The organism is uncultured Clostridium sp. (assembly GCF_900547735.1).
In the GTDB taxonomy this organism is placed as follows: Bacteria; Bacillota; Clostridia; order Lachnospirales; family Lachnospiraceae; genus Otoolea.
Genome location: NZ_URHZ01000049.1, coordinates 1 through 40,688, shown reverse-complemented (window position 1 = coordinate 40,688; position 40,688 = coordinate 1). Strand labels below are relative to the sequence as shown.

General features: G+C 47.7%; 40 protein-coding genes and 1 other annotated feature. Of the genes, 2 read left to right on the top strand and 38 right to left on the bottom strand.

What is annotated here, in order from left to right; translation table 11 throughout:
• Positions 1 to 48: 48 nt before the first annotated feature.
• The 25 genes from QZT18_RS15305 to QZT18_RS15185 form a co-directional block, all read right to left on the bottom strand.
• Positions 49 to 375, bottom strand: coding sequence for an MmcQ/YjbR family DNA-binding protein (locus QZT18_RS15305; RefSeq protein WP_294148978.1), 327 nt, complete (start codon positions 373 to 375; stop codon positions 49 to 51).
• 109 nt (positions 376 to 484) lie between these two features.
• Positions 485 to 1,618, bottom strand: a complete 1,134-nt coding sequence (locus tag QZT18_RS15300) for a penicillin-binding transpeptidase domain-containing protein (protein WP_294148975.1) — start codon at positions 1,616 to 1,618, stop codon at positions 485 to 487.
• A 125-nt stretch (positions 1,619 to 1,743) separates the two neighbouring features.
• Entirely contained in the window at positions 1,744 to 2,820 is a 1,077-nt protein-coding gene (gene prfA, locus QZT18_RS15295; RefSeq protein ID WP_294148974.1) for a peptide chain release factor 1, read from the bottom strand.
• A gap of 41 nt (positions 2,821 to 2,861) precedes the next feature.
• A complete protein-coding gene (locus tag QZT18_RS15290; protein WP_294148972.1) occupies positions 2,862 to 3,932 on the bottom strand; it encodes a HemK/PrmC family methyltransferase in 1,071 nt (356 codons plus the stop codon).
• Positions 3,929 to 4,870 carry a DUF1385 domain-containing protein gene (locus QZT18_RS15285; RefSeq protein ID WP_294148970.1) on the bottom strand — a complete coding sequence of 314 codons (942 nt, stop codon included), beginning with the start codon at positions 4,868 to 4,870 and terminating at the stop codon, positions 3,929 to 3,931. Before QZT18_RS15285 ends, QZT18_RS15290 begins: the two co-directional genes overlap by 4 nt.
• A 150-nt stretch (positions 4,871 to 5,020) precedes the next feature.
• Entirely contained in the window at positions 5,021 to 5,230 is a 210-nt protein-coding gene (gene rpmE, locus QZT18_RS15280) for a 50S ribosomal protein L31 (protein WP_125143831.1), read from the bottom strand.
• Positions 5,231 to 5,469: 239 nt separating this feature from the next.
• Positions 5,470 to 7,362, bottom strand: a complete 1,893-nt coding sequence (gene rho, locus QZT18_RS15275) for a transcription termination factor Rho (RefSeq protein WP_294148966.1) — start codon at positions 7,360 to 7,362, stop codon at positions 5,470 to 5,472.
• 122 nt (positions 7,363 to 7,484) lie between these two features.
• Positions 7,485 to 8,807 (bottom strand): replication-associated recombination protein A, encoded by a 1,323-nt coding sequence (locus QZT18_RS15270; RefSeq protein ID WP_294148964.1) that lies wholly within the window; start codon positions 8,805 to 8,807, stop codon positions 7,485 to 7,487.
• A gap of 15 nt (positions 8,808 to 8,822) precedes the next feature.
• Positions 8,823 to 9,614 carry a polysaccharide deacetylase family protein gene (locus QZT18_RS15265; RefSeq protein ID WP_294148962.1) on the bottom strand — a complete coding sequence of 264 codons (792 nt, stop codon included), beginning with the start codon at positions 9,612 to 9,614 and terminating at the stop codon, positions 8,823 to 8,825.
• Positions 9,615 to 9,872: 258 nt separating this feature from the next.
• Positions 9,873 to 10,712, bottom strand: coding sequence for an undecaprenyl-diphosphate phosphatase (locus QZT18_RS15260; protein WP_294148960.1), 840 nt, complete (start codon positions 10,710 to 10,712; stop codon positions 9,873 to 9,875).
• A 15-nt stretch (positions 10,713 to 10,727) separates the two neighbouring features.
• Positions 10,728 to 11,402: a uracil-DNA glycosylase gene (locus QZT18_RS15255; RefSeq protein WP_294148958.1), complete on the bottom strand. Its 675-nt coding sequence runs from the start codon at positions 11,400 to 11,402 to the stop codon at positions 10,728 to 10,730.
• A 92-nt stretch (positions 11,403 to 11,494) separates the two neighbouring features.
• Positions 11,495 to 12,133, bottom strand: coding sequence for a hypothetical protein (locus tag QZT18_RS15250; protein WP_294148957.1), 639 nt, complete (start codon positions 12,131 to 12,133; stop codon positions 11,495 to 11,497).
• Positions 12,134 to 12,276: 143 nt separating this feature from the next.
• Positions 12,277 to 12,648 carry a 50S ribosomal protein L7/L12 gene (gene rplL, locus QZT18_RS15245; protein ID WP_294148956.1) on the bottom strand — a complete coding sequence of 124 codons (372 nt, stop codon included), beginning with the start codon at positions 12,646 to 12,648 and terminating at the stop codon, positions 12,277 to 12,279.
• 115 nt (positions 12,649 to 12,763) lie between these two features.
• On the bottom strand, positions 12,764 to 13,252 hold the full coding sequence (rplJ, locus tag QZT18_RS15240; RefSeq protein WP_294148955.1) for a 50S ribosomal protein L10: 489 nt from the start codon (positions 13,250 to 13,252) through the stop codon (positions 12,764 to 12,766).
• Between the two features lie 125 nt (positions 13,253 to 13,377).
• Positions 13,378 to 13,516, bottom strand: a sequence feature (ribosomal protein L10 leader region).
• Positions 13,517 to 14,042: 526 nt separating this feature from the next.
• Complete coding sequence (locus QZT18_RS15235) at positions 14,043 to 15,995, bottom strand: sensor domain-containing diguanylate cyclase (RefSeq protein ID WP_294148954.1); 1,953 nt, start codon at positions 15,993 to 15,995, stop codon at positions 14,043 to 14,045.
• Entirely contained in the window at positions 15,979 to 17,409 is a 1,431-nt protein-coding gene (locus tag QZT18_RS15230; RefSeq protein ID WP_294148953.1) for an extracellular solute-binding protein, read from the bottom strand. Before QZT18_RS15230 ends, QZT18_RS15235 begins: the two co-directional genes overlap by 17 nt.
• A gap of 176 nt (positions 17,410 to 17,585) precedes the next feature.
• On the bottom strand, positions 17,586 to 18,281 hold the full coding sequence (rplA, locus tag QZT18_RS15225) for a 50S ribosomal protein L1 (protein WP_125143842.1): 696 nt from the start codon (positions 18,279 to 18,281) through the stop codon (positions 17,586 to 17,588).
• Positions 18,282 to 18,378: 97 nt separating this feature from the next.
• Positions 18,379 to 18,804, bottom strand: a complete 426-nt coding sequence (rplK, locus tag QZT18_RS15220) for a 50S ribosomal protein L11 (protein ID WP_294148952.1) — start codon at positions 18,802 to 18,804, stop codon at positions 18,379 to 18,381.
• Positions 18,805 to 18,886: 82 nt separating this feature from the next.
• A complete protein-coding gene (gene nusG / locus QZT18_RS15215; RefSeq protein WP_125143844.1) occupies positions 18,887 to 19,402 on the bottom strand; it encodes a transcription termination/antitermination protein NusG in 516 nt (171 codons plus the stop codon).
• 21 nt (positions 19,403 to 19,423) lie between these two features.
• Positions 19,424 to 19,627, bottom strand: coding sequence for a preprotein translocase subunit SecE (secE, locus tag QZT18_RS15210; RefSeq protein ID WP_125143845.1), 204 nt, complete (start codon positions 19,625 to 19,627; stop codon positions 19,424 to 19,426).
• A gap of 56 nt (positions 19,628 to 19,683) precedes the next feature.
• The gene (rpmG, locus tag QZT18_RS15205) at positions 19,684 to 19,833 is read right to left on the bottom strand and encodes a 50S ribosomal protein L33 (RefSeq protein WP_021640493.1); all 150 of its coding nucleotides are present in this window, start codon (positions 19,831 to 19,833) and stop codon (positions 19,684 to 19,686) included.
• An 808-nt stretch (positions 19,834 to 20,641) separates the two neighbouring features.
• The gene (locus QZT18_RS15200) at positions 20,642 to 21,157 is read right to left on the bottom strand and encodes a GNAT family N-acetyltransferase (RefSeq protein ID WP_366925896.1); all 516 of its coding nucleotides are present in this window, start codon (positions 21,155 to 21,157) and stop codon (positions 20,642 to 20,644) included.
• A gap of 68 nt (positions 21,158 to 21,225) precedes the next feature.
• Positions 21,226 to 21,387 carry a hypothetical protein gene (locus QZT18_RS15195; RefSeq protein WP_294148928.1) on the bottom strand — a complete coding sequence of 54 codons (162 nt, stop codon included), beginning with the start codon at positions 21,385 to 21,387 and terminating at the stop codon, positions 21,226 to 21,228.
• A gap of 45 nt (positions 21,388 to 21,432) precedes the next feature.
• Complete coding sequence (locus QZT18_RS15190) at positions 21,433 to 22,338, bottom strand: AEC family transporter (RefSeq protein WP_294148926.1); 906 nt, start codon at positions 22,336 to 22,338, stop codon at positions 21,433 to 21,435.
• Positions 22,316 to 23,647, bottom strand: coding sequence for a Na+/H+ antiporter NhaC family protein (locus tag QZT18_RS15185; RefSeq protein ID WP_294148924.1), 1,332 nt, complete (start codon positions 23,645 to 23,647; stop codon positions 22,316 to 22,318). Before QZT18_RS15185 ends, QZT18_RS15190 begins: the two co-directional genes overlap by 23 nt.
• Before the next feature lie 323 nt (positions 23,648 to 23,970).
• Between QZT18_RS15185 and QZT18_RS15180 the strand changes: the two genes are divergently transcribed.
• A complete protein-coding gene (locus tag QZT18_RS15180; RefSeq protein ID WP_294148922.1) occupies positions 23,971 to 24,894 on the top strand; it encodes a LysR family transcriptional regulator in 924 nt (307 codons plus the stop codon).
• Positions 24,895 to 24,927: 33 nt separating this feature from the next.
• Here QZT18_RS15180 and QZT18_RS15175 read toward each other — a convergent pair whose 3' ends face one another.
• The 12 genes from QZT18_RS15175 to QZT18_RS15120 form a co-directional block, all read right to left on the bottom strand.
• Positions 24,928 to 25,332: a hypothetical protein gene (locus QZT18_RS15175; RefSeq protein ID WP_294148920.1), complete on the bottom strand. Its 405-nt coding sequence runs from the start codon at positions 25,330 to 25,332 to the stop codon at positions 24,928 to 24,930.
• Positions 25,333 to 25,359: 27 nt separating this feature from the next.
• On the bottom strand, positions 25,360 to 25,821 hold the full coding sequence (locus QZT18_RS15170; protein ID WP_294148917.1) for a hypothetical protein: 462 nt from the start codon (positions 25,819 to 25,821) through the stop codon (positions 25,360 to 25,362).
• Positions 25,822 to 25,856: 35 nt separating this feature from the next.
• Entirely contained in the window at positions 25,857 to 26,348 is a 492-nt protein-coding gene (locus QZT18_RS15165) for a GNAT family N-acetyltransferase (RefSeq protein ID WP_294148915.1), read from the bottom strand.
• 89 nt (positions 26,349 to 26,437) lie between these two features.
• Positions 26,438 to 27,382, bottom strand: coding sequence for a YcxB family protein (locus QZT18_RS15160; RefSeq protein WP_294148913.1), 945 nt, complete (start codon positions 27,380 to 27,382; stop codon positions 26,438 to 26,440).
• 95 nt (positions 27,383 to 27,477) lie between these two features.
• Positions 27,478 to 28,206: a ComF family protein gene (locus tag QZT18_RS15155; RefSeq protein ID WP_294148911.1), complete on the bottom strand. Its 729-nt coding sequence runs from the start codon at positions 28,204 to 28,206 to the stop codon at positions 27,478 to 27,480.
• On the bottom strand, positions 28,203 to 30,578 hold the full coding sequence (locus QZT18_RS15150; RefSeq protein WP_294148909.1) for an ATP-dependent RecD-like DNA helicase: 2,376 nt from the start codon (positions 30,576 to 30,578) through the stop codon (positions 28,203 to 28,205). The genes QZT18_RS15155 and QZT18_RS15150 overlap by 4 nt, the downstream gene beginning before the upstream one ends.
• Before the next feature lie 62 nt (positions 30,579 to 30,640).
• A complete protein-coding gene (locus QZT18_RS15145) occupies positions 30,641 to 31,645 on the bottom strand; it encodes a rod shape-determining protein (protein ID WP_330627919.1) in 1,005 nt (334 codons plus the stop codon).
• A 520-nt stretch (positions 31,646 to 32,165) separates the two neighbouring features.
• Entirely contained in the window at positions 32,166 to 33,164 is a 999-nt protein-coding gene (gene pdxA, locus QZT18_RS15140) for a 4-hydroxythreonine-4-phosphate dehydrogenase PdxA (RefSeq protein ID WP_294148906.1), read from the bottom strand.
• Between the two features lie 82 nt (positions 33,165 to 33,246).
• On the bottom strand, positions 33,247 to 34,674 hold the full coding sequence (locus QZT18_RS15135) for a four-carbon acid sugar kinase family protein (RefSeq protein WP_294148904.1): 1,428 nt from the start codon (positions 34,672 to 34,674) through the stop codon (positions 33,247 to 33,249).
• A 21-nt stretch (positions 34,675 to 34,695) separates the two neighbouring features.
• Positions 34,696 to 35,592 (bottom strand): NAD(P)-binding domain-containing protein, encoded by an 897-nt coding sequence (locus QZT18_RS15130; protein ID WP_294148902.1) that lies wholly within the window; start codon positions 35,590 to 35,592, stop codon positions 34,696 to 34,698.
• A 20-nt stretch (positions 35,593 to 35,612) separates the two neighbouring features.
• A complete protein-coding gene (locus QZT18_RS15125; RefSeq protein WP_294148900.1) occupies positions 35,613 to 37,232 on the bottom strand; it encodes an amidohydrolase in 1,620 nt (539 codons plus the stop codon).
• A complete protein-coding gene (locus tag QZT18_RS15120; protein WP_294148898.1) occupies positions 37,213 to 38,625 on the bottom strand; it encodes an APC family permease in 1,413 nt (470 codons plus the stop codon). Before QZT18_RS15120 ends, QZT18_RS15125 begins: the two co-directional genes overlap by 20 nt.
• A 312-nt stretch (positions 38,626 to 38,937) precedes the next feature.
• On the opposite strand from QZT18_RS15120, the gene QZT18_RS15115 reads away from it, so the two are divergent.
• Complete coding sequence (locus QZT18_RS15115) at positions 38,938 to 39,675, top strand: FadR/GntR family transcriptional regulator (RefSeq protein WP_294148896.1); 738 nt, start codon at positions 38,938 to 38,940, stop codon at positions 39,673 to 39,675.
• 281 nt (positions 39,676 to 39,956) lie between these two features.
• Here the strand turns inward: QZT18_RS15115 and QZT18_RS15110 are convergent, their stop codons facing one another.
• Positions 39,957 to 40,556 (bottom strand): biotin transporter BioY, encoded by a 600-nt coding sequence (locus tag QZT18_RS15110; RefSeq protein WP_294148894.1) that lies wholly within the window; start codon positions 40,554 to 40,556, stop codon positions 39,957 to 39,959.
• Positions 40,557 to 40,688: the final 132 nt, after the last annotated feature.

Genomic DNA, 40,688 nt, shown 5'->3' with positions numbered 1-40,688 from the left:
CTCCCACTCCCCCGTCCGCCGTCTTACAGAGGCGTCCTCGCATCTCAACTAAATCGTTAAATCATAACTTTCCCCTATCATCCGTTTCACTTCCTCCTCCGGAATCGTTCCATCCATTATAATGGAATTCCAGTGAACCTTATTAAGGTGATAGGCCGGTATAACGGACTTATAAACACTGCGCCAGAAATCTCTCCAGTCAGGGCTGCATTTCACATTAATCCACATATGGCCTTCGCGCTCAAATATCCATGCAAAAATCTTTTTATTCTCTTTGTGGCGCATGACCGTCCAGTTCGGATCGTGGAACGGCTGATCTTCGTAAACATTCTTATACGTGCGGCAGTAGCGGATTATTTCCTCTTTGTTTTTCATTTATCCACCTTGTTCCTATCTCAATACATTGATTATACTCTTTGTTAAGGTCCGGTACAACGGCAATGTCCGTTTGTTCATGCACTGCCCCCACAGTGAGCGTTACTGTTTACTCGGTGGGCGGCAAATAGCGATCTCTTATCAGTTCAATGGCTATTCTCTTTGCATCTGCGCTGGAAAAGTCTTTATTGTCTGTTTCCCCCAAGTAGACGCAGAAATAGATCTTTTCTTTTCCCGTATCGGCAAAACCGGTAAACCATGCATCGGCCACGATTCCGGATGTCTTACCGAGTCCTGTTTTACCATAGATTTTAATATCAGGAATACCGGAATCTGTTACCAGCATCGCATCTTTCAGCAGCGCCAGTTCCTGCTCTTTATAGGATGAATCTTCACTAAAAATGCGTTCCAGCACTTCCACCTGCTCTTTTGGGGAAATTTTCAGTGATGACTCGATCCAGAAGCCGGTCAGGGAACGGTTGCTGTTATTGTTGTTGAGGCGTCCTTCCCAGTCTGAGATATCGCGGTTTCCATAGTTCAGTTTGTCCAGTTCTTCCTGGATCATCTCCTGTCCCAGCTCATTGGTGATTTTTCTGAAATACCAGACACAGGAGGTTTGAAAGGCGTCCTTAAAACCGATATCCCTGTTCCATTTATCGTTCCAGAATGTCTCTCCGCTCCACTTCCGGACGGAATTCTCCTCCGAGATAACACCATTCTTAATTCCAATCAGAGATGATATAATCTTGAATGTAGAGCAGGGTGATCTTCTGGTATTACAGACATTCTCATTATAGAGCTGATATTTGTTCTCATTGGGAAGATAGATTACCGCGCCTCCGTTTAAACCCTGAAAATAGGACGACCAGTCCGCTTCTTCTATCGAGGGTTCTTGCCCCATCGCTGCGGATGCATGGGATGAGGCTGAAGCATCCGGCTGTGTTGGACCGCCCGGCTGTGTCAAACTCCCCGGCTGTGTCAGACTCCCCGGCTGTGTCGGGTCATCCGGCAATATCGAGCCGGCCGGCCCGGTCATCGCCTCATGCTCCACACCGTCGGACTCTGTCGTTCCGGATTCCCCCGTCTGCTCTTCTCCTTCCGGAATAGCCGCGTCTCTCCCATCACTTACGCCGCTTTCTTCCGCAGAATTGCCGGATATTTCCTGCATATTGCTTTTACAGGCGGTTAACGCTATGGATAATGCAAATACCAGTAATAATGGTAACTTTCCTGTTTTTTTCATCTTACAATCCTCATCTTTATGTGTTAATACAGCAGCCGACAAACAGTGCACGGGCATCCTCTCCCGTGATGTTAAAAATCGCCCCATTTTATGAGAAAATGGAGCGATGATAATAACAATGATTTTTAAATCTGTTCGTTCAGTTTGCTTAACTTCGCTGCCTGGTCGGCGGCAATCAGACTGTCGATCAGCTCGTTTAATTCCCCGTTCATAACGGAATCAATCTTATAAAGTGTCAGTTTGATCCTGTGCTCCGTCACACGTCCCTGAGGGAAATTATAGGTACGGATTTTCTCGGAACGGTCACCCGTGCCAATCTGGCTGCGGCGTTCTTCCGCCTCCTGGCTCTGGCGTTTCTCCAGCTCCATGTCAAACAGCTTGGAACGGAGCAGGCGGAATGCCTTTTCTTTATTTTGAAGCTGTGATTTCTCGGTCTGGCTGTAGATCACGATTCCCGTCGGCATATGGGTCAGACGGACGGCTGAATCGGTAGTATTGACACACTGTCCGCCGTTACCGGACGCACGCATAACGTCGATACGGATATCCTTATCGTCAATCACAACGTCAAACTCCTCGGCCTCAGGCATAACGGCAACGGATGCGGTGGATGTATGGATTCTTCCACCCGACTCTGTCTCGGGTACCCGCTGTACACGGTGGACGCCACTCTCATACTTCATCTTAGAGTAAGCGCCCTGGCCTGTAACCATGAACACCACTTCCTTGAAACCGCCGATTCCATTCTCATTGACACTGACCAGCTCCGTCTTCCAGCGGTTGCTCTCTGCAAAATGCACATACATTCTGTAAAGTTCGGAGGCAAAAAGAGCCGCCTCATCGCCGCCGGCTCCGGCACGGATTTCCACCATTACGTTCTTATCGTCATTCGGATCCTTGGGAAGCAGAAGGATCTTCATCTCCTGCTCCAGTTCCTCTATTCTCTTCTTTGCTTCGGCCAGTTCTTCCTTGGCCATCTCCCGCATCTCCTCGTCGGACTCTTCCTCGAGAAGAGCCAGGCTGTCTTCCACATCCTGGTTTGCTTTCTTATATTCTTTATACGCCTCCACAATCGGCGTCAGATCCGCCTGCTCTTTCATCAGCTTACGGAACCTTTTCTGATCCAGCGCCACATCCGGGCTGTTCAGTTCTTCCATCAGCTCTTCAAAACGAATCAGCAAATCGTCCAATCTGTCAAACATGGTAACCTCCTGCGTTATTTATAACGCTTCCAATTTATAAACTATCTGTTCCAGCGCGCTTTGACCACACGGTCAAGCCCCGGTTCATCCCTGATTATCTCAATGTCGCAAAACCCGGCCGTAGCCAGGAGCTGCCCCACCGCCGCCGCCTGATCATATCCGATTTCAAAGTAAATCATGCCGCCTTTTTTCAGATAGGCGCCGCTCTGCCAGGCCAGCCTCCGGTAAAAATACAGCCCATCCTCAGAACCGTCCAGAGCCAGCCTCGGCTCATGGTCCTTTACCTCAGGTTCCAGCCCGTCTATCACTGAAGACGGGATATAGGGCGGATTTGATACAATAATATCATATTTATCGCTCTGATCCAGGCTGGAAAACAGATCGCTCTCCACAAGGAACAGCTCCCTCTTCCTGACGCCCGGCACCGCGGCAATTCCCGGTTCCCTGGCTCTCACTCCCGTTCCCTCCAAAGAAGCGGGCTGCCGCTCCCCTGCTGGGGAATCCGACCGGTAAACATACGTGCTCATCCTGAGCTTCCACGGCGTTTCCGAAAGAAGCGTAGATTCTGAGCGGACCGTTCCCTTCTGGACGAGGAAGTGATGACGCGCATTCTTCTTCGCCACCTTAAGCGCTGCCCTGGATATATCTGCGGCCATTACCTTTTCGTAAGAGCCGAGTACCGCCAGACTGACGGCGATACATCCTGAACCCGTGCACATGTCAAGGATTGCGGTATCCCGGTCCGGGTGCTCTTTCAGCACCGTTTCCACCAGTTTTTCCGTATCCTGCCTTGGTATCAGAACATTCTCATTAACCGTAAACTCAAGTCCCATAAATTCCTGGTTGCCCAGAATATGCTGGATCGGAATACGTGCCGCTCTTTTTTCAAGATATTCCTGATATACCGGACCGGACTTTGAAAGTATCTGACCGTCCACGGGCCGGTTTTTATCCATCAGAAAATGCACCCGATCAATGGGGAAAGCTGCCTCCAGGAGATACCATGCATCCAGTTCCGCATCCGCCACTCCGGCATCCAGAAGACAGTTTTTCCCTTCCTCCAGCAGCTGCTGCCAGGTGGGCTCCTTCTCTTCTCTCAGAAATGTAGTCATAGTTTCGTCTCCGGAAAATTCTCCTTTAAATATTCTTTCCAGTCAAACACGGCTTCAGTCGCCGCAATGGCCACCTCTATCATGCTGTCGTCCGGCTCTGTTGTTGTAAGTCCCTGCATCCACATTCCCGGACGGCTGACAAGATCCATAAATTTCGAGTTGCTCCTGCCCGCCTTCTGCAGTATCTCATAAGACACACCGGCAATTACGGGAATCAGGATAATCCGGCTCAGCATCCTGAGGCCGATATTATCAATCCGAATCACCATAAAGAACAGGATACTGATTATCATGACGATCAGGAGAAAACTGGTTCCGCATCTTTTATGTTCCTTGGAACTCGCCCTGACGTTCTCTACCGTAAGAGGATGTCCGTGTTCCACACAGTTAATACACTTATGTTCCGCTCCGTGGTACATGAAGGTTCTTCTGATATCCTCCATCCTCGAAACAAGCTTGATATATAAAATAAAAATTGCGATTCTGATTACGCCTTCCAGAATGGCCATCACATGTTCCGATGCAATAAATGATTTAAAAAAGTTGGCAATCACGAGGGGAAGAAGCATAAAAATTCCGATCGCCAGGATAAAAGAAAATATCATCACAATTGTCATAACCACGCTCTCCAGCTTTTCACCGAATACGCGGTCCAGAAACTTCTCAAATTTCCCCGGTTCTTCCTCCTCATCGTCCTCAAAAAAGCTGGCGGAATAAGTCAGGGTCTTCATTCCCAGGATCATAGAATCGGCAAACCTGAATACTCCCCTGATAAATGGAAGGGACAGAATCTTTGCTTTCGCCGTGATGCTCTCATAATTGTCCTTCTTGACCTCAATCTCTCCATCGGGTCTGCGGACCGCCACCGCATAATCGTTGCGGTTCATCATCATAATTCCCTCAATGACGGCCTGGCCGCCAATTCCTGAATATTTCATTCGTTATACTCCTGCCGGTAAACCGGCTTGACATCTGAAACAACAAAAAAGCACGCTCCGCGGACTTTTCATTGCCAATCAATAAAATTTTAAAATAAAAAGGTTGAGTTTAATGTCGCCACTAAAACCCAACCCTTACATTGTTCAAACTTATTTGTCTGCACTCATACCGTATTTACGGTTGAACTTATCAATACGTCCACGGGCTGAAGCAGCTTTCTGCTGACCTGTGTAGAATGAATGGCATTTAGAACAAACCTCAACGTGAATGTCCTTTCTTGTAGATCCTGTTACGAACTCGTTGCCACAGTTGCAAACAACTTTTGCCTGATAATAGGCTGGATGGATTCCTTCTTTCATGATTTTCACCTCTCTGATTTTTCTTGTGCGATTTCCGACCGCTGTTTTTGTTACTATATTAAAGCCTTGCACACCCATGTTCCGCTCTTCCATCGTCTAAGCAGATCATCAACCGTAAGGACGACTCACGCAGATGTCAAAACTACCGTCTAATTATACAGCTTATCCAGTATATCATATGAAACCGTGAATTGCAAGCGCTTTCAAAGTAAATAGACGAATGAAATAGACGGAGCAAATTAGAAGAACCGTCTCTTGCGGGTAATCTCCACAAACTCCTGGTTATTTCTCGTTTTTGCAAATAAATCGAGAATTCTCTCCACCGATTCTTCCGGTTTCTGAGTATTGGTCGCCTTGTGGATGATATCCACAGCCTCGGACTCTTCCTGCGTCAGCAGCAGATCGTCCCTTCTTGTGCCCGACTTTAAGATGTCGATGGCCGGGAAAATCCTCTTCTCCGACAGCTTGCGGTCAAGGACAATCTCCATGTTGCCGGTTCCCTTAAATTCCTCGTATATAACATCATCCATACGGCTGCCCGTATCGATCAGAGCCGTAGCCAGAATTGTCAGGCTGCCGTTCTCCCTCATATTTCTCGCCGCTCCGAAGAAACGCTTCGGCATATGGAGCGCCGCGGGATCAAGACCGCCGGAAAGCGTACGGCCGCTGGGCGGAACCACGAGGTTGTATGCCCTGGCGAGACGTGTGATGCTGTCTAACAGGATCATGACATCCCTTCCATGCTCTACCAGACGTTTCGCCCTCTCTATTACCATTTCGGACACTCTCTTATGGCGATCGGGAAGTTCGTCGAAGGTAGAGTAGATAACCTCCACATTCGGTCCCGTGATGGCCTCCTTGATATCCGTAACCTCCTCAGGACGCTCGTCGATCAGAAGGATAATCAGGTGCATCTCCGGGTGGTTTACCGTAACCGCCCTGGCCACCTGTTTTAACAGTGTCGTCTTACCTGCCTTGGGCGGCGAAACGATCATGCCTCGCTGTCCCTTTCCTATCGGTGAAAGCAAATCCATCACGCGCATGGCGGTGGAATTCTTAGAACCAGGCATCTCCAGATGGAGGCGGCTGTTCGGGAAAATAGGAGTCAGGTTTTCAAAGTTCGGCCTGCGTTCCACCACGCTGGTCGGGTATCCGTTAACCGTATTAATATAAAGTAAAGCCGCAAACTTCTCTGTGGCTGTCTTCACTCTTCTGCTTCCGCCTACGATATCGCCCGTCTTAAGATTAAACCGTCTGATCTGTGACGGAGCCACATAGACATCGTTCTCACCCGGAAGGAAATTCTCACAGCGGATAAAACCGAAACCGTCCGGCATTACTTCCAGAATTCCATCCGCCTGTATTCCGCTGTCAAGCTCCTGGAAATCCGTCTTCGGCTCATCATTCCTGCTCTGGTAATCATTCCTCGGCTGGCTCTCCGTGCGCTGCTGGTAATCGCTTCTCGACTGGCCGTCACCCCGCTGCTGATAATCGCCTCTGGACTGGCTGTCGCCCCGCTGCTGGTAATCGTTTCTCGTCTGGCCGTCACTTCGCTGCTGATAATCGTTTCTCGTCTGGCCGTCACTTCGCTGCTGGTAATCGCTCCTGGTCTGGCTGTCGCCCCGCTGCTGGTAATCGCTCCTGGTCTGGCCGTCGCCCCGCTGCTGGTAATCGCTCCTGGTCTGGCCGTCATTTCGCTGCTGGTAATCGCTTCTCGGCTGGCTGTCACTTCGCTGGTTATCGCTTCGCTGCTGGTAATCGCGTTTGCGGCCGTCATCCCTGTTGTAGCGGTTTGTCTCTCTCCTTGGAGCATCGTCTTTTCTTTCATCCCTGACGTTTCTTTTGTTACTGCGCGGTTCCTGGCCTGCGGTTTCCGTAAGCTTTACGTCCGGCTTTTTATCTTCCTCCGCCTTTTCGGCCGCCGGCTCAGGTAAAACGAACATTAAGCCGCTTTCCCCGCTCTCTGCGTCGCCCTTCTCCTGCGTATCTTTGTCCGCTGCTTTTGCGCCGGCTATTTCACACAGCCTGTCTATAATTTCTGCTTTTTTAAGGGCGGTCACGCCTTTAAGCCCCTGTGCCTTTGCCAGTTCTCGAAGCTGTGTCAAAGGAAGGGTCTGCAATTTTTCTCTCATACAACTCTCCTTGATTTGTTAAGTTTTGATTTTTTATTGGGGATTATTAAGAAATAAGAAACGTCGGAATTACTTTTCTTGTCTTCTTATTATATACCATTTTTCGAAAATTGCAAATTTTTTTATTCGGATTCCTTTAAAAAGCGAAGCCATTCCCCGATCTCTTTCTCATAGCCGTTTTCCGTCGGCCGGTAGAAGGAAGCTCCCTCCAGTCCGTCCGGCAGATACTGTTGTTTTACATAGTGATTCGGATAACTGTGGGCATACTTGTAGTCAAGTCCCCGTCCCAGCTTCTCCGCCCCCTTATAATGCCTGTCCTGGAGGTGTACCGGCACGGGAGCCGCCGCGGTATTCCGCACGGCCGCCTCCGCCTCTTCAATCGCCATGCAGGCCGCGTTGCTTTTCGGTGCGCTGGCCACATAGGTGACGGCCTGGGAAAGCACGATTCTGGCCTCCGGCATTCCAAGCCGTTCCACTGCCTGGGCCGCGTTGACGGCCACTACGAGAGCCTGTGGATCGGCATTTCCCACATCCTCGGATGCACAAATCATAATTCTTCTCGCTATGAATTTAATATCTTCGCCCGCATAGAGCATCTTTGCAAGATAATAGACGGCGGCGTCCGGATCAGATCCCCTCATACTCTTAATAAATGCAGAAATCGTGTCATAGTGATTATCTCCGCCTTTGTCATAGCGCACCGCACGTTTCTGAATGCATTCCTGGGCCACGTCCAGAGTGATGTGAATCACTCCGTCCTCTGAACGTTCGGTCGTCAGCACTCCCAGTTCCACCGCATTGAGGGCCGCCCTGGCATCGCCTCCCGCCATATCGGCCAGGAAGTTCAGGGCATCCTCGGAAATGTCCGCTTTGTAGCTTCCCATTCCCTTCTCCTTATCGTAAACCGCCCGTTTCAGCAGTTCGTAGATGTCTTCTTTTTCCAACGGCTTCAGTTCGAAAATCCTGGAACGTGAAATGAGGGCTCCGTTGACCTCAAAATAAGGATTCTCCGTCGTCGCTCCAATTAGCAGCAGCGTACCGTCCTCCACAAAGGGGAGCAGATAGTCCTGCTGGCTCTTATTAAAACGGTGAATCTCATCCACAAACAGGATGGTCTTCTGTCCATACATCCCCAGCGCATCTTTCGCTTCCTGCACGACCTGCTCCATATCTTTCTTTCCCGCCACGGTTGCGTTAAGCTGCTTGAACCTGGCGCTTGTCGTGCCTGCAATCACCTTGGCAAGCGTAGTCTTGCCGGTTCCGGGAGGACCGTAGAAAATAATGGAACCGAGCTTATCCGCCTTGATTGCCCGGTACAGCAGTTTGTCCTTCCCAATAATATGTTTCTGTCCAACCACCTCATCCAGTGTGGCAGGGCGGAGCCTGGAGGCCAGCGGCGCCTCCTTCTCCATTGTGTTGCTTCTCATATAATCAAATAAATCCATAGTATCCCTCTGTCCTTAATCTATCAGCAGTTCATCCACTGTAACAAAAGTATAGCCCTGCTTCGTCAAAGTGTCAATGGCCGCAAGCGCCGCATCCACCGATGTTCCGAACACGTCGTGAAGCAGGATTACCTCGTGTTTTCCCACATTTTTGCAGATGTGTTTCAGCACTTTCTGTGAGTTCTGGCTCTTCCAGTCCAGGGTGTCGATGTCCCAGAAAACCGGCGTCATCCTGACGCACTCCTCCAGCTCATCATTCCATATCCCGTACGGCGGCCTGATGTACTCGGGCGCTCTGCCCGTAATCGCCTTTATCATCTCATTCGTCTTGATAATGTCGGCACAGGCAGCCTCCGTGGTTCTCTTCGTCAGATCCACGTGGCTGTAACAGTGTGTTCCAATCAGATGACCGTCTTCCGCCATCTGTTTCACCAGTTCTTCATTGCCCGGTATGTTTTCTCCGACCAGAAAAAAGGAGGCTTTCACCCCTCTCTGTTTGAGTCCGTCCAGCAGTTTTTTCGTGTAAACGGAATGGGGACCGTCGTCAAACGTCAGAGCCAGCAGTTTTTCACCCTGTTGTCCCGGCTGCGCCTCTTTCTCCGCGTCTCTTTGCTTTTCCTTCTGCTTTTCTTTTTGTCTTTCCTTTCCCTGTCCTACGGAATCCGGTTCATCCGGCTCTGCCGATACCTGTACCCCTGTCCTGTTTCCGTAAGTTGAGACAAAATCTCTGACTGCCGAAAAACAAAAACAGGCCAGAAATACATCCATCACCATTGTGAGCATCAGCAAAAACACTTTTCTTTTCACATGCGTTTCCCTCTTCTGCCTTCCGCCGCCATTATTAATCAATATATGCAGCGGCCGCCTCCATCAGAATTGTAAACTCGAAAAAGAATTAAGTGCCGAGCCCGCTCTGTCCACGCACCGGGAAAGGCGCATTGCGGTAAAATGCATTTGAACACCGAAAAGTACGCTTCGCCAACTTTTCATTGCCAATCAATAAAAAACACGGATAGGCAGGAAAACGTGCCCAAGGCGCGGTTCCTTCCGTATCCGTGAATCAAATTAAGATGCCAATGCCGAGATGCCGAAATAGGATAAAACAATAAGTCCAAGTATAATCCTGTAATAACCAAAGAATTTGAAATCATGTCGTCTGATATACCCCATTAAGAATTTGATGGAATACACCGACACGGCAAAGGCAATCACCATGCCAAGAAGCAGGTAGAACACCTCATATCCCTTAAAAGCTCCGCCTTCGATAAAGAATTTCACAATCTTTAAGAGACTGGCTCCGAACATAACCGGGATTCCGAGGAAAAATGAAAACTCGGCCGCAGCGCCCCTTGAACAGCCAATGAGCATAGCCCCCAGAATGGTCGCCCCCGAGCGGGAGGTTCCGGGTATCAGCGCAAGCACCTGGAAACAGCCGATGATAGCAGCCGTCTGAAAAGAAATCTGTGTCACACGGTCAATCGGGAACCTGGCATTCTGGTTTCTTTTCTCCAGCAGGATAAAAAATACGCCGTAGATAATCAGCATAGCCGACACCACATAACCGTTCAACAGCTTGTTCATGAAATTATCAAGAGGGAGCCCCACCACCGCTGCCGGAATACAGGCCACAATAATCTTTGCCCAAAGCCGCAGCGTCCCTCTCTTCTGGGCTTCCGACTTCCGGTTTGAGAACGGATTCAGCTTGTGAAAATACAGAACAAGCACCGCCAGGATGGCTCCCAGCTGAATCACCACCATGAATACTTCACGGTATGCCTCGCTGACATCGAGATGAATAATCTCATCCACCAAAATCATATGGCCGGTGCTGCTGATAGGAAGCCATTCCGTGAATCCTTCCACAATTCCCAGCACAACGACCTTTAAAATTTCTACAAAACTCATGCTTTTTCCTTTCCACTATATATTTTCAATCTGCCAGTCAATTGGTTCCAAACCATTTTCTTTCAGATATTCATTCGTCTTGCTGAAAGGTTTGCTGCCGAAAAATCCTCTGTACGCAGACAGCGGGCTCGGGTGCGGCGCCTCCAGGATCAAGTGTTTCGGATTCGTAAGCATCGGTTTTTTCATCTGGGCCGGTCTTCCCCACAGGATGAACACCATCGGCCGGTCCTGCTCCGCCAGAATCTTTATGGCTGCATCGGTGAATTCTTCCCAGCCGATTCCCCTGTGGGAATTGGCCTGATGCGCCCGTACGGTCAGCACCGTATTGAGCAGCATAACGCCCTGCTCCGCCCATTTCTTAAGGTATCCGTTATTCGGGATATAGCAGCCCAGGTCCTCCTGAAGCTCCTGATAGATATTGACCAGTGACGGCGGTATCTCCACATCCGGCTTTACCGAAAAGCACAGGCCATGGGCCTGTCCCGGGCCGTGATAAGGGTCCTGTCCCAGAATTACCACCTTGACCTTGCCAAGGGGTGTAAAATCAAAAGCATTAAAGATATCATTGGCATCCGGATAAACGGCCCTTGTCTGATATTCCTGTTTTACTGTCTCGTATAATTTTTTATAATATGGCTTCTTGAATTCGGCCCCGAGAGGCACAAGCCAGTCATTGCTGATCGCTCCCATGTATCATGCACTCCTGTCTCATATTTTGTCGGTACTGCGATACTTCCACAGCCTTCTTAACAAATTTTATCACAGTCGTGAAGCATTCACAATCATTTATCGGCACATTTCACGATAAATTCCAATGAATCGACGGCAACCGGTACAGCTCTCTCCCTTATTTCCTCCGATACCTGGGCAAGTTTTGCATTCACGCGGTACATCTGCGCCTTCCTGTTAAAGAATACCGTTTTTTCAAACGGCCACCGTATTACGGTCGGAGTTTTAAAGCCTTCCCCCAGCTCCAGTACCAGAAGACGGCGGTTAAGCGTCCCCGCAAGCCACTCCCTGTACCGGTTCCACCCCGGCAGATAACCTTCCTCGATATAGTGTTCCGCCTCTATCGTATTGCCGATCAGAGGAGCCTTGCAGTGGGGACAGAGGCCGTCCGCAATCTCATCCTTTTCCCAGATATCCTTCGTACAGGCATCCCGGCACTGGAACCAATTCACATTGCCGCAGGGAGCCGTAATCCTCTCCGCATTCAGGGGACTCTGAAAAATCCGGCCGTCCGTCACGGTTGTCACGATAAAATAATCTTTTCCCTCCGTCAGCCTGTATAAGGCCCGGTATGCCTCTTTTACATCGGATTCCTTCGCTTTTCCCCATTCGGCTCCGATTCCAATCAGGACATATTCACAATCCTTCAAATTTTCCCGCAGATTATCCACAATTTTATCATACTCTTCCATATCCGCCCTCCTGTCATATGTGCATAGAACCTCAAAGGTTCACTGTTACTCCGTACCCGGAAACGCCAAAAGAGCCCGCAACGCATGGAAACCACACGCCACAGACTCTTTTATTGTAATGCAAATTAAGCTGGATTGCAAAATTATTTTAATGTAACTTTTGCGCCTTCTGCTTCTAATTTTGTCTTTAACTCTTCTGCTTCCTCTTTGGAAACGCCAACTTTTACAGCCTTAGGAGCGCTGTCAACTACTTCTTTAGCTTCTTTTAAGCCAAGGCCTGTAGCTTCACGAACAACTTTGATAACTTTAACTTTGTTAGCGCCAACTTCTGTTAACTCTACGTCAAATTCTGTCTTCTCTTCTACTGCTTCTGCTGCGCCTGCTGCTGCAACTACAACGCCTGCTGCTGCGGATACACCAAACTCTTCTTCACATGCTTTTACTAATTCATTTAATTCTAATACGGATAATTCTTTAATAGCTTCGATAAATTCAGCTGTTGTTAATTTTGCCATTTTAATGTTCCTCCTGTAATTTTACTATTTAATATTTATGCACAGCTTTTCTGTGCTGTCTCTGCTGCCCTAGGCAGCTTTACAATTCTTTCCGTCTTGATTTCCCGGATGGAAATTATGCCTCTTTGGACTCTGCGATCTGATTGATAACGCGAGCAAAGTTGGTAATTGGGGACTGAATGCTTCCAAGCAGTTTTCCAAGAAGAACTTCTCTGGACGGGATGGTTGCGATAACCTGCATTCCCTTTGCATCGTAGTAAGTTTCTTCAACAATACCACCTTTGATCTCCAACTTGTCTGCTTTCTTTGCGAATTCAGCTAAAATTCTTGCCGGTGCTGTTGCATCTTCTTTGGATACAGCTAAAGCTGTAGGTCCTTCCAGATTTGGCTCTAAAGCTTCGAATGCAGTTCCCTTAGCAGCAAAGCGAATCATCGTGTTCTTATATACTTTATAAGAAACGCCTGCTTCCCTTAACTGTTTACGGAGCTGTGTATCCTGCTCTACAGTCAGACCACGGTAGTCAACGACTACTGCTGTCTTAGCGCCGTTGAATAATTCAGAAATTTCAGCTACAACCGGCTGTTTTAATTCAACTTTTGCCATGAATGGTTTACCTCCTGTATTATTTAATCTAACCGCCTGGTAAACGTATTTGACGACCTGTAAAATGCTCATCGCATCCTACCGGTATCAAACAGCGAAAAGTCCGCTCCGCGGGCTCTTCATCGACAACCAATAAAAAGCCTCTTTATCCGTGAAGACAAAGAGGCGCAAACTTACACATTTAATATGGTATGTTCCCTCGGCAGGCGTTTTAACCTTATGCCTTACGGCACCTGCTGTCTTCGGCAGTTAACACTAAAATAAAATACCATATTTATTCGGGTTTGTCAAGGGGATTTTTTTTAATTGAGATGCGGGGACGCCTCTGTGAGATGACGGACGGGGGCGCGGGGTGGATAGGTGAGTCTTCAGTCCCGTTTTGTATTATGTTGTGAGGGGGAATCCGGGAGAAAAAATTCCTGCGGGGACTCGCTCCCGCTTGTGGAATGCGCAGCGGATGCTAGCTTCGTAAAAACCTCAGCAAGCACCGGCGGATTCCAAGGTCCCCTCCGGAAAGTTTTCTCCCTCCTTCCCCGGGCAGGTGGTCGGCGGGACTGAAGACCGGGCAGGGATCGGCCCCGTCCGTTATCTTCAAAGGCTGATTGTCTCTTTCGTCAAGTGCGGTGGAGGTATTGTCACAGCCACTATGCAGTTGCGGTGCTTTTACTTATGACCCGCCCGGATTCCCCACCCGCGACTGACTTCACTCCGGGACTGAAGACTCATAGGCCTCCCTCTCACTATCCCGGTTCCTGGCCGTACGGCGGCGTTCTCATACCTCAGGAAATTCTTACCGCTGTGTTTTTCCCTTAAGCCTTCTTTTATTACGGTACATATAGGCATCCGCCCTGGACAGCACATCCTTCAGCCCCACATCGCGGCCCGGTGTGTAAAAGGCATATCCGGCTGCGATGGACGCATTGAATTCTCTGGTTTGGCTGTATTCTTCCATTGACTTCTTGATCGCTCCAATTCCATCCACCGCACCCGCGGCGTCGCTTTCTTCCAGATATACGGCGAATTCGTCTCCGCCTATCCGGTAGACCCGGCCGCTTGGGAATGCCTCCTGGATTGCTTTTGCGGCCATGCAGATATATTCATCGCCCATATCGTGGCCGTATCTGTCATTGACGCATTTCAGGTCATTTAAATCACACATGACAAAGCCTATTTTCCCGGTGCCGTCAAAATCGTCACGGATGCGTTCCATCTTCTTTTCAAAGGCCAGCCTGTTTTTAACTCCCGTCAAGCCGTCCCTGTCACGCTCTACCTTGAGCGCCTTTGTCTGCAGGACCTCATCCGTCACATCTTCGACAACGCACCGAACCGTGCCGTCCACGGATCTGCGGGTGATTTTGAGCCACCGGCTGCCGTCCTGATTATTCACCTTAAAGATTTCCCCTTCACCGGAATGCTCAAGATTCTTTAAGAATTCCGCAAACTTTGTCTTATCCCTGGTGAAATTCCGTTCCTGCTCCCGGGTCAGCCCAAGAAGTCCCGGGATCTGGCTCGTCATAAATACGCCTCCCGAATGGGAACGTATCTCAAAAACTCCCAGAGGAAGCTCCGACAACTCCATCAGTTTCGCATGCCTTGTAAACCACATGCTGACAAACACTGCGATAATCAGTCCGATGGCGGCCGACATCACAAGGGCATATACCAGTATCTTTTCTATCTTGTTCGGGAAATGAAGAAGGACAGGCTCCTCCATCATACCCATCAGGTACCAGCCTTCATTTTCGAAAGGCGTATTATGGTAATACATGCCCATCTGACTGACACAGGCATATATTTCGTGATTGCTGTTGTGATTCAAAATACGGTAAATTCCGTTCTGCTCATCCAGGCATTCCAGTTTAAGCGGCCCGCCTTCGTCCAGCATCCTTTTTTGTACGGCTCCATGGGTGACGGAGAGCTCAAGTCCATCCTCCATCGAACCGGTTGCAATAGCATATCCGTAAGAACCGTTGGACTGCAGCTCTTTCGCCGGCAGAAAACGGTACATATAATTTACCGATATCTCAATGCCGAACACCGCCGCCACCTTGCCGTCATCGCCGAACAGTGGAATGGAATACGTAATAACATCCTCATCCTGCGGGTTCACCTTGAAGGGCAGACTCCAATAGCCCAGCCACCCCGAGCGTCCGTATTTCATTGCGGCCTCATACGGTTTATCAAAAAAATCCCTGTTGCCGTCAGTTAAATCCAGACGGAAACTCCAGTTTGCGGTTGTCGCAATCTCCATTGTCTCAGCCACGTTCCAGGGACCCGTCAGCATATATACGTTGGCGTTATTCTCCCCCGTCTTCTCAGGGTTATTATTCCGGAAATAGAGCGCGGCCAGTGAGTCATCCGTCTTTCCCTCGTCCGGCAGTATTAAAAATGCGCCCGTAGTTTTTGTATGGAAGAGCGCATCCAGCACCGTCGGAGCCAAATCTTCCAGAATCTCGTTTTCCCGCCCGGTTATGTCCGGATTATCCATACTATCAAAGTAACGGCTCATCCGTTCCGTATCATACTCAAAATTCGTCCAGATATTCTCCATCTCATTTTCGAGGTTATTCTTCTGTCCGTTTACCTTCTCGGAAAAAATTCTGTACTCATTCTGCTTTGCCCTTGTCAGAACACCGCTGCCAACCATGATACCGGTCAGCAGAACACTTTGGAATACGGCAAAACAGACAAATACCACTGCTAAATTAAATGCAATGTTCCTGCTCCTAATCTTTTTCCCCATCCGTTATACCAGCCATTTCTTTAATAAGAGAATCATACCACCGGCTAAAACAGTCCTCCGACAGCAGATCCGACTGCACATCTTCCTTTATTTCTCCGTTCCCGAGCCGTCTCTTCATGATGTCCTGAGCCTCGACGGTTTTATTTTCAAGTGACTCTGCAAAAAACTTATTTTTATCATAGGAACCTTCAAATGCCTTTTTAATGTAAAACGGCCTCTGTTTTCTGGCGTCCAGAAATACGCGGATACTGCTGCCAATCGCCTCCGCATTGTTCGTCCTGTCAACATGATTTAAGAGCTCCGGCACGGATTCCAGCGCTTTTTCTTCTACAGGCAGATATCCGGTAGCTACTGCAAAACGTATATTCTGTTCCGGCGCCGTGAACCACTTAAGGAATTCACAGGCCGCCTCCTCACGTATTCCATCGGAAGCAAAGACGCCCATATCGGCCCCTCTCTGTGTCATATACCCGGTTCCTCCGTCAAACGTAGGGTATGGAAAACATTCACACTCGATCGGATAGGACTTCTCTTCATTCTCTATTATTTCTCCCGGGAAAAAACCGGCTCCGGCCGATGAACCGATATAGGCCATCAGCTTCCCGCTCTTGACGCCGTCCTGATTGTATTCCCGGCTCTCATACCATCCCATCACATGAGGCACATAATAAGCTTCCCATGCTTTGCGGGCCGCCTCCCTGGAAAATTCGAACCGGCCGCTGTCGCCGTAAATCGTCTCTCCAAGCTGAGCCGCTGCCATGACCGAAAAATCATTGTAATAATTCATGCCGAGGAATGGTTTTCCCCCGGACCATCCGTAGTATAGCTCCGCCACTTCGGCCAGGCCTTCCCAACTTCCAAGCTGAGCTTTCGACACTCCGGTCTCCTCCGAAAAACGCTCCCAGTCGGTCTTATTCAGATATAAAAGCTCCGTCGATTTAGCCACAGGGAGCATCTTATGGTGCCCTTCTTCATCCCATACGCCCTCTTCCAGGAACTCCGGCTGGTACTTCTGAAACTCTTCTGCCGTAAAATAGCGTTCCAGCGGGACCAGAGGCGCTAACTTATCCAGCCTGTAGGCGCTGTCCGGATAAGATGCAAATATATCCGGAAGCGGCTCCGAACCGATCATTCGGTTAGCGGATGCGTACAATACCTCCTCCAGCTCATCGCTGGAGCCATATCCTTTGGCATCTACGATAATATCTTTCTCCAGCCCGACCGTATCATTAAACTCCTGGATCAGTTTATCAAACTGAATCTTCGCCACGGCATTATAAGAATGCCAGAGGGTAATCACCACCGGTGAATCCGACTTTGGCGCCGTCTTTTCTCTATTGTTACATCCTGCAATACCGACGAGCAGCGTAAGCGCTATCAACGATATCATAGCATACATTTTTTTCTTCGTCATATCTTTCCATCACCATTTTCGCCCTTTTATCTCAGTCTATAATATCTAAGTATACAGGATTGCATTCCTGATGTCTATTATCATTACAATTAACAAAAAGCCCGAAAAAAACCGGAACAAAAGCGCACTGCCTTCGTTCCGGTTTTTCTGATATAAATATTTCTATCGCCCCTGAATTAGTTCACAAGCTTTGCAACATTTAATTTAACACCAGGACCCATTGTGGATGTCAGCGTTACGCTCTTTAAGTAAGAGCCCTTTAATGTAGCAGGTTTTGCCTTCAGGATAGCGTCGATAAGCGTCTGGAAGTTGTCCGCTAATTTGTCTTCTGTGAAAGAAGCTTTTCCTACTGGCACGTGGATAATGTTTGTTTTATCAAGTCTGTACTCAATCTTACCAGCTTTGATATCGTTGATAGCTTTTGTTACGTCCATAGTAACCGTACCAGCCTTCGGGTTTGGCATTAAGCCCTTCGGTCCAAGTACACGTCCTAAACGTCCAACAACACCCATCATATCAGGTGTAGCAACAACTACGTCGAAATCTAACCATCCTTCATTCTGGATCTTCGGGATGAGCTCTTCTGCGCCTACGAAATCTGCGCCTGCTGCCTGAGCCTCGTCTGCCTTCGGTCCCTTAGCGAATACAAGGATTCTAACTGTCTTACCGGTTCCGTGTGGTAAAACTACGGCACCACGGATCTGCTGATCAGCATGACGTCCGTCACAGCCGGTTCTGATGTGAGCTTCAATTGTTTCATCAAATTTAGCTGCTGCTGCTTTCTTAACAATAGAAATAGCTTCTGCAGCATCATAAAGATTTGTGCGGTCTACTAATTTAGCAGCCTCTACGTATCTTTTTCCTCTTTTCATTATAAATAACCTCCTAGTGGTGTTGTCGGGGATTTCCCTCCCACGTTACAAAAAAACATCTCAATTATACTTCACGGGTATGACTAATTACTTCAGCTTATTCAGCAACAGTGATTCCCATACTTCTTGCTGTACCAGCGATCATGCTCATAGCAGCCTCAAGGCTTGCTGCATTTAAGTCTGGCATCTTTAATTCTGCAATTTTCTGAAGTTCTTCTTTAGAGATGGTAGCTACTTTTGTCTTGTTAGGTACAGCAGAGCCAGATTTAAGCTTGCATGCCTTCTTTAACAAAACTGCAGCCGGCGGAGTCTTTGTAATAAAGCTGAAACTTCTGTCAGCATATACAGTGATAACAACCGGGATAACCAGGTCGCCCTGATCTGCTGTTCTTGCGTTGAATTCTTTTGTGAACTGAACGATATTAACGCCGTGCTGACCAAGAGCTGGTCCAACTGGCGGTGCTGGTGTAGCTTTACCAGCAGGAATCTGTAATTTAATGTATCCTGTTACTTTCTTTGCCATGATTAGGCACCTCCTAAATAAATGTGGTAATTGCGGGGATTTCCCTCCCACGAGCCTCTAAACCGATTAAAGGCCGTACTTGTTACATCTTCTTTACTTCTGTAAAAGACAGTTCTACCGGTGTCTCACGGCCGAACATCTCCACATTGATAGTAAGGGTCTGCTTTCCTTCGTTGATGGACTTGATTACACCAACGGTATCTTTCCAGGCCCCTGCGGTAACAACAACCGTGTCACCTTCTTCAAAGTCGACTACTAATCCGGCTTCCCTGAATCCCAGAGAATCCATCTCGCCTTCCGTAAGCGGAACCGGCTTGGAACCCGGACCAACAAATCCTGTTACACCACGGGTGTTGCGTACTACATACCATGTGTCATCGTTCATAACCATGTTAATCAGTACATATCCGGGAAACATCTTCTTGGCAACCTGTTTCTGTGCCCCGTTCTTCAGCTCAATGACATCCTGCATAGGCACGGATACCTCTAAGATCTGATCCTGGAGCTTTCTGTTTTCAATTGTCTTTTCGATGTCAACTTTTACTTTGTTTTCATAGCCGGAATAAGTATGCACTACATACCAATTTGCTTCTGACATATTCTCACCTTTGCCCTTAAATTAGATAACGAAGTGCAGTCCTGTTACGATAATCGTATCAAGTGCTGCAATAATCAGTCCCAAAGCAACGGCAACCGCAACGACGGCGCCTGTCTGCTTAATGACAGTATCTTTGTCGGGCCAGACGATTTTCTTGTACTCGGCCTGAAGGCCTTTCCAATAGCTCTTTTTAGGAGCCTTTTTGGTATTTTCTGTTTCACCCATAATTTGTCCTCCAATGTTATCAGGCTGCCGCCTGATCCCAGGTACAATCAGTTACCTTATTTTGTTTCTTTGTGTAACGTATGTGTTTTACAGAATCTGCAATACTTCTTTGTTTCCATTCTGTCAGGATGAGTCTTCTTATCCTTAGTCATGTTGTAATTACGTTGTTTGCATTCTGTACATGCCAGTGTAATTCTTGTGCGCACGACTTCCACCTCCACTTAAATTGTTGATTTGTCACAGCCTTTATTTTACAGCGTTTTGCAGGGTTTTGGCCCTGATTTTGAGCATAAAAAAAAGACCTAAGTTCTTCCATTCGCCCGTCTACTATATCATAAATGTGGGGATTCGTCAATATATTTTTAGTTGGGCATAGAGGACCGTTTGTAAGGACGGCGGGCGGGGGGTGGGGGATCGTGATGCGTCTTCAGTCCCTGGAAGATTTTCGCGTACGGGGAATCCGGGCTGAAAGCATTCCTACGGGGACTCGCTTTCGCTTGTGGAATGCGAAGCGGAGTGCTAAATTCGTATAAAACCTCATTAAGCACCGTCGGATTCCAAGGTCCCCTTCGGAATGTTTTCACCCTCCTTCCCCTTTTTACGGATCGATGGACTGAAGACCCGGTAGGGATCGGCACCGCCCGGCATCCTTACATCAGGCTGAATGACTCTTCCCCAAGTGCAGGGCCGCACTTGTTGCAGGCGCGAATTGTTTCCGGGGATGTTTGGCTGGTTACGGTACTGATTGTTTTTGGGATGTTAGTTTTTTGTTTTATTTAAATTGATTATTCACAAAAAAACAGAGCCTTATTCCGATGTTATGACATGATGGTCACTCTATTGGGAATAAAGCTTGTATGGTTGGTTTTTCTGCGTTTTTTCGCATCTGATGATGGTTGAGGATATGAGCCGTAATGAACGGTCCAGTTCTTCCTATGAAACATGGCCATGATTTTTCACCTCACAAATCATTGTAACGGGACTGTAACGAAGTTTCCCGCATTGAAAACTATATCATATGGTTGTCTTTTTCTCATATCCAAATTCATGCAGAACCAAATCTTCGTCAATTACCTCGTCATAGATCCCATCTGCTTTTGTAAAACCATTTTTCAAATAGAGATTTATCGCGGGTTGATTGATATCTACGACAAAGAGTCTGAGATACCCGGCTCCGAGGGAACCTGCCAGGGCTGTGGCTTTTTGGATCGCCAGACTTCCGATTCCTTTTCTTTTGTAATTGACGTTTACTCCGAGACGGTCGAGATAAAATGCCCTTTCATTCTGATTTTCCCATTTTACACCGTCCGCTCCTGGATTGGAATCGCATAAGGCAAATGCCGACACGATCTCCTTCTGCTGCGTCAACACATAGAGCCGATGGTTTTCGATATCTTCCCCAAAGACTTCCCCCGGATAAATCTCATCCCAGATTTGGATGCCGTTCCTGTCCATGTCCCGGCATATCTCCTTATAGACCGCCCTAATCTGCGGCAAATCATCCATAACAGCCCTTCTCAACTCCATCATAAAATGTACCTTTCCTTTCAAAATCACTTTTACAGCATTTACATTCATAAACGTTATCAGGCATGGGATTAGCTCACCAGCACGGAAATGCATTGTTCTATAAACCCGGTTATTACATCCACGGCCTGCGAGAGCTGTTCGCTGTTTTTACTGCCGTTCCCATTGCTTATTTTTAAATCGCATATGGCCTTTTCTGTTTTCAGAATCTCGATTGCTTCATTCAATGTCATGGCGGCTCCCTTCACTCCCTTCAGACAGCCTTAAATGGACTCTCATTACATCACCCACATCGGAATCGTGACCATCGACAGCAGCGTAGACAGCACCACGCATTTCGTGGCGAATTCCGCATCGCTTCCATACCGTGCCGCAAAGATAGCCGCCGTTGCTCCTGCCGGCATGCCCGTCATGATCACGGCTACGCCGGAGGCCACCGGATCGAGGCCCAGGGCATGGCTGAGTGCCAGGGCTGCGGCCGGGAGCAGGACGAGACGGAAGATGCTGAAGCCGACCGTAGTCCTGTTAATAATGGTTCTGACGTCCACATCCGCAAGAATTGTTCCGATGATGAACATTGTAATGGCCGAATTGCAGCCGCCGATACTCTTAACCGTAGATGCCAGAACTTCCGGCACATGAATCTGGGTGAACATCAGAAACAGGCCGATGTATACGGCTACCAGGCAGGGGTGGGTCAGTATATTGTGCAGTACTTTCTTTTTGTCGGAGGTGCCCGCTACAAAATAGGAGGTGCCCGCCGACCACATGACCACGCGCATCGGTATCAGAAAGATGGAGGCATACAGCAGCCCAAGAGAGCCGTAAACGCCCTCTGCAACCGGGTTCCCGAGAAAACCGCCATTTGATACGATTGTACAGTATTGGAGCACCTTTTTCTGCTGTTCTCCAAAGCCGTTAAATAAAAACCGGTTGAGAAATAGGCAGAAAAACTGCATGACGATTCCCACCACCAGAAGAAGGCCGCAGGCCTTCATGATCGACAGGTCGAATTCAATCAGGCAGGATTTGATGATGTTGCACGGTATGATGATATTGACACAGAGATCCGTCAGACAACGTTTTCCCGGCTCGTCTATGATTCCTTTTCTTTTCAGAACAGCACCGGCCAGAATCATTAAGAATAAGCTCCCCTGAAGATTAAACAGTCTTACGATTTCCATAAACTCTTTCCTCCCGTCTCTTTCTGTTTCGGAAAAGGTTCCATGCCGGAAGCAGGTAAATGTAAAAAGCAAAAAGAATGCATCCACCCACATTGACGGCTGATATCGCCGCCATAGGCGCTGCGCAGGCAACGGACCATGGAACCAGCGGCGCCACAATAACAGCCGTATTTTCCAGATAGAGCGCCATCTCTTTTCTGTCATAGACCATATCCTTACAAAGCTGATAAGTCAGGATAATGCCAAGCGTCTGATTGCAGGCCGCCATGGATGCCAGCAGGGAGGTGACCAATTCGCCTCCGTACGGCGTAATTTTCTGTCCCAGTCTGCCTATCCTCAGTTTAATGCCCTGAAGAATCCCCGTTTTCTCAAAAATGTCCGAATAGGAGGAGGAAATACAGATAATCGCGCTTACCCTCACCATAGATAGCAGTCCTCCCCCGTTCATCATCGCCGCCAATCCCGGTTCCTCAATGCGGTAGCCCGTGAACAGGAATCCGAATAATTCCGGGAGCTTTACTCCCTGAAGAAATATGCTGATAATTCCTGCCGTCAGTATGCTGATCATCATAGTCTTTTTGACATTAACCCTGAACAGGGACAGGATGATAACAATTCCGGCAGGCAATGCGGCAAGCCAATGCAGGTTAAAACTCTCCTTCAGCAGTGTAAGGAGTCCGGCATCGGGTGACGCGCCGCTTCCGTTCATGCCGAGCACCAGATAGATGACGCACACCGCTGCAAAGGGGACAAGGGATGTTCTGATCATACTTTTTATATTATCGAAAATGTCCGTTCCGGTCAGTTCGCTGACAAGCAGGGCGCTGGTCGACATCGGAGAACACCGATCGCCAAAGTAAATACCCGACAGGATGGCCCCGCCCGCATAAACGGGATTCACCCCCGCGGCAGTGGCCATTGCCATACTGATTACACCGCTGGTGGCCGCCGTACCAAGCGAGGTTCCGGTAAGAACGGAGACGAAGCAGTTGAGAAGAAAAATGAACAGAATGAACGCGGAAGGCACAATCAGGCCGGAAGTGCAGACAACCAGAAACGGAATCGTTCCCGCCGCACGCCACAGCGCGGTCAGCATTCCTATGAGCATAAAAACAATCAGCACGTTTTTTACGGTTTTCACGCCTTTGAAAGACATCTTCAGAATTTCCGCCACCGTATTATGTTTTATCAGGGCGTATCCGGCAAAAACAAAATATCCGAAAATCAGCGCATACAGAACTGAAACACCAAACACCGCGGAGAGCAGAAGCGCCGCTACAAATATGCCAAGTACCGTTATCTCCAACATTTTCCATCCCCCTTATATCTTATATTATAAAGTATTAAATCTAATTGTCTAACTGTTCTTTTTGATATATAATACAGGAAAAATACTGTATTGTAGTTTGAACAATACATTGTCTGAACGTAACTATTCAGTACCTTCATAGTTACCGCTTCGCAATGCACAGAAACGGCCCAAAATGCCGTTTCGCGCTGACAAAACTCGGGATTTTCATGCAAAAATGCATGAAAACACCTCGCGGAATACTGCCTTCTGAACAGTTACGTCTGAACTTACTATTCGAACCTGTGTCCCGATTATGATTTAAACTTCCCGGGAGGAAATCTATGAACTTTCTAAGTATGAAATACTTCACCACCGTCGCCAGGGAGCGCAGCTTTACAAAGGCGGCCGAACAGCTTCACATCACGCAGCAGACGCTGAGCGCGCATATTGCCTCAGTTGAACAGGAGCTGGGCTGTGCGCTTCTGATTCGCCATGTGCCTCTGGAACTGACCTACGCAGGCCAGGTTTTTCTCCGCTACGCCGTCGATTTTCAGAAACGGTATTCCGCAATGGAGCAGGAATTCAGCGACATCTCCGCCGAAGAGAAAGGCATACTGCGGGTCGGCATTGCCTATACCAGGGGACGTACGATCATGCCCGAACTGATTGCGGGATATCAGAAGGTTTATCCCAAAATCGAGGTACGGCTGATTGAGGCCACCAACGATGTACTGCAGCAGAAGCTGCTGAAAGGTGAGTTTGATCTGGCCATCGCCAATTTTCCCGATAAAATCCCGGGTGTGGAGCTGAAGGACTTTTACGAGGAGGAACTGGTCCTCCTCATTTCCTCCCGGCTTTTATCCGAGCTCTACGGGGAACACGCCGCCGATGTGCTGCGTGAAACAGAAAAGCTCGGCAACCTTTCTCCCCTTGCCGATTGCCCGTTTCTCCTGAACCGGCAGGAGGATATCTTCGGCCGGATTGGCCAGCAGTTAATCACGGCCTCCGGATTTTTCCCGCAGGTCAGGGCCCAGTCCGACAACCTTGCAACTCTTCTTTCTCTCTGTGTCAGAGGGGTTGGAGCCTGCTTCTGTTCCGACCGGATGATCAGTTCCCTTCTGACGGAGAAGGAACTGGCCTCCCTCCATACGCTGCACTTTGGGGATATTGCCAGATACCAGATTAAATTTGGCTGGCTGAAACAGCCCTACTGCTGGAGCATGACATCCAATTTCATAAAAATAGCTTCCGGGCTGATTCATTGAGCCCGGAAGCTTTCTCTTCCATCATCGGGAAACTCAGTTTCCCTGTGCATTTTCTTTTCTGATTTTAAACACCGAAAATAAATATAATCCCGACATCGCCACCGCAATCAGGGAAGCCGGGGCACTCTGTGCACTCGTGAGCAGCGTATTGATTAACCCCGCCGCGTCCAGAGCCACCATAATAATACCCAGAATAAAGATGGCTTTTGTTCCGGAACCGGGTCTGCAGCTCCGAAGTCCCATAATTGCCGCGATTCCGCGGAAAACCGATTCCACTATCGCAACCATGGCAAGCATTATCGTGGCTCCAATCAGAGACTCATACTCCGTCCCGCTCAGAGCGCTGCTGCCGGCCGCCAGAATCACACCCGATATTACGGTGAGAATTGCCTGTGCCAGAATTACAATCGATGAAAATTTTAATATTGTACGGCTCACCTAAAGTTGTCCTCCAATGTCTGTCTTCTAATCAAAAAAATCGTCCCCCGGATGTTCTGCAACTCCCTCTTCGTCAATATAGATCCCGTTTATCCGCTTATCCTTAACCATGGCTCCCAGTTTGTCAACATAATAGAGGTCGCCGATCCAGCAGCTTCTCGCCAGTGAACCGTCCTTGTTGAAATAGTACCATTCTCCCATGAATTCAACCCACTCATCCGATACCATGGCGCCGGATTTATGGAAATAATACTGTACCCCGTCAATAATCATCGGCGTGTCGGCCATGTAGCCGGTATCTTTGAAATAATACCATTTACCGTCCATCTCTTTCCAGACGGAAACGGGATGGCTGCCGTCTTCTTCCTGGTACCACCAGCCAAACTTATCCTGCACCCAGTCGGCATGCACAGTGGCAGGGGGATTCAGTGCAATAAAAACGATTGTCAGAACCGGAAGCAGAATTCTCCTCACCGCTCTTCCCTTCATAAATTGGCCTTCACCTCCACGGATCCGAGCTTTACTCAGATTATCAACTGATAAAACAATGTGTCAAGCCAACGGTCGAACTTCCGTCCGACTTCTTTTGTAACTCCGCAGTATTCAAAACCGAACTTCTCATGCAGACGGATACTGGCGGTGTTGTCCGATGTAATTACAGAGACGATTGCATGCGTTCTGCCTTTCTCCCTGGCAATCCGCAAAAGCTCCGTCATCAGCGCTTCCCCGACTTTTCTGCCTCTGTATTCATGGGCCACATAAACCGAAAGTTCCATTGTAGGGGCGTAAGCATCATTGTCGCGGTACACGGACAGGCTGGCATACCCCGCCACCTTACCGTTCTCCTCCGCCACAATCAGAGGAAATTCATCCCTGTTATGCTGCTCAAACCAGGACCTTCTCTCCTCAACGGTTCTGGGCCTGATTGAGAAAGACGCCGTGCCGTTCAGCACCTCATAGTTAAAAATCTCAACCATCCCCTGTAAATCACTTTCTTCTGCCCACCGGATTATCATTCCGTTCATCCTCCTGCACCGTCATGTTTCTGTCGTTCTTCTTAATCTAATGAATCCTGTCTTAAACTTCCTGTTTCAAACTTCCCGTCCTATACTTCCCTGCCGTCGGCCTCTGCCGCGGATACCACTTCCTGTTCCGGCGCGGCCTCCGTCGCTGCTTCGGCTGCTGCCGCTGCAACGGTTTCAGGAGCTGTCTCCGTCACGATCTCAGATGTTGCCTCCGCCACGGCCTCCTCACCGGATGCCGTTTGCGCAGATTCTTCCGTTCTTACGGAGTCATCCTCCTCATTGTCGGCCTCTGCCGCCATAGCCGCCATAATATGAGCCATCTTGCCGATCTTTCCCATATTGCTGGTGTCAACCGGCTCAATCTCCTCCGCCTCTTCGTCGGAACCGGATGCGATGCCGCCTTCATAAGACGCATCCGCGCCGTTATCACCGGCTGCCTGTGTCTCTTCCGGAATCTCCTCTTTCTTCTCATACTTTTCAGGATTTTCCTTGGCGTCGGCTATCTTTTCTTCCATAAATGCCTTGAATTCGTCCATCTCTTCCTGGCTGGTGAACGCGGATTTGGCGATGAACTGCCATGTCTTGTCATTGGCCTCCAGAAGAAACAGTCTCTCAATTTCGAGTATTCCAAAAAGCTCGCTGTAACGGTATTCCTTTGTCACGTTCTCGGACGGCACTTCCATAACGAGCCCCAGATCGTTCAGTGTTAAATGGACAACCGGGAAATTGTTATTCTTCTCCAGTCTCTTCAGTCCGCTCTTCTTCCAGATCATGCGTTCCTGATTGTGATGGGAGGTGGTGTAAAACATCGCCGCTCCTACTAAAAGCGCCATACCGATGGACGGAATAAGCGCCGCCATGTTGCCTTTGGCAGAATTGAGGCTTCCGCCTACATAAATTACGACAAAGCCAACGTAAATGACCAGTGAAAAAATCTTCATCTTTTTTGATTCATTGCGGAGCACGTTCCAGTGTATCCAGTTTTTATAATCGTCTTTTACCAGTTGATACTCTAATTCACGCATCTTTATAAACTCCTTTTCATTCCATTATTGTTCGCATACATCAATGCCTTCTCCGAAAAACGCTCTGTTTTCCTGTCCTATTATCATATCCTACTTTACTGCCCCTGTCCAATACAAACAGCAAAAAAATATACGTTTTTTACTCCGGCTGCCCTCAGAACACGCGTACATGCCTCTATCGTGCTCCCGGTCGTATAAATGTCGTCGATGAGAATAACGCTTGTGATTCCGTCCGGAACCGGCCCTGCCGAAAACGCCTGTTCCAGGTTTTTAAGCCGCCCGGCAGGCCCCAGTTCCTTCTGCGGTTCGGTATTTTTATTGCGTTTCAAGATGTCCGGGCAGACCGGTATCCCCATCCGCTCCTCCAGTTTACGGGCCAGGACAAGAGCCTGGTTAAATCCTCTGCTCCGGTACCTGGATGGATGGATCGGGACCGGTATCATGCAGTCCGCCTCCATTGCCGACAGCTTCGCTCCGCAGCGTCTTATGGCTTCCTCCGCGTAATAATCCAGATATTCTCTTCTGTTTTTATACTTGACCGCGGCCATGGAACGGCCGGAAAGTTCATTGTAGTTCAGCAGCGCCAGCCCATACTCAAAGCTGCGCCGGTGGCGGCTGCAGTCAAAACAGTATTCGATGGTCTCGCTCATCACTTCCTTGCCGCATTTTTTACATACAGGGGATTTTACAAAAGAAAGTTTGTCCCGGCAGGAGGGGCAGATTAGATTCCCCACGGGCGCTGCGATATCCCCACAGACAGGGCATCGCCTTGGAAAGAGGGCGTCCAGGAAAACGGACGCCGCCTTTTTGTATCTTATTTTCAAATAATCAGCTCCTCAATGCGGGCCTTCAGGCCCGAATAGCGCTTCTGTTCCATCGCATTGTCCACCATCTGCTGGAACACCTCCGGTATTCCCACCAGGCAGACGCAGGAACGCGCCCTTGTCACAGCCGTATAAATCAAGTTTCTGGTCATCAGCATCCTGGGACCGCTGTAAACAGGAATCACAACAGCCGGATACTCGCTTCCCTGGGATTTGTGGATTGTGATGGCGTATGCCAGTTCCAGCTCCTCAAGCTGCCTGAAACTGTAATCCACCAATTTTCCCTCGTCAAACTCCACGGTGAGAAGCTCGGCAAAAGCATTGATTTCACGGATAATTCCCGTATCACCGTTGAACACGCCGGTTCCCTTGTCGATGGGAATCCCGTATTTGTTGCAGAGTTTCCACTCTAACTGGTAGTTGTTTTTTATCTGCATTACCTTGTCACCGAGGCGGAACAGGGTGCCGGCCGCTTCCTTCTCCGGTTTGTCGGACGACGCCGGGTTTAAGAAGTCCTGAAGAATCGTGTTCAGGCGGTCTACTCCCAGCGCTCCCTTGCGCATCGGCGTCATAATCTGGATATCAAAGATATTCGCCCCCACATAGGCAGGCAGCTTCTCCTTCACCAGCGTAATCATTGCATTGATAATCGCATTGGGCTCTTCCCGCTTAATAAACAGGAAATCCCTGCTTCTCTTCGCCAGATCCACTCTCTGGCCGTCATTGATTCTGTGGGCATTGACGATGATGTCACTCTGCGCCGCCTGACGGAAAATCCTCGTCAGCTTTACCACATGGAAACGCTGTGAATCAATCATATCCCTCAGCACATTGCCGGGTCCCACGCTTGGAAGCTGGTCCACATCGCCTACCAGGATTAATCTCGTTCCCACATTGACCGCCTTTAAAAGGGCGTGCATCAGATGGATATCCACCATGGACATCTCATCGATGATGATTACATCGGCATCCAGGGGATTCTCCTCATTCCGTTCAAAATGCATCCCGGAATTCTGGCTTTTCTCATTCGGCTCCGGCATTCCGCTCAGTTCCAGGAGGCGGTGGATTGTCCTGGCCTCGTAGCCGGTGGCCTCCGTCATCCTTTTGGCCGCCCTTCCCGTGGGCGCCGCCAGAAGAATATCCATTTCTCCCATCTCAAAATAACGTATGATTGTATTGATGGTCGTCGTCTTTCCCGTACCGGGTCCTCCGGTCACAATGAGAAGACCGCAGTTGACCGCTTCGATGACCGCCTGGATCTGCAGTTCATCCAGCTCTATCTTCTCCTGCTCCTGAATCCTTGCAAGGCTCCTTCGTATCTGTTCCTCCGGCTCCGAACCCGTGATATTCAAATCGTGGAGCATCCTGGCTGTATTGAGTTCCGTATAATAGTACTGGGCCGCGTAAACTCCCCTTCGGACTTCCTGAGCCTCCTCAGGAAGTTCCCGGGCTTCTCCGTAAACATCCCGCACCTCTTCGGAAAGCTCTCCAAGCTCTTCTTCCGGCCTGCGTTCCATTCCCATCCGGGCCTTAAAAGCGGCAGAAGACGGACGGACGGCGCTTTCCACATTTTTCACGACAAGGCGCTTATCCATCTGCATATCCATCAGGTGTTTCCCTATCGCTTCTGGATCCACTTTCAGAAGCTCGGCGGCCTGCGTCTTCAGTTCTTCCTCCGGCAGATATGTATGTCCATTGGCCGAGGCCTGAAGGAGTGTATACAGGATTCCGCTCTTAATACGAAAGTCAGAATCCGTGAAGATTCCGACTTTGGATGCAATTTCGTCGGCCATCTTGAAGCCGACCCCCGGAATGTCGTCCGCCAGCTTATACGGATTGTTCTTAATCACATTATACATGGCCGGACCGTATTCCTGATAGATTTTCACCGAGAGATTCATGGAAATGCCGTAGTTCTGCAAAAACATCATGGCCTGCCGCATATCCTTCTTCTCACTGATCTGCTCCGCGATGGCCATCGCCATCTTTTCGCTGATCCCCTTGATCTCGGACAGCCGTTCCGGTTCCTCCTCCATAATGCGGAAGGTATCTGCCTTGAACTTTTTCACTATCCTTGAAGCCAAAGCAGCCCCGATGCCTTTCACGGCACCGGAGCCTAAATATCGTTCCATGGAAACAGTATCCTCCGGCGCTTTGAGCTCATAGCTCTCCACCGCCAACTGTTCCCCGTAAATCGGATGTTCCGTCATGCGGCCCGTCGCCTCAACCAGTTCTCCCTCCGAAATATAGGAGAAATTGCCGACCAGAATGTACTCTTCCCCATCCTCGCTCCCGGTGACGCTCATAACCGTATAGCCGTTATCCTCATTACGGTATTTGATTTTCTCAACATATCCTTTTACTGCTGCCATAAATTTATTCCCGTACCATTCACGGAACCGCCGCTCTGCCGGGGACGTGAACCGCAAGATTATTAGTCGTAATTCTTAGGTGTAAGTTCTCCGTGGGCAAATTCGATAAATTTGCCGGTACCGATAGCCACTGCCGTCAGAGGATCCTCGGCGATCATCGTAGTGATGCCCGTCTTCTCCTCAATCAGTGCGTCGAGTCCGCTTAAAAGGGAACCGCCTCCGGTCAGTACGATACCGCGGTCAAAGATATCGGCCGCCAGCTCCGGTGGTGTTCTCTCCAGCACGTTGTGAACGGCGTCCACAATCTGCAGGGCCGGTTCGCGCAGCGCCTCCAGCGTCTCGTCCGATGTAACCACAATCGTCTTCGGAAGACCTGTTACCAGGTTACGTCCGCGGACTTCCATCGTGATTACTTCCGGCCTTCTGTAGGCTGCTCCTATATTAATCTTGATCTCCTCGGCCGTTCTTTCACCGATCAGAAGATTATGTTTTTTACGCATGTAGCGTACCAGAGCCTCATCGAAATCGTCTCCGGCTACTTTGATAGATGTACTTACTACCGTACCACCCAGGGAAATTACCGCGATATCGGCCGTACCTCCTCCGATATCTACGATCATGTTACCGCAGGCCTTGGCGATATCAATGCCCGCGCCGATAGCTGCGGCAACCGGCTCCTCGATAATGGAAACCTCTCTTGCCCCTGCCTGCAGTGTGGCGTCCTCAACGGCCTTTCTCTCCACTTCGGTGGCGCCGCTCGGAATGCAGACGCTGATTCTCGGTTTTCTGAGCGTCTTCTTGCCGACTGCTTTATTAATGAAATATTTGAGCATCTTCTCTGTTACTGTATAATCAGAAATAACACCCTGGCGCAGCGGACGTACCGCAACGATATTACCCGGGGTTCTTCCGATCATCAGGCGTGCTTCCTCTCCAATGGCCATAATCTTGTTTGTATCACGGTCAATGGCTACTACTGACGGTTCTTTTAAGACAACGCCTTTCCCTTTAATATATACAAGGATACTGGCCGTGCCAAGATCGATACCAATGTCATTGGACATCATCATACTTGTTTTTCCTCCTGCTTTGTATTCTATCCTCTTTTATCGTTCATGAAACTAAAATAGCGCCATATATCATTCAGGCAGACTATACCGATTACTATTATATACAATTTCCTTCTGTTTTCAAAGGGTTTTTTATTTTTTTATTATGTTTATGGTTTTTTTATGGGTGGTACATACTTTGGTCACAAATCTCTTTTATAATACAAATATGTTATCCGAAAGGATGACAGGCCTTTGTTTCAAGTATTGCTTGAAATAATAAAGCTTTTTCATACTCATACCGGACGACGAGAGTCGTCCGGCCCCCCTAAATAATTTTACCGCTCAGGCAATTGCTGAGGCGGTTTTTTTGTTGTATAAATTGAACCTTTTGAAGTGACTTGAGAGGAACAAATAGCAACGAAAAGCACGCTCCGCGAACTTTTCATTGCCAATCAATAAAAGTCCCTATAAGCCTATAGCCCATAGGGACGCACAACTTTATAATCACAGGTGGTACGGCGATGCCGGAACAGGATTAATGATGGAAAAACGACGCATATTTAACCGCCACAAAAATTGCCTCCTTCATACTGACCGCACTTGCCTCTCCTGTTCCCGCAATGTCAAAAGCAGTTCCGTGATCAACGGAGGTTCTCAAAAAAGGCATTCCGTTTGTAACTGCTACTGTCCTTTCAAAATCCAGGGTTTTTGTCGCAATATGGCCCTGATCATGATACAGGGATAACACACTGTTATACTTTCCCAGGGCCGCCTGATGAAATACAGAGTCTGCGCCAATGGGGCCTTCCACTTTATATCCTTCCTGTTTCAATTCTTCGACTGCCGGTATAATCTCTTCCATTTCCTCCGTGCCGAAAAGGCCGTGTTCACCTGAATGCGGATTTAGTCCGGCAATTGCCATGATCCCATCGTCCACCCCCAGACGCTCGAGGGCCTTTTTACACCGCCTGACATAATCCTTGATTCTGTCTTTTTTTATCATGTCCAACATCGTCCGCAGTGAAACATGGCGTGTCAAAAAGAATACTCTCAGGCCCTTTGTCTCAAACATGGTCAGGGGATCCTTCGTTCCCGACAATGCACCAAAGATTTCGGTATGCCCGATATAGAGAATATTTCCCAGCCTCAAAGATTCTTTATTAATCGGTGGTGTAACAACGGCGTCAGCCCTTCTTTCCAAAGCCAGCCGTACACTTTCCTCAATGTAGCCGTAAGCCGCCCTGCCGCACATGCCGTTAACCTTCCCATACTCAAAATAATTCATGTCAATATTCTGTAGGTCAATCAGATTTAAAATTTCTCTGCTGAAATTCCCTTCCGACTGTGAGGTAAGAACATTCACTTTTACAGGACTATTTGTAAGCTCTATGGCTTTTTCAATGATTCCTCTGTCACCTATAACAATGCTTTCCGCCCTTTTCCAAACAGTTGGATCCGCAATTGCTTTAACAACAATCTCAGGACCCACACCGGCGGGATCTCCCATGGGGATGACTATCCTTTGCTTTTTCATATCATTCTCCTTCTGCCGCGCATGTATCATATTTCGATAAAGTTAATGCACGCTTCGAACTGAAACGTGCATTAACCCTTCTCTATTCCGACAGTTTTTCCACCGCTTCCCTAAGGCTGTTTTTATTACCGGTGTTACCGGGAAAAATAATATAGGGCATTCCCGGAAATGTGCTCTCTTCGCCCAACTGCCACACGGGAACACTTGGCAGTATCTGCCCCAAAACAACGGCCCGCTTTACCTTCAGCGCCTTTGTCCCTATATCGCTGGAGGTAATTCCCCCTTTTGCAATGACAAAAGCTGGGCGTACCCTCAAAAGTCCTACCAGTCTCTGAACACCTTCGCTGATCTGTACACTGCGCTGCAAAGCCGCCTCTTCTGTATCCCCGGGAAGACATAGAAGCTTTCTCTTTGTAAAACACACGACGGTTTTTCCGTTTCGGATATTTTCCTCCTCCAGCCTTACACAGCGTTCTACTTCCGAATAAAAATCTTTGTCTCCGGCAAGCACTTTGTCGGAATCGAATTCGATAGGAATTACATTTTCTAATTTCAACAGCTCCTTCAGCTGCTGCGTCGTTTTTTCCGTATGGCTCCCCACAATTACAAGACCGCCGTTTGTCGGCAGGTCCGGTGACATCTCCTTCCGGGTAAGCAGTGGTTTGTCTGAAATGTTTGCCACCGCTTTCACAAACCCGGCGGCTGTTCTGAACAGATAATGTTTTCCCTTTGCAAGAGAGCGGTACAATGCCACCGCAAACACCTTCACATCATCATAAGATACGGCGTTCACACAAATTTTGTTAAAATCACATACCCGGTTTAACTTATCTTCAATTCCTTCAAGATCCATGTTCCTCAGGGATTCCAGACTGATACAGGTAACAGAGTCTGCCGGATAGGCACCTCCTGTCTTCTCCTCAATATATCCGGGTATGGAGGAATGACGGTATCCGAAGGTTTGATCCCTGGCAAATTCCGTCTCTGCGGCTGGAACCAGTTCGTTCTCCTGCTTCACATAATGGATGTTATTAAAGGTAAAGCGGCCTCCCTCCTGAAAAAACGGACACAGTATTTCACCGTCTGTCTGTATACCGTTTTTTGCAAGTTCCTCCCTTAAAATTTCCGTTTCCAGCGGATAATGCCCCCGCAGCGTTGAATCGCTGCGGCTCATAAGTATGAACTTTTTTCCTGTTTCTCCGGCAATCCGGGCAATCGAACCGGCTATTTCTTTATGGCACTCTGCTGTTTCCTTTTTTGTCATGCCTCTTGAGTTAGTCAGTATATAAAATAGTTTGTTCTTCTCTGCAAACCCCTGACGGATACTTGTCTCATCCCATTGTGTATAAACAGAAATGTCGTGGACTGTCTGAACTCCCGTCGGATCATCATCCAACACGACGATTTTACTCTGATCCTTCTCCACCGCCTCCCGAAGCAGGACATCCGCCTTCGCAGAATCAGCTTCAGGAAAAGAAGAAAGTATTGAACTGTCATAATGTTTATCCATATAGCACCTCCCGCGGCGTGATTATACCTTTAAATCAGATTTGACTTCCACTTGGGCTAATTGCTCAAAATACTTAACAATCCCCGCATGATCGTCATTCAAATGACCGCCGGCTTTTAATGCCTGCATAATCTCCAGTAATTGAGAAGTCAGAGGAAGAGGAACATCCAAAGTGTAGGCCGTATCCATTACGTTTTTTATATCCTTATGGTTAATGGAAATCTTTCCTCCCGGAACAAAATTACGGCTGCACATCATGGGTGTCTTGGCATCTAAAACATTACTTCCGGCAAGGCCTCCGCGAATGGCATAATAAACCTTCATCGGGTCGGCGCCGCCTTTTGCGGCCAGCACCATCGCCTCCGAGACCGCAGCTATCCCCAGATTCACTATAATCTGATTCGCCAGTTTTGTCATACTGCCGCTTCCGCTTTTTCCGATCAGAACGGCGCTGCTTCCCAGGATATCAAAGTACGGTTTCATCGCCTGAAAATCCTTCTCATCTCCCCCGCACATGATTGCCAGAGTAGCGGCAACCGCCCCAGGCTCTCCGCCTGATACGGGGGCGTCTAAAAAACCCACTCCGATTTTTTTCAGCTTCCCGTAACAGGTTTTACTTTCATCCGGCGTCACGCTGGACATGTCGCATACTATCTTGCCGGCAGTCAGCGCCCCTGATACACCGCTGGGCTGAAACAAAACATTTTGTACTATCCTTCCGTTAGGAAGAACTGTAATGATAACATCGCAGTTTTTTCCAATTTCTGAATATGTACCGGAAATTGCTCCCGCTTTAACCGCTTCTTCCACTGCGGAGGCATTCAAATCACTGACTATGAGCTCGCATCCCGCTTTCAGCATATTCAGAGCCATAGGTTTTCCCATAATTCCAAGTCCAATGAAACCTATCTTTTTCATAATTATCAATCCTTTTAAGCTTATTTTCTGCGATATATAATTTTTCCTCCCAGAATGGTCAAATCTGCTTTAATGTTTTTAATCTCCTCCGGTGAGACAGTGAAAATATCTTCATTTAATACGGCTAGATCCGCATAATAACCTTTTTTGATGCGTCCCTTCACATCCTCCTCAAAGCTCGCATACGCACTTCCAATCGTGTATCCGTCCACCGCATCATAGATATCCAGACATTCCTCCGGATAATATCCCTCTTTGGGCATACCGGCTAAATCCTTGCGTGTTACCGCACAATAAATACATTCAAACGGGTTAATATCCTCGGTAGGGGCATCCGTACCCAGCCCTACATGAACGCCAAGGTTCAGCATGGTTTTAAATGCATATGATGTTTTTGCAAGATCTTTGCCAACACGTTTTTCCACAATGCTCCAGTCACTGTTTAAAAATACAGGCTGAACAAGCGCTAAAGTGTCCGTATCTTTAAACCGCTTCAACATGGAGTAATCGGTAATCTGGCAATGTAAAACGGCATGTCTGTATGGATTTTTCCCCGGTTCGTTTACTCCGGCATAAGCTTCGAGAGCCGTTTCGATCGCATCGTCTCCAATGGCATGTACCAGTATCTGGCATTTATGCTTATGCGCAATCTCAACCATCTTAAAGAAATCATCCTTTGATACGGCGCTCATTCCCCGCTCACCCGGAGCATCTGCGTAATCCCGCTTCATGAGGGCTGTTCTTCCGCCTAGGGAGCCATCCAAAAATGTTTTAAGCGAACCCTGTTTATACATGTTGTCATTCTTAAGATTCTTATAAAAATCGCTTTCCAGATATGCCTCAAAAATCTGGGGATCGGTAAAATAATTCTGTTCGTACATCCGGATTGGGAGCCTGCCCTCCTCACGAAGTTTTAATATAACGGCAAAGATGTCATCCTGTTCCCTGTTTTCCCTTACATTCATAGATTGAACCGATGTCATTCCATAAGAAATCATGTGTTCGGCACCGAGCAAAATGTATTGTTCTATGGTCTCTCTTGTGGGCAGCGGAATGATTTTCTTTAATTCCCTGTCTCCCAGCTCTTTAAAAATGCCATTGGGCTTCCCATCTTCTCCGATTTCAAAGCTTCCCCCCACGGGCTGCGGCGTTTCCGCCGTAATTCCTGCAATTTCTAAAGCTTTTGTGTTACAGCTTATGACATGTCCGCAGGTCCTGTCGAAAATAATCGGAATTTCCGTGGAAATCTTATCAAGATCATGTCTGTCCAGAAATCTTTTTTCTTCCGCAGGAAACTGTTCCTGATTCCAGCCCTGCCCGGTTAAAACCTGTCCCGGCAAAATTGTATGTGTTTTTAAAAATTCTTTGCTCCGCGCGATTACTTCTTCAATCGACTGAACGCCAAGCAACTGAATGGAGTTTAGATATTTACCTAAAAATAATACATGGGCGTGGCTGTCATTTAAGCCCGGTATCAGGGTTCTCCCCTCTAAATCAATCATTTCCGTGTCTTCTGTTCTCTGTTTTAAAATCTCCTCATCCGTTCCCACGTCTGCAATCAAATCATCTTCTATCAAAACTGCCTGTGTAAATTTTTCCCGCTCCAGATAAACCTTGCCGTTAAATAGTATTTTTTTCATTAATACCTTCCTCCTTATTCTTCTGCCTGTCAAAATAGAAATAGAATGCCACACCTATGCCAGCCGCAATCACACCTGTCATAGCGGTGACCGGATCTTCAATAAAATTATTAATTGCCAGCAGGGCAAATAAAATTGCTACTATCCAAACGGTCACAATTCCGCCGCGCACTTTATAAGGGCGTTTTAAATCCGGGAATTTCTTTCGGTATCTTATTACTCCTAAAATTGTCAGCATGTTGAATACCATCCCTAAGAAAACCACCATAGAAGTTAACTGGCTTAAGCTTCTCATCATAACAAGGACAATTGAAATTACCGCCTGCCAGAACAGTGCTGCTACAGGAGTTCCATATTTCGGATGAAGAACTCCCTGTGATTTAAAAAAGTGTCCCTCAACACTCATCGCGTAGTAAGTTCTGGGGAAAGAAAGCACCATTCCGTTCAAGCTTCCAAACATGGCCAAAACCATTGCAATTGTAACAAAGGTCCCGCCAAATTCTCCCATAAGCTTTTTCGCCACTGCTGTCCCCAGGTACAGGTCATTGGCATTTATCCTTGAAACAATTTCATCATAGGGAATCATGCGGTAGATGGCAAAATTAAACAGTGCATACAATAAGGTAATTCCGCCGATTCCTAAAATAATTGCCCGTGGAAGGTTCTTTTGCGGATTTTTTATCTCCTCAGCCACCAGATTCAAATTAATCCATCCTTCATAGGCCCACAAGGTCGCCACCACTGCAAAGCCTACCATTCCCAGGATTCCGCCTATGCTCATTGATTCTGTAGCAGTGGACACTAAACTGAGATCCGGTGTCTGCTTTCCAAAAATCATTGCTCCAACTAATATAATAATAAGGGGAAGCACTTTTGCGATCATGAAAACATTCTGCAGCGTTGAACCAAACTTTACTTCAAAACAGTTAAAAAATGTAAGCCCCACAATCAGGATAATTGCAAAAATTTTAATCTGCATATCCGACATATGAAAATAGGGCAGCAGAGCCGTCGGCAGCGCCACAGCCACGGCCGCTATGGAACCTGGATTGCTCAGCAGCCAGGGACAAAAGCCTCCGACAAACCCCAATATCGGATGATAAGCCGTCGTCAGATAAACAGTCAGACCTCCGGTCCTGGGATCGGAAGCGCCCAGCTCAGCAAAACAAATTCCGCCAAGCAGAGAAATAACACCTCCGATAATCCAGCAGAGCAGCGCCCACCCCAGGCTCATATGAGTTCTTTGCAGAACGATGGAACCGATATAAAAAATGCCGGATCCTATCATAATTCCCCCAATAATACTCACTCCGCCGAAAACCCCAATTTCTCTTTTAAACCCGGTGTCTTCTCCCCCGCCCCCAGGTTTAGTACTTAATGATTCTTTACCCATACACTCCTCCTTGTAATATGCATTGTCCTTAAAAGATTACTGCTGCTACTGTTTGATTTTCCTCCTTCCTATTTGTGCATTATTTGTTACTTGTATGTTGTCCTACATCTCATTATAACAGGGTTGAATTTGTTTTCAATGCACAAAATCAACAAACTACGTATATTTTTTTTGTGCTATTTCAACATTTAAACATACTATTTTATAATTTATAATTTTTTTATCTTGACTTTTACGGAGTGATACGGCACCGGGGCAATTGACAAATTTCATAAAAACTAGTACTATAAACAAAATAGCAGGTGGTAAAATATGGACTCTCAAATTATAAGGATAGAAAAAAAGAATTATGTCACGGAAGTATATGAGCAAATCAAGCACCTCATCTTTACTGATGTCTGGAAAGAAGGGGAAAAATTGCCGACCGAGCATCAGCTGGCATCCCGTTTTAATGTCAGCCGTGTTGTAGTGCGTGAAGCTCTGCAAAAATTGCGCACGGAAAATCTGATTGTAACAAAACAGGGAACCGGTTCTTTCGTCTCAAATCCCCAGAACTCTATGCTGATTTCCAATTCATTTAAGTTAAATGCCGATCGCACATTGACTGAAAATGAGTTTATGGATCTGATCGACGTGAGAAAATCCATAGAGTTCCGTTCTATTGAATTAGCCGCCGAACGCGCCTCGGATTCTGATTTACTCTTAATAAAACGGGCGTTGGATGATATGGAAAATTATATAGACGACCTGGAGTTATTTACAGAAGCCGATTATAATTTCCACTATTCTATTGTGTGTGCATCCCATAATAAAATGTTTTGTCAAATTCTGAATAGCTGCAGAGAATTAATTTTCTACTGTCTTCATGAGATGAACCGGCTGAACAGCAGCCGTAAATGGATCGTGGAACTGCATAGAAATGTCTACGATTGCCTGGTGAAAGGCGATGCCAAAAGCGCTATTAAAGTATTAAAACAAAATGATGAATATAATTACGTCAGACTGCATTCATTATTTAATATGGAAGAAAAAAACAGCTCCGACCAATAATTTTTTGTACAAAAAAGCTCCCTGGATGTTTAATATTTTCATCCATAGAGCTTTTTAATTATTACACAAATAATTTATTTTTATATAATGACTTTAATTAATCCTTTAGGGATTATCCATACTTTAATCACAAATCTCCGATATAATAAGTTCATAGCAATAAAGAAACAAAAACTTTTTCATACTCATACCGGTTAAGGTGCAAACCTTAACCGGCCCCCCTAAAATATATTACCGCGAGGCAGCCGCCAAGCGGTTTTTTGTTGTACTCCTCAATATTTTCAGCGCATCCCCTGCGACACAACCGGCCGGAGTCGTTTCGATACCATGACGGCCACGATACAGAGAATATAATCCGGCAGCATCGTCGGCAGGCAGTAAACGGCAAAAATGGCTCCCCATCCTACCGTATGCGGGGTCACAACTACAAAATGAGTAATAAAATAAAAATAGAGAATTCCCATTCCATAATAAATTATATACCCAACCGTCGCCGCAAAAAGACAGGCCGCTGTTTTGTACGAATGTATCCACTCACATACTTTTCCCATAGCATACGCCGCCAGGGCAAATCCCAGAAGGAAACCAAAGGTAGGACGGATCAGATACCCCAGGCCTCCTCCCCGTGCAAAAACAGGAATTCCCGAAAGGCCGACCAACAGATAGATTGCCACACTCCAAAACGCTTTTCTGGATCCCAGAAGAAGGCCTGCCAGCAGTACGAAAAACCACTGCAATGTAAAATTCATGGTATCCGCTCCCACCGGAATGACAATCTTAATAAAAGCACCGACCGCAATCAGGGAGGCAAGCAGTGCACAGACGGTCAAATCTCTAGCAGCTCCACGGCTCTGCGCCATTGCTTTATGTTTCTGATTCATTCACTCTTCACCTTCTTTCCATGTATCACTATGTGAAACATTGTACTACAATTATGGTGTTTGTACAAACCTGAATTAATAGGGATTTAATTGAGGAATGAGAACGCCGCCGGGACGGTCGGGGTTCGGGAT

What these genes read in the sequence shown, in the direction of transcription:
- QZT18_RS15305 (WP_294148978.1), bottom strand. Translation starts at nt 375, where the DNA reads ATGAAAAACAAAGAGGAAATAATCCGCTACTGCCGCACGTATAAGAAT.
- QZT18_RS15300 (WP_294148975.1), bottom strand. Translation starts at nt 1,618, where the DNA reads ATGAAAAAAACAGGAAAGTTACCATTATTACTGGTATTTGCATTATCC.
- prfA (WP_294148974.1), bottom strand. Translation starts at nt 2,820, where the DNA reads ATGTTTGACAGATTGGACGATTTGCTGATTCGTTTTGAAGAGCTGATG.
- QZT18_RS15290 (WP_294148972.1), bottom strand. Translation starts at nt 3,932, where the DNA reads ATGACTACATTTCTGAGAGAAGAGAAGGAGCCCACCTGGCAGCAGCTG.
- QZT18_RS15285 (WP_294148970.1), bottom strand. Translation starts at nt 4,870, where the DNA reads ATGAAATATTCAGGAATTGGCGGCCAGGCCGTCATTGAGGGAATTATG.
- rpmE (WP_125143831.1), bottom strand. Translation starts at nt 5,230, where the DNA reads ATGAAAGAAGGAATCCATCCAGCCTATTATCAGGCAAAAGTTGTTTGC.
- rho (WP_294148966.1), bottom strand. Translation starts at nt 7,362, where the DNA reads ATGAGAGAAAAATTGCAGACCCTTCCTTTGACACAGCTTCGAGAACTG.
- QZT18_RS15270 (WP_294148964.1), bottom strand. Translation starts at nt 8,807, where the DNA reads ATGGATTTATTTGATTATATGAGAAGCAACACAATGGAGAAGGAGGCG.
- QZT18_RS15260 (WP_294148960.1), bottom strand. Translation starts at nt 10,712, where the DNA reads ATGAGTTTTGTAGAAATTTTAAAGGTCGTTGTGCTGGGAATTGTGGAA.
- QZT18_RS15255 (WP_294148958.1), bottom strand. Translation starts at nt 11,402, where the DNA reads ATGGGAGCGATCAGCAATGACTGGCTTGTGCCTCTCGGGGCCGAATTC.
- QZT18_RS15250 (WP_294148957.1), bottom strand. Translation starts at nt 12,133, where the DNA reads ATGGAAGAGTATGATAAAATTGTGGATAATCTGCGGGAAAATTTGAAG.
- rplL (WP_294148956.1), bottom strand. Translation starts at nt 12,648, where the DNA reads ATGGCAAAATTAACAACAGCTGAATTTATCGAAGCTATTAAAGAATTA.
- rplJ (WP_294148955.1), bottom strand. Translation starts at nt 13,252, where the DNA reads ATGGCAAAAGTTGAATTAAAACAGCCGGTTGTAGCTGAAATTTCTGAA.
- QZT18_RS15235 (WP_294148954.1), bottom strand. Translation starts at nt 15,995, where the DNA reads ATGGGGAAAAAGATTAGGAGCAGGAACATTGCATTTAATTTAGCAGTG.
- QZT18_RS15230 (WP_294148953.1), bottom strand. Translation starts at nt 17,409, where the DNA reads ATGACGAAGAAAAAAATGTATGCTATGATATCGTTGATAGCGCTTACG.
- rplA (WP_125143842.1), bottom strand. Translation starts at nt 18,281, where the DNA reads ATGAAAAGAGGAAAAAGATACGTAGAGGCTGCTAAATTAGTAGACCGC.
- rplK (WP_294148952.1), bottom strand. Translation starts at nt 18,804, where the DNA reads ATGGCAAAGAAAGTAACAGGATACATTAAATTACAGATTCCTGCTGGT.
- nusG (WP_125143844.1), bottom strand. Translation starts at nt 19,402, where the DNA reads ATGTCAGAAGCAAATTGGTATGTAGTGCATACTTATTCCGGCTATGAA.
- secE (WP_125143845.1), bottom strand. Translation starts at nt 19,627, where the DNA reads ATGGGTGAAACAGAAAATACCAAAAAGGCTCCTAAAAAGAGCTATTGG.
- QZT18_RS15200 (WP_366925896.1), bottom strand. Translation starts at nt 21,157, where the DNA reads ATGATGGAGTTGAGAAGGGCTGTTATGGATGATTTGCCGCAGATTAGG.
- QZT18_RS15195 (WP_294148928.1), bottom strand. Translation starts at nt 21,387, where the DNA reads ATGACATTGAATGAAGCAATCGAGATTCTGAAAACAGAAAAGGCCATA.
- QZT18_RS15190 (WP_294148926.1), bottom strand. Translation starts at nt 22,338, where the DNA reads ATGGAAATCGTAAGACTGTTTAATCTTCAGGGGAGCTTATTCTTAATG.
- QZT18_RS15185 (WP_294148924.1), bottom strand. Translation starts at nt 23,647, where the DNA reads ATGTTGGAGATAACGGTACTTGGCATATTTGTAGCGGCGCTTCTGCTC.
- QZT18_RS15180 (WP_294148922.1), top strand. Translation starts at nt 23,971, where the DNA reads ATGAACTTTCTAAGTATGAAATACTTCACCACCGTCGCCAGGGAGCGC.
- QZT18_RS15170 (WP_294148917.1), bottom strand. Translation starts at nt 25,821, where the DNA reads ATGAAGGGAAGAGCGGTGAGGAGAATTCTGCTTCCGGTTCTGACAATC.
- QZT18_RS15165 (WP_294148915.1), bottom strand. Translation starts at nt 26,348, where the DNA reads ATGATAATCCGGTGGGCAGAAGAAAGTGATTTACAGGGGATGGTTGAG.
- QZT18_RS15160 (WP_294148913.1), bottom strand. Translation starts at nt 27,382, where the DNA reads ATGCGTGAATTAGAGTATCAACTGGTAAAAGACGATTATAAAAACTGG.
- QZT18_RS15150 (WP_294148909.1), bottom strand. Translation starts at nt 30,578, where the DNA reads ATGGCAGCAGTAAAAGGATATGTTGAGAAAATCAAATACCGTAATGAG.
- QZT18_RS15145 (WP_330627919.1), bottom strand. Translation starts at nt 31,645, where the DNA reads ATGATGTCCAATGACATTGGTATCGATCTTGGCACGGCCAGTATCCTT.
- pdxA (WP_294148906.1), bottom strand. Translation starts at nt 33,164, where the DNA reads ATGAAAAAGCAAAGGATAGTCATCCCCATGGGAGATCCCGCCGGTGTG.
- QZT18_RS15135 (WP_294148904.1), bottom strand. Translation starts at nt 34,674, where the DNA reads ATGGATAAACATTATGACAGTTCAATACTTTCTTCTTTTCCTGAAGCT.
- QZT18_RS15130 (WP_294148902.1), bottom strand. Translation starts at nt 35,592, where the DNA reads ATGAAAAAGATAGGTTTCATTGGACTTGGAATTATGGGAAAACCTATG.
- QZT18_RS15125 (WP_294148900.1), bottom strand. Translation starts at nt 37,232, where the DNA reads ATGAAAAAAATACTATTTAACGGCAAGGTTTATCTGGAGCGGGAAAAA.
- QZT18_RS15120 (WP_294148898.1), bottom strand. Translation starts at nt 38,625, where the DNA reads ATGGGTAAAGAATCATTAAGTACTAAACCTGGGGGCGGGGGAGAAGAC.
- QZT18_RS15115 (WP_294148896.1), top strand. Translation starts at nt 38,938, where the DNA reads ATGGACTCTCAAATTATAAGGATAGAAAAAAAGAATTATGTCACGGAA.
- QZT18_RS15110 (WP_294148894.1), bottom strand. Translation starts at nt 40,556, where the DNA reads ATGAATCAGAAACATAAAGCAATGGCGCAGAGCCGTGGAGCTGCTAGA.